Below are 57,671 nucleotides of genomic sequence, written 5' to 3' on the forward strand. Positions count from 1 at the left end.
GTAACTGTTCAGTAGGTCTGCGCATTTACTGCGCTGACCGTACGAAAACATGGGCCAGCAGGCAAAAATCCCATTGCCGTAGGCAATTTTTAATGGATTTTTGCGCGTGACTGTGAAGGTACTGAACAGTTACGATATAGAATTTTTGTGACGGTCCAAATCGATTATGGTTACAGAAATTTTTTAAATATGGTATTAGGAGAGAATTGAATGAAATTACTTTGTATATCCCTTGGCTGCGATAAAAACCTGGTTGATGCAGAGCGTATGCTGGGTTCGCTGAGCCAGGACGGGTACACGTTTACCGATGACGAGCAGGAGGCAGATGTCATTTTGGTCAATACCTGCTGCTTTATCAACGATGCCAAGGAGGAGAGTGTCAACACTATCTTAGAGATGGCAGAGTACAAAAAGAGCGGAACCTGCAAGGCGCTCTTAGTCAGCGGCTGTATGGCACAGCGTTACAAGGAAGAGATCCTGCAGGAGGTGCCGGAGGTGGACGGTATTCTCGGTACGACCAGCTATGATGAGGTCAGCAAGGTGCTGGCGGAGGCGCTGAAGGGCGAGCGGGTATCTGATTTCCACGATTTGTCCGAGCTTCCGGAGACGAAGATGCGGAGCAAACGTCTGGTGACGACCGGCGGACATTATGCTTTTTTAAAGATTTCCGAGGGCTGTAACAAACGGTGTACCTATTGTATTATCCCGTCCCTGCGTGGACCGTACGCAGTGTGCCGATGGAGCAGCTTCTCGCAGAGGCAAAGGAGCTTGCGGATCAGGGTGTGAAGGAACTGATTCTTGTCGCACAGGAGACGACGCTTTACGGCGTGGATTTGTATGGAGAGAAGACCCTGCCGAAACTTTTACATGAACTGGCACAGATCGATGGAATCGAATGGATCCGTATCCAGTACTGTTATCCGGAGGAGATCACCGAGGAGTTGATTCAGGCGATCAAGACGGAGGAAAAAGTCTGTCATTACCTGGATATTCCGATCCAGCACGCGAGCGATGCCGTTCTCAAGCGGATGGGACGCCGCACGAATCAGGCGGAGCTTCGGGAGCGGATCGCGCATCTGCGGGAAGAGATCCCGGATATTGCACTCCGCACGACCTTAATTTCCGGTTTCCCGGGTGAGACACAGGAGGATCATGAGGAACTGATGCGGTTCGTCGATGAGATGGAATTTGACCGCCTGGGCGTGTTTGCATACTCTGCAGAAGAGGACACACCGGCAGCGGATATCCGGATCAGGTACCGCAGGAGGTCAAGGAAGACCGCCGCGACGAGATCATGGAGCTGCAGCAGGAGATTGCCTTTGAGAAAGCCGAGGATATGAAAGACCGTGTGCTTGAGGTTATGATCGAGGGAAAAGTGGCAGACGAGAATGCTTTCGTGGGACGTACCTATAAAGACGCGCCGAACGTAGATGGTTTGATTTTTGTCAATGCGGATGTTCCGCTGATGTCCGGCGATTTCTGCCGTGTCCGCGTAACGGGAGCACTCGAATATGATTTGATAGGAGAGTTGGCTGATGAATTTACCGAATAAGCTTACGACGCTTCGCGTCATCATGATTCCGTTTTTTGTGTTTTTCCTTCTCTGGCAGAATGGTGAAAACCGCACCTTCCGTATGATTGCACTGGCACTGTTTATCATAGCCAGCCTGACCGATCTTCTGGATGGAAAGATTGCCAGAAAGTACAATCTGGTTACGAACTTTGGAAAATTTATGGATCCGCTCGCGGACAAGCTTCTAGTGTGCTCGGCGCTCATCTGCCTGATTGAGCTGAACGCGCTTCCAGCCTGGATGGTTATCATCATCATCAGCCGGGAGTTTATCATCAGCGGATTCCGTCTGATCGCCTCGGACAACGGAGTTGTCATCGCCGCCAGCTATTGGGGCAAATTTAAGACGACGTTTCAGATGGTATCGGTGGTGTTATTGATTCTGGATATTCCGGCGCTTGCGTTTGTCACAACGATCTGTGTCTGGATCGCGTTGCTGCTGACGATTGTGTCACTTGTTGATTATATTTACAAGAATCATAAAATACTGACAGAAGGGAGTATCTGATATGATAGTCGAACTGATCTCGGTAGGAACAGAGCTGCTGCTTGGCAATATCGTCAATACCAATGCGCAGTATTTATCGGAAACGTGTGCAAAGCTGGGGCTTAACGTCTATTACCAGACGACGGTAGGGGACAACCGGGAGCGCATGACAGAAGTCTTCCGGACGGCGCTCTCAAGAGCCGATCTCGTTATCATCGGCGGCGGTCTGGGACCGACGGAGGATGATATCACGAAGGATGTCTGCGCGGAGCTGATGGGAATGCCGTTAGTCGAGGATCCGGAGGTGCGGGCACATCTGGAGGACTGGTACCGGCAGCGCAAGCGCACCGATATTCCGGATAGCAACTGGCGTCAGGCGCTGGTGCCGGAGGGCGCGGTGGTATTTTCCAACACAAACGGTACAGCTCCGGGACTTGCCCTGGAGAAAAACGGTAAGACCGCGATCCTTCTTCCGGGACCGCCGAACGAACTGTATCCGATGGTGGAAGATCAGGTTTGTGCTTATATTCAGAAACGATCTGACTGTGTGATCTATTCCCAGATGCTCAAAATCTGCGGATACGGGGAGAGCAAGGTGGAGGAGATGCTTCTCGACCTCATCGACCAGCAGACGAACCCGACGATTGCGACCTATGCAAAGACGAAAGAAGTACATCTGCGCGTGACCGCGAGAGCCGAGAGCGAAGACGCGGCAAAACAGCTGTTAAAACCGGTTATCAAAGAGATCAAGAAACGGTTCGGTAATGCGGTTTACACGACAGATGAGCATGAGAATCTGGAGGATGTCGTTGTCCGCCTCTTAAAGAAATACGACCTGACTGTGACAACCGCAGAGTCCTGCACAGGCGGTCTGATCGCCGGACGCATCGTCAACGTGCCGGGGGCTTCAGAGGTCTTTAACGAGGGATACGTGACGTATTCCAATAAGGCAAAGAAAAAGATCCTGGGCGTCAGTAAGGCAACCCTGAAAAAATACGGCGCGGTCAGCGAACAGACGGCGCGTGAGATGGCTGCAGGCGGTGTATTTACGACGGATGCGGATGCCTGTATCGCTGTGACCGGCATCGCCGGACCGGACGGCGGAACCGAGGAGAAACCGGTGGGACTCGTCTATATCGCATGTTATATGAAGGATAAAGTCAAAGTAGAGGAATACCATTCCGCGGAAATCGTGAGAAGGTGCGTGAGCAGACGGTGATTCAGGCGCTGGATCTGCTGAGACGGTCGATTATTAAGAATTATAAAAAAGATTGATCATGTAAAGGAGGGAGAGCTGACAGGCGGGGAGAAATAGCCGGAAACGTGCTGTTTTTAGAGCGCCATGGATCAGGCTCTCCTTTTTTAGGAGGCGGGGACGATGATTTGGTATAAATATCTGTATCTGGGAGAAACTGCTAAAAAGCATCGTTTTTCGATTCTACAGAAACTCCGCCTCGGAAAGGTACAGCCGGGCGTTCACGTGATCACGCCTGCCTCAGGCGGACACAACCTGCTTGACATCCTGCCTGCCTATGTGCTCCGGCAGAATTATTACCGGGAGCAGGCGGATCTGCTGATCGTAGGGATCGGCGCGAGCTACCAGGATGCCGTGGAGACGGTGGGGCGGATTGTGGATGAGACGTACCGCGAGACGGGTGGATTTGATGTGAAGACGTATCTGAGAGAGAAGGAAGACAGGCTGAGGAAAAAGAGGTAAGTATTTTGCAGCCTTTGATGAAGTTTTTTTGGACTGAAAATGTTTTTTGACCCCAACATCATAGGATACAGAGCTGATACATGAATTTGTCAATGAAAGAATAAGAAGTGGGAGGGGATGGATTGCTGCATATTTTGTTCATAATCTTGAAAATACTCGGAATCCTGCTTCTTGTCATTCTGGGACTGTTGTTTCTGTGCCTGCTGGCGGTTTTATTTGTCCCGATTCGATACCGGGGGAACGGAAGCTACCACAGTATCAAGGATTTTGGCGTGCATCTGCATATTCATTGGCTGCTTCATGCGGTGTCGCTGCGGATTGCTTATGAAAATGAGCTTCGATATGCGGTTAAGTTGTTTGGATTCCGGATTTTCGGGAGTGAGAGTGAAGAGAAAGATACGGAATCTGGGCGTGTGCGGGAAGGCACGCAGGCAGCGGATTCGGATGAGCTGGAATTTGTAAATGCGCAGGAGAAAACAGAGGATGATGATTTAGACACCGGTGAACTGATTTTGCGGGCGGAAGCAGCATCGGAGAAGACAGACGCCGCGATCGAGAAAGCGGAGGAAACGGCCAGGCTGCTGGAGGAGGCGGTGAAGAGACGGAGTGCGCAGAGGGAGGCGGAAATGTCTCAAGCTGTGAAGAATGCAGATGCATTTCCAGATGTGAAGGAGGCGGGAGTGTCCGAGGCAGAAGGAGAAACGCATCAGGCAAAGAATGAATTAAAATCAAATCCCAGCCAGGAAAAGCGTGAATCGTTCCTTCATAGAATCATTAGCTGGTTCAAACAAAAATGGAGCGCCCTGCGGCAATCCCTCTCAAAGCTGCTTACCCGAATCAACAACCTGGAGCACAAACGCCAATCCGTCCTTGCATTTATAGAAAATGAAGAAAATCAGAAGTCATTTCGCCTGATCAAACGCCAGCTCATGCGAGTTCTGCGGCATATATTTCCCAGAAAGCTGTCCGGGCAGGTTACGTTTGGCGTGGAGGATCCTTATTTGATGGGACAACTTTTGAGTGTGGCAGCTTTTTTGTATCCAGTTTACGGAAAGAAGATTGATTTGACTCCGGTCATGGATGCAAATGCGCTGGACGGGGAGCTTTCGTTCCGGGGCAGAGTCCAGATTGGCGTGCTGGCATTGATGGCGCTTCGGATCTGGATGGATAAGAATGTACGGACACAGGTTTATAAATATAGAAACCGAGGAGGAAGATAATATGGCAGACAATCAGTTTGCATCGACAATCGGTGCATTATTTCAGGGTATGGATGAGTTCGTCACGACGAAGACAGTCGTGGGAGAGCCGGTGACAGTTGGCGATGCGATTATACTTCCACTCGTGGATGTAACCTGCGGCATGGCGGCGGGCGCGTTTGGTCAGTCGGCGAAAGAGAAGAATGCGGGTGGCATGAGCGCCAAGATGACGCCGAGCGCGGTGCTGGTCATTCAGAATGGCATGACGAAGGTGGTCAATATCAAGCATCAGGATGCATTGACCAAGGTTCTCGACATGGCACCGGATCTCGTCAATAAATTTGTCGGCGGAAGCACCGGACCGATCGATGCGGAGACGATGCAGACAGCTGAGAAAATGGCGGGCGAGATGGAAGAGAAGAAATAAAGAAATTAAAATCAAAACGCTTCATAGAATGATCATAGCACACGATCGAATGTCAGATGTCTCTGGCAATGATCGCCTGCTATTTAACTTCTTTTGAAAACAGACATTTCAGAGAGGTATCATTCTATGAAGCGTTTATTTGGTTTAGTTCTTTTTTCAATGGGATTTGGCATGACCCTGGTGCTCATTTTCCCAAAGAATTTTCTATGGGTCAGCATCGCCATTTCTCTGATGATTGTCGGGTACAATATGTTTTGCCGATGAGATTCTATGCTTTTTCAAGCGGCAGAATCACTGTAAAGCAGCTACCCTCGTCCACCTGGCTGGATACCTTGATGGTACCGTGCATCAGGTCGATGATCCGTTTCGTGATGGAAAGTCCCAGCCCGTTGCCCTTTTCATTGGGATCAGAGTTCCTGCTGTAAAATTTTTCAAAGATCCGTTTCATCGTGGCGTCATCCATGCCGACGCCGGTATCGCGGATGGAGACACGCACCTTATCTCCTGTGATAACGAGTTTGGCAGAAAGCATACCGCCAGCCGGGGTGAATTTGATGGCATTTTGCAGGAGATTGATCCAGACCTGCTGCAGCATCTCACAGTTGCCGTAAAATTTGCACGCCGTCAAATCAATGTCGAGATTCAGATGCTTTTTCTCCCAGAGCGGTTCCAGCAGAAGAATCGCCTGCCGGATTTGTTCGTCGAGGCTGAACGTCGTGCGGCCGATCACGATCTCCTGCTTTTCCAGGCGGGAAAGCAGAAGAATGTTGCCGGTCATCGTGGTGAGCTGGCGCGTGCTGTCGATGATGATGCGCGTGTATTCATTCCGGTCCGCCTCTGAGAGAGATGGATCCTGCAGCAATGTCGCATAGCCCTCGATGGCGGCGAGCGGTGTCTTGAACTCATGGGAAACCGTGGTCACGAAATCATTTCGCAGCGATTCGATGCTGTTTAACTCCTGCACCATACGGTTAAAATTGTCGGTTAGTTCACAGATCGCCTGCAAAGACTTCGAATTTGGCACATGAACAGAAAAGTCTCCGTCTGCTACCTGCTTAGCGGCAAGGCTTATGGAACCGATCGGGCAGAGGATTTTCGACCAGAGGAACAGCGACAGCGCGATACTGAATGCAAGGCTGCTCAAAAATGACATCAGACTCGGAAAATTCGGACCGAAAATCCGAAAAACTTCGTGTTTATCTGTTCCGCTTGTGAGCAGCGAGACAAAATATCCGGTCAGCATCGGCATCAACGAGGACACCAGGAAGAAAAAGACCAGGAGGGTCAGCCAGTAGAGTGGAATCTGGAAATATTTGGTAAAGTTCTTGCTGATCATGCTTCTGTTTTCACCGCCTTATAGCCGAGACCCCGCACGGTCATGATGATAAAATCATCGCAGTTTTTAAACCGTTCGCGCAGCCGGTTGACATGCACATCGACCGTCCGTTCGTCGGTTGTCGAGTCAAGCCCCCAGATTTCGTCCATGAGCTGCTGCCTCGTGAAAATCTTATTTGGATAAGAAAGTAATTTATATAGAAGGTAAAATTCTTTCTGCGGCAGAAGTGTCTCCTGCCCGTTGACCGTGACCGTCAGTGCATCGTAGTCGAGAATCGTATTTTGGCAGACAATCCGATGCTCCGTCGCGAGCTTGGCGCGTTTGAGCAGGGCGCCAACCCGCAGAACCATCTCATTGACATCGATTGGCTTCACCATGTAGTCATCCGTGCCTGCCTGAAAGCCGCGCTGCTTGTCTTCGAAGCGCTCTTTGGCGGTGATAATCAGGATCGGCATCGTAAATCCACTCGTCCGCAGGTGATCAATCAGTTCATATCTGTCCATTCCGGACATCATAATATCCGAAATAATGAGATCTACATATTCAGAATCTAAAAGAGATAATGCTTTTTCGCCGCTTTCTGCCGGAAGCGCCAGATAACCATTGTTGGTGAGTACCGTGCAGAACAGGGAACGCAGTTTCGCATCATCTTCTACCACGAGAATGTGAAACATATCCGTAAAACCTCCCTATACTTCAATTAAAAAGATGTAATATCATAAGTACTCATAGTATACCACATAAGTTTAAACTGATTGTGAACGGTGCAACACATTTTTTTCACGGTTCGTTTACATTCAGTTTATATGTAGTTGAAACTCGTTTAAAAATGGGATGTTATACTAGGGACAATTAGGAAAAACCAGAAAGGAATATGCGAAATGAGTAAACAATCTTCTCTGATGGAAGCGGCAAAGCGGAATAAAAAGAAAACAGCCATCATCGCGGTGGTGGTGGTGCTCGTACTTGCGGCGCTTTTTATGCGTTTCAAGGGTGGCAGCAAAGGAGGTTCAGGCGGCGGTCCGGGCGGTCCGGGCGGTATGCAGGACACGCAGATGGACAATGTGGCGACGGTTGCGGCTGAGAATCCAAAGAGCGGAACGATTGAGCGGACAACCAGTACATCCGGTACTGTCGAGGCATCGGACGTTGTCTATGTCTATGCGAAGGCATCCGGCGATGTGACGGGTGTCAACGTCAGCGTCGGTGATATGGTGACAGCGGGTCAGCTTCTCTGTACGATCAATACCGAACAGGTTGAGACGGCGAAAAATGCGATGGACTCCGCCTCTGTTAACCTGACCGAGGCACAGAGCAATTTAAGCCGTATGCAGCTTCTTTATCAGGGAGGAGATATTTCTGATCAGGAATGGGAGCAGTATCAGAACCAGGCGAAGACGGCACAGTTAAATTATGAATCGGACAAAATTAACTACGATCGCAGGTGGAATACAGTTCCGTGACCGCACCGATCTCCGGCAAGATTGAGACGATGGATATTGATGTATATGATCATGTAAACCAGCAGGCGCAGCTCTGCGTTATCTCCGGTGAGGGAGATAAACGGGTATCGTTCTACGTATCCGAGCGTGTTATGAGCAACTTAAACCAGGGCGACGCGATGACGATTGTAAAAGATGGAACGACTTATGATGGTGTGATTACCGATGTCAGCAGCATGGCGGACGAGAGCAACGGTCTGTTTAAGATAAAGGCAGAGCTGCCGGAGGCGAACAGCCTTTCAACGGGAAGTACTGTCAAGGTAACAGTAACTTCTGAGCGTGCAGAGAATGTCATGACCGTGCCGGTAGATGCAATCTACTATGATAACGGCGTTGGAAATGTCTATGTTTACCAGGATGGAACGGTACATAAAGTGGAAGTCGAAGTGGGGCTTTATAATACGGAGCTGGCGGAAATCAAGTCCGGGCTGACGGCAGATGATCTCGTCATCAGTACATGGAGTTCCCAGCTTTATGAGGGTTCAACCGTTAACTTAAAGGGTGAAGAAACAGATGCGGCAGCAGCGGATGAAGCTGGAAACCAGAAAGCCGATGCCCTGGCAGGCTCTGGAAATGGACAGAAAGCGGGCGCTCCGGCAGATGGCGGAAAGGATCAGCCTGCGGGTGATGCAGGCACCCCGAAAGATGCAAAAAATGGACAGAAACAGTAGGACAGGAGGAATGTAAGACATGGGAGTAACGAAATATATCCTGAAACATCCGGTTACTACTGTCATGGCTCTGTTGTGTCTGGTTGTATTCGGTATTTCATCGGTCTTTTCGGCAAAGCTGGAGCAGATGCCGGATATGGAGACGCCAATGCTGATTATCATGGCAAATTATTCAGGCGCAGGACCGGAGGATATCAGCGAGCTGGTAACCGAACCGATCGAGGATGCGATCGGTACGCTGGAAGGTGTGGACACGATTACCTCCGAATCGAGCGATGGACGTTCGATGATCATGCTTCAGTACGATTACGGCACCGATATGGATGAGGCATATGACAACTTAAAGCAGAAACTGGACAATATCCAGCGGGCGCTGCCGGATGATGTGGAACCGAGCGTTATGTCGATGAACTCCAATCAAGGAGACAGCATGATGCTTTCGATTGCACATAAGACGCAGACAAACCTCTACGATTATGTGGATCAGAAGATAGTACCTGAATTAGAGCGAATTTCTTCAATTGCAAACATTGAGACGCGAGGCGGTTCTTCTAAGTACGTCAGCATTGAATTACAGTCTGAAAAAATGGATCAGTACAATCTGACCATGCAGGATGTTGCGAGTGCGATCAGCGATGCGAACGTGGCATCCCCGTCGGGTGAGGCAGATGCCGGAAACCTGGAGCTTTCCGTTACTACCTCCTTAAAAACAGAACAGGTAAATGAGCTGCAGGATATTCCAATCAAGACGCCGGCAGGACAGATTATTTCTCTGTCGGATGTGGCAAATGTGTATGAGGCAACGAAAGACCGGGGCGGCATTTCCCGTTACAACGGTCAGGAGACGCTCTCCATTTCGATTCAGAAGCAGCAGGACAGCACAGATATGGAAGTGTCCTCGGCTGTCAAAGAGAAAGTTGAAGAATTGATGGCAGATGATTCGGATCTGACGATCACGGTTGCAAATGATACATCTGACACGATTCTTGATTCCTTAAAAGACGTAGCAGAGACAATGGTTCTGGCGGTTATCATCTCCATGCTCATCATTTTCCTGTTCTTTGGCGATTATAAGGCGTCCTTGATCGTCGGAAGTTCCATTCCGACTTCGATTTTGATGTCCTTGATTGCGATCACGATGGCAGGATTTTCGTTGAACGTTATCACGATGAGTGCGCTGGTACTCGGCGTCGGCATGATGGTCGATAACTCGATCGTTGTACTGGAGAGCTGTTTCCGTGCAACGGCGGAGCAGGAAGACAAGGGGGCGCTTGGCTATTTTTCGGCAGCGCTTCACGGAACCGGCATTGTCATCAACTCGATCATCGGTTCGACGATCACGACCTGTGTCGTATTCCTGCCGCTGGCATTCTTAAACGGTATGACCGGACAGATGTTCAAACCGCTGGGATTCACGATCGTATTCTGTATGTCGGCGTCCCTGCTTTCTGCGATGACGGTGGTTCCGCTGTGCTATCTGTTCTACAAACCGAGCGAGGCGAAGCGCGCCCTGATGGGACGTCCGATTGAACGTTTACAGAAATGGTACCGCGGCATCATGGACCGTCTGTTAAACCACAAAGCGATGGTTATGGGATTTTCGGTTCTGGTACTTGTACTGACGGTAATTCTGGCGAGCGGAATGCAGACGGAGCTGATGACATCGGATGATACCGGTACGGTCAGTGTCAGCATTGAGACGCGTCCGGGTCTGAAACAGGAAAAGATCGAGGAGGCGCTGGCAGAAGCGGAGGCGATTGTTTCCGCGAGCGACCAGGTTGATTCGTACATGCTGCGTTACAACGGAGACAGCGGTGAGATCAGTGCCTATCTGAAAGATGACCGTACCATGAAAACAGACGATGTAGCCGATCAGTGGCAGAAAGAGATGGATAACATTGCAAACTGTACGATCGACGTATCGGCATCGACTTCCATGAGCTTCATGGGAAGACAGCGCGGCTATGAAGTGATTCTTCACGGCACGCAGTATGATGAATTAAAAGAAGTTAGTGATAAGATTGTCAAGGAAATGACAGCAAGAACGGATGTCATCAACATCCATTCCAGTATTGAGAATAATGCACCGATCATTACCCTGAAGATTGATCCAGTCATGGCAAAGGCGTATGGACTCACGGCTTCCAGTATCGGAACGACGATCAACCAGATGTTGAGTGGTATCGACGCGACGACACTTAAAATTGACGGCGAGGACATTACGGTAACGGTTGAGTATCCGGAGGGCGAGTACGAGACAGTTGATAACATAAAAGATATTATTTTGACGGGAACAAACGGACAGAAGGTGGCACTGACCGATGTGGCAAATGTCGTATTTGAGGATAGCCCGGCTTCGATTTCCAGAACCGACGGTGCATATGAGATCACAATCTCTGCCGATTACACCGGTGATAATGTACAGCAGCAAATCAATAGTGAGGTAATTACTCCGAACTTAAGCGGCACAATCAGCATTGGGCAGAACAGCCGTGACCGTATGATGAAGAGTGAGTTCAGCTCCCTGTACCGCGCGATTGCGATTGCAGTCTTCCTGGTATTCGTTGTCATGGCGGCACAGTTTGAGTCTGTGAAGTTTTCCATCATGGTTATGACGACCATCCCGTTCAGTTTGGTTGGTTCCTTCGGATTACTGAAGCTGACCGGCGTCAGCATCAGTATGACGTCCCTGCTTGGCTTCCTGATTCTGGTCGGAACTGTTGTAAATAACGGTATTCTCTACGTGGATACGGTCAACCAGTATCGCTCCACGATGGATCTGCGGACAGCGCTCATCGAGGCAGGTGCGACCCGTATCCGACCGATTCTGATGACAAGTATGACAACCATCCTCGCGATGATCCCGATGGCACTGGCAATCGGAAGCAGCGGTTCCACGACACAGGGTCTGGCGATCGTAGATATCGGCGGCCTGACCGCAGGTGTGATTGTCGCGCTCTTCATGGTTCCAGTATATTACGCACTGCTGAGCCGGAAACCGAAGGAAGAGATACCGGATGTGGATTAGATATAGGTTAATTGAAAAAATATTGTAGGAAATAAAATATTTGCTGCGGAAATTAAAATCAGATAGATCGGAATGGAGTGACATACATGAATCAAAATAGAAGATTCTGCCTGACCCGTCGGATTGCCTCTGGCGTGGCAGCCTGCTCACTGGGAGTATTCCTGGCGACAGGTGCGCCGGTCCAGGTATTGGCAGCCAGCCCGCAATTTGCATATTCCACAGAAAAATGGGCTTCGCTGCAGGATGATAAGCTCGAATTTGACGAGATTGCTGATCGGATCCATGAGTACAACAGCACAGTGGAGAAGAACCGGATCGAGTACAAGGATTATCAGGGCAAAGACAGCAATGAGATCGCGCAGGAATATTATGACGCGGCAGATGAGATCGAGAGCAGTATCGAGTACCCGGATTCAGATGATGCGAATTATGGTTCCGCACTGGCAGCAGCACAGAGAAGCGAGACTTCCGCGACCCAGATGCGCGAGCAGGGCGATAATAACGTCGATGATGCGAATGTTAAGGCGTGGGGGTATACGCAGACCGAGAAATCGTTGGTACAGCAGGCGCAGAACCTGATGATCCAGTACTGGAATGCCCAGGAAAACTTAAAGAGTGTGCAGAACCAGGTGTCCAAGGCAGAAAAAGACTATGAGACGGCAAACTTAAAGCTTTTATCCGGAAGCGCGACCCAGACGGATGTGCTGGATGCCAAGGAGACTCTTTTAAAGGCGCAGGCGTCCATCACGACGGCGGAGAGCAATATTGCATCGACGAAGGAATCCCTGTGCCAGATGCTTGGATGGAAATATGGCGCATCAGTAGAAATCGGTGCATTACCGGACCCGCAGGAACAGATGAGTGCATCGGTCAACCTCGAAGAGGACATTGCGAAAGCACAGGAAAATAATTATCAGTTAAAGATTCTGGCACGTCAGGTCAACAATGCGATGACAAGCACCCTTAAAGAGCAGTACCAGACAACTCTGACCAGCGGAAAGGAGGCAGTCAAGTCGAATGTCCAGTCGGCTTATCAGAATCTGAAGCTTTCTGAGGCACAGTATGAACAGGCAAAACGCAGCCTTGAATTAGAAGAAAAGACGAAACAGACCAACGACCGCAAGCTGGCAGCCGGACTTATCAGCCAGAACGCATACCAGAGCGCAACCTATTCCTATGAATCGGCATCCGTGGCAAAAGAGACGGCAGCGATGTCGCTTCTCCAGGCGCAGCTCGCCTACCAGTGGGCGGTGGGCGGTCTGGCGTCCACGCAGTAGAAAGGGGTGGGCGGATGATGCGAAATCTGAAAGGAAAATGGATGAACGCGGAAGCTGGGACAGAGCAAAAGATGCGCAAGGGGCAAGAAAGAGACCGAAGCGGTGCAAGTGCTTTGGATGTGCATCTGGACGGTTATAATGTGAAACGAATCGGAAAAAGCAGATTGACTCGTTCGATCGGAATTGCCCTGGCGGCTTGTATTCTTGTATCGAGCCCGGCGCAGGCGGCGAAAACGCCTTTGATTTCCGGCACTGAAAGTGATTCAGACAGCGAGGCAGATGGTCCGGCGCTGGAAGATGGCACCATAACCGAAAACAGCGCAGACAACACGATCGCCAGCCAGTCCGGCTCCTATACGGAGGAACAGCTCGCGGATTCTGTGATAGAGTACGGGGAACTGGAGGCGCTGGTGCGGCGCGGCAATGGAACGGCTGTCAGCGCCGATTACAGTTATCAGGACAGCCTTGCCGTCTACCAGGAAGCCTACGATGCGATGATTTCCGGTGCCCGGGATATGAACTATAAAGCAGATGAGCTCGAAGATGCGGGCGGAGATGAGGCACTGATCGGCACCTATGAGCGAAATGCACAAACGCTGTCGATGGCAGCGAAGCAGTATAAAAAGTCCCTCACTTCCTTAAATTCGGCGTCAAGCCGTGCGTCCAGAAACCGGACGGTCTGGCAGGTCGTAAAGACCGCACAGATCCAGTGGGGCACCTGCCGGCAGCTTCAGGACGAGGTGGAGGCGGCTGCCAAGACGGCAGAGAACTATCAGGCGCAGGTGGATCGCAAAGAGCGGGAACTGGCAGCGGGGCTTTGCACGGAGACGGATCTGCTGCAGGCTCAGAAAAACCTGCTAAGCGCCCAGACAGCATTACAATCTACGACCGATCAGGCAAATAAGGCGCTGCGCCAGCTTGCTATTTTACTTGGAAAGAGCGGAACTTCTATTACGCTGGGGGAAATTCCAGCCGTATCGGCAACGGAACTGGCTTCTATGAATCTGGATGCGGACCGCGCGGCAGCTGTCGTTGCAAGTTCCAGTGTCAAATCAGCCAGACGATCCTCCGCAACCGGAGATGCGGCGCGCAAGCTGCGCCACCAGCAGATCGAGGAAGCCGAGAGCGCCGCAAGCGCCTCAGCGGATGAGCAGTACGCTGAGATAGCGGCATTAAGCCTAGAACGTGACGCGGCGCAGGCAGCCTACCAGTCTGCCGAAAAAACATACGGCGCCACCCAGATTAAGTATCAGTCCGGTGCGATTAATAAAGCAACGTATTTACAGGGTGAGGCGTCTTATCTGCAGAAAAAAGCAGAACTAGAGACTGCCGAGATTTCCCTGCGGACGGCGTATGATGCGTATGAGTGGATGTTGAAAGGGGTTGCGTGAGGATTAAGTGATTGCGTTTCCTAAGATTGTATGTTTTGTATGGATATGTGAAATGGAATTTTATAAGATGGGTTTGAAAAAGGATGTGCCAAGGCACATTCTTTTTCATGCTTTCGGTGTGAGAACAAATTTGTATTTGCGTATTGTTCCGGTCAATGGTACAATCATAGGCGGAATTTTGAACCGGTAAACGATAGACTGAAAGGGTACGCCCGTTCACGGACCCATGGAAAAGGTCGGAAACGAAAACGGGAGGAACATATAGATGCAGCAGGAGAATATGAAGACATTGGAATCTCTGGAAGATTTTCGGCATTTTTCGGAAAAAGAGCTGGAAATACGGTTTGACCAGCTTAAGAAACAGATTGTACCAGCGGACAAGACAATCCGGGAGCAGGCAGAAAAGCATTGGGGGCATGTGGCAAAACCGCTTGGCAGTCTGGGAGTCCTGGAGGAAGATATTGTGCGGGCGGCGGCAGCGCAGGGGGAGGAAGTGCCAGACTTCTCCAGGCGTGCGCTTTTAATTTTTTGCGCAGATAATGGGGTAGTCAAAGAAGGAGTATCACAGACCGGGCAGGAGGTTACGGCGGCAGTTGTTTCGAATATGACACGCGGGAGGAGCTGTTCCTGCCTGATGGCAGAAAAGGCAGAGGCAGATGTGTTTCCGATCGATATGGGAATTGCCTGTGAGGTAGAACATCGGGGAGAACTTTATCCCCTAACGGAACGGAAAATCCGCCGTGGAACTTCCAATTTTACAAAAGCAGCAGCGATGACGCGCCAGGAGGTGTTGACAGCCATTTTGACGGGAATTGATGCGGTGCGTGTGCTGAAGGAGCAGGGGTACCGCTTGTCTGCAGTGGGTGAAATGGGGATCGGCAATACGACGACCAGCAGTGCGGTCGCATCGGTTCTGCTGCAAAAGGATCCAGAACTTGTCACTGGAGCTGGGGCGGGTTTAGATTCGGCTGGATGAAACGGAAAACGGAGGCAATCCGGCGTGGAATCGGACTGCATCACCCGGATCCCATGGATGGCATGGAGGTATTGCAAAAGGTAGGCGGATTCGATCTGGCGGCGATGGCAGGTGCTTTTTTGGGCGGTGCCATCTATCATGTTCCGGTTGTGATTGACGGGGTTATCGCGGCAGCTGCGGCGGCAGCTGCTGGAAGAATTGCACCGGCAGCGACGGACTATATGCTGGCAGCCCATGTATCGGCGGAACCGGCGTCTATCTGGCTGCTTGATTTGATAGGAGTAACTCCGGCTATCCAGGCGGGACTTCGACTCGGAGAAGGTACAGGGGCGCTGGCGCTGTTTCCACTGCTGGATATGGCGCTGTCCATTTACCGGGATATGGATACGTTTGCGGAGATGGAAATAGAGGAATATAAGCCGCTGGTGTGATGAGATATACGGATTAAAACATTTTTTGCGTATGTTTTTAAAGCATGGAAACTGCTGCAATTCAGTGAAAAAGAGGATAAATGAACGATGTTATATATAGTTACAGGCGGCAGTGGCAGCGGCAAGTCCGAATATGCCGAACAGACTGCCGTGCAGTGCCGGAACAGGAACGGTGGGACACTCTGGTATCTGGCGACGATGCGGATTTGGGATGATGAAGGCAGAAAACGGGTGGAGCGCCATCGGCGGATGCGCGCGGCAAAAGGGTTTGAGACGATTGAGCGGTATACGGGGTTAGAAACATTAGAATTAGAGGAGAGATTCGAAGAGTCCAATTCGGCTGGTTTGGACGCTGAACAGGAAAACGATAGTTTGAAGCGCTGGGAGTCCTGCCGAGTGGCACAAAAACCAGTGCTTCTCCTTGAATGTATGTCCAACCTTGTCCTCAATGAATTTTATGCTCAGGAAAATGGTGCGCAAGAGCGGATTCTGCAAGGAATAAAACGCTTGCAAAACCAGTGCCATGACCTTATCATTGTAACGAATGAGATCTTTTCGGACGGTGTGACGTATGATCTGGAATCGGAGCGGTACATAGAGCTTCTGGGACGGATCAACCGGGAACTGGGACAGATGGCGGATTCGGTGACGGAAGTGGTGTATGGAATTCCGATTGCGGTGTCAACACCTGTTTTTGCAGCCGATGAAAGGACAAAAGATGTAGGGTAGTCAGTGAGTGGAACAGAGCGGAATGCCTGCTAAAGTTATAGTTGCCAGAATAGAGTCAGGGGGATCGAAGATTGAATCTGATAGGAAGTTTTGTCATTGCATTTTCTATGTATTCACGCATTCCGATGCCGCGCATGGACTGGACGGAAGAGCGGATGCGCTATGCGCTTTGTTTTTTTCCGCTGATCGGGGCGGTGATCGGGGCGGTAGAGATAGCCACGTTTGCGCTCTGTGAAATTTTGGGTGCTGGAGTTCTGTTCCGGACCTGCCTGTTGACGGCGGTTCCACTATTGATTACTGGTGGAATCCATATGGACGGGTATCTCGATGTGACGGATGCGCGCCATTCCTACGGCGAGCGGGAAAAAAAGCTGGCGATTTTAAAAGATCCCCATACGGGGGCGTTTGCGATCATCGGTCTGGGGCTGTACCTGCTTCTCTATGCGGGGGCAGTTTCTGAGCTTGTGGGAGCAGATGTGTGGCTGCTGCCGGGGGCGCTTATGCTGGAACGCGCCTGCAGCGGCTATTCGGTGGTGGCATTTCCAAAGGCGAAAAAGGACGGGCTTGCCGCTGAATTTTCCAGAAGTGCCGAGACAAAGGTTGTTCGCGTGAGTATGGCAGTTTTAGCAGTGTTGGCGATCAGCTGGATGATTTACTGGGGACATCTGCGCGGCGCTCTGGCAGCGTTGACGGCTCTTGCAACCTTTGTTTGCTATTATCGTTTTTCCATGCGGGAATTTGGCGGCATCAACGGCGATCTGGCAGGGCATTTTCTGCAGAGCTGCGAGCGGAATGTGCTGCTGGTGCTGGCGGCGATGCGGCTGGCAGGTACGTGCCTGCGATTTTTGAATTTTTAAGCGAGGAAAAGCAGAATGATTTTTATAATTGGCGGCAGGGAACAAGGAAAGACAGCGTATGCGATGAAATTGTGGGAAAAACGTACTTTGGAACGGAGGAAAACAAAAGACTTATCCACCGTTCTGAATCGATCGAAAAATCCAGAAGCGTGTAGAGTTACGGCACGCATCGCGGACGGGAGATTAGAAACGGACGAACAGACGATCATGCAGGCGGATCTGATCACGCATTTTGAACTGTTTGTGAGGCGTGAGATGGAAGCCGGGCGCGATCCATACGTGTTTGCAGAACGCCTGATGCAGGAAAATCCGGATGCATTCGTGACGGCGGATGAAATCGGCTGCGGCATTGTGCCGATGGAAGCATTTGAGCGCGATTATCGGGAGACAGACGGGCGCATTTGCCAGCGGATCGCCGCATATTCGGAGGAAGTGCACCGGGTTATCTGCGGTCTGGGAATGCGGATCAAATAAAAGAATAGTTGGGAGTAGACAAAATGACAGCAATCAGTAAAGTATTGACAGGAATGATAGAAGGCAGAATGGTCGGATATCACTTAGCTGCGATTCTGGCAGGTTATCTTCTGGATCTGTGCCTGGGTGATCCGCATTCGATGCCACATCCAGTCCGGGCGATCGGAAATCTGATTGTGTGGCTGGAAAAATATTTGCGTCCAGCTGGAAAAAAGCATGCAACGGAACGGGGGGAACGCCGCGCGGGCGTTCTTTTTGTGTGTCTGGTGCTGCTTGTGACAGGCAGTGTGGCAGGCGCAATCCTCTGGATTTCCCGTCTGGGCGGCATCTGGATTCAGACAGTAGTCGAGGCGGTCATGACTTACTATCTGCTGGCGGCGCGCTCCCTGCGGGATGAGAGCATGGCGGTCTGCCGGAAGCTGGAGGCGGGAGAGATCGAGGGAGCCCGCTATGCAGTGTCGATGATTGTCGGGCGCGATACGAAACCTCTTTCAGAGGCGGGGATCGCACGGGCGGCAGTTGAGACGGTAGCGGAAAATGCATCGGATGGAGTGATTGCGCCTTTGTTTTATCTGGCGATCGGAGGTCCGTTTCTTGGCTGGCTGTACAAGGCAGTCAACACGATGGATTCGATGGTCGGATATAAAAATGACAGGTATCTGCATTTTGGACGCGCGGCAGCAAAACTGGACGATCTGGTAAACCTGATTCCGTCGCGTCTGGCAGCGCTTTTATTGATAGTATCTGCATACCTTTTACGATATGACGGAAAGAATGCTTACCGTATCTGGCGGCGTGATCGCCGGAACCACAAAAGCCCCAATTCCGCGCAGACCGAGTCGGCATGCGCCGGCGCGCTGAGCTTGCGACTGGCGGGCGATGCCTGGTATTTCGGCAAGTTAGTTCCGAAGCCATATATCGGTGATGAGATACACCCGATTGAACCGCAGGACATCCGCCGTGTCAACCGCCTGATGTATGGAGCGGCGGGAATCATGGGACTTCTGGCACTGGTGATGCGGGCCGTGATTTTGTTTTGATAAGGGAATTTTAACAAAGAAGAATATAAAAAAAGCAAAAAATCCAAATAATGAAGCAATCAAACAGATAAAAATATCAAAAACAGAACGAACGAAGGAAAGAGTAACCAGATAAAGAATACACAAAAAAGAGGGAACAACAGGGAGGAAGCATCTATGCCATACACGCACGGCGGCGATATTTACGGTGATGCAGCCGTAGAGTTAGATTTTTCAGTCAATACAAATCGTCTTGGAATGCCGCAGGCGGTCCGTGATGCTGTGATGGCATCGGCGGCTGCTTGGGAACAATATCCGGATGCTTTATGCCGGAAGCTGCGGCGTGCAGCGGCTGCTTTTTATGAGGCAGACGGCACGCCGATTCCGGAGGACTGGCTCGTGTTTGGAAACGGTGCTTCGGATATTTTATATGCAGTTGTCTCAGCGATTCGGCCCAAACAGGCGATTTTGCTGGCACCGGGATTTTCGGAGTATGAGCAGGCGCTTCGGATGTGCGGCTGCGAGATCCGGTGGCTTCATTTAAAGGAAGAAAATGGATTTTCCCTGGAGAGTACGAGGGAAGAATTGTATGCCATGCTTTGCGATGGCTCCGGGGATGCATCGAAGATAGATTCGGTCCCAACTTTATCCTCTAAACATGAAAACGTCTGGGAAAAAATATTGATTCTCGGAAATCCCAATAACCCGACAGGGCGCGCTATTTCAGCCACCGAGCTGGAAAGGTTGGCACAGGTCTGCCGGGAAACACATACCTGGCTTATGCTGGACGAGTGTTTTCAGTGGTTTTTGGATACACGGAGAGAATGTTCGTTTGTTGGAAATTTGTTAAATGGTGTTGGAGATCACGTTATTCTCTTAAATGCCTTGACCAAAATCTGCTCAATGGCAGGCCTTCGCCTGGGCTATGGCATCATCCCCAATGCCGGACTCCGGGAACGCCTCGAGAAGTTCCGCCAGCCGTGGAGTGTCTCGGCTCCGGCGCAGGCGGGCGGGGTGGCGGCATTTGCGGTACTGGCGGATCATTCAGAAGGAAATCTGCTGGAATGGACGGTTAAATCTTTGCAGACGGAACGTCCGCGGCTGGCGGAAAAACTGGAAGAACTGGGATTTATCGTTTATCCGTCCCAGACAAATTATCTGTTGTTCCGTTCGCCGGATGAGGATTCGCGCGATTACAAACAGGGATGTTTAGAGCATGGCATTTTGATTCGCGCCTGTGAGAATTTTGAAGGGCTGAACCGTCATTATTACCGGGTGGCGGTGCGGAACCGGGGAGAAAATGAAAGGTTGATAAATATTTTGAAAGAGGTACAATCTGAAGAAAAACACAATGTGAATTTGTAATATAAAACGAACCCGTAACTGTTCAGTAGGTCTGCGCATTTACTGCGCTGACCGTACGAAAACATGGGCCAGCAGGCAAAAATCCCATTGCCGTAGGCAATTTTTAATGGATTTTTGCGCGTGACTGTGAAGGTACTGAACAGTTACACGAACCCATAAAATAGCCTCTGTCATTTGAAAGGACAAATGGCAGAAAAATAGTTTCGGTTAAGCACAAAATAGCTTCGAATTAAATAGCTTTGAGCAACCATTATTTGGTAAGACACTCAAAAATAAGGAGGATTTCACCGTGGCAAAAGCAATCATGATACAGGGAACGATGTCCAATGCGGGAAAAAGCCTGCTGGCGGCGGGACTCTGCCGGATTTTCAAGCAGGACGGCTACCGCGTGGCGCCGTTTAAATCGCAGAATATGGCGCTGAACTCCTATATTACCAGCGAGGGATTGGAAATGGGACGCGCACAGGTAGTGCAGGCGCAGGCGGCGGGCTGTGAGCCATCGGTGGACATGAATCCGATTCTCTTAAAGCCATCCAGCGATGTCGGTTCTCAGGTGATCGTGCGCGGTGTTCCGATCGGCACAATGCCCGCGAAGGAATATTTCAAGTATAAAAAGCAGCTAATCCCGGAAATCAAGAAAGCGTTTCAGCACTTGTCCGAACAGTACGATATCATCGTGATCGAGGGCGCCGGCAGCCCGGCGGAAATCAACTTAAAATCGGATGATATCGTGAACATGGGAATGGCGCGCATGGCGGGTGCGCCGGTGCTGCTTGCCGGGGACATCGACCGGGGCGGCGTGTTTGCACAGCTCTATGGAACGGTAGCGCTTCTGGAACCGGATGAACAGGCGATGGTAAAGGGGCTTATCATCAACAAATTCCGCGGCGATAAGACGATCCTGGATCCAGGTGTTGAGATGATCGAGAAATTATGCAAGATTCCGGTGGTCGGCGTCGTTCCGTACATGGACGTGGATATCGAGGACGAGGATAGCTTAAGCAGCCGCCTTTCATCCACAGGGCGGAATAATACCCTTAAACAGGAAAACGAGTCATCTGAAAAACATGTAGAGGCATGGATCGACATTGCAGCCATCCGCTTTCCGCGTTTATCCAATTTCACTGATCTGAACGTCTTTGACCCGATCCCCGGCGTTTCGGTGCGTTATGTGAGCCGCCTGTCTGAGCTGGGACGACCGGATCTGATTGTTCTTCCGGGAACGAAGAATACGATCGAGGATCTGCTCTGGATGCGGCAGAATGGTCTGGAAGCGGCAGTTTTAAAGAAAGCAGCCGGAGGAACGCCGATCTGGGGCATCTGCGGCGGCTATCAGATGATGGGACAGACGCTGTCAGATCAGGAAGGAACCGAGGCGGGTGTGCCTGGGCGTACGATCTCCGGTATGGGACTTCTGCCGTTACAGACACAGTTTCAGGAAGAAAAGACCAGGACACAGGTCAAGGGATGTTTCGGGACGGTCAGCGGTATCTTTTCCGGGCTTTCGGGGATGGAGGCGGAAGGATATGAAATACATATGGGAGAGACATCATCGGTCGGCGGTGATATTGTTAAGAACGTGATCAAGGAGCAGGAAAAAGCCGTAAATCATAGTTTATTGAAACTCAGGGAAGAACAGGCGGGAAACCACACTGAAAAACAGGATGGCTGCTGCCGGGACAACCTCTACGGCACTTACGTCCACGGCATTTTTGACAAGGCAGAGGTGGCGGAGACGATTGTCTGTGCGCTGATGAAAGAAAAAGGAATGGAGCCGGAAGTCGGCGGATTATCGTTTGATTATGAGAAATACCGGGAAGAGCAGTACAACCGGCTGGCAGACACGATGCGGAAGTACTTGGATATGGAAGCAATTTACCGGATTCTGGAAGAGGGAGTGTAAATAGATGGATGAAAAAATGAAAGAACTCAGTCAGGTATTGCCGTCGGAGATCGAGGCGAGAAGTTTTGAGATTATCACCGAGGAGCTGGGGGAACGGACATTTCCGGAGAAAGAAGCACCAATTGTGAAACGCGTGATTCACACGACAGCCGACTTTGAGTACGCAGATTCGCTTGTATTTTCACCGGGCGCAGTCGATAAGGCGTTGGAAGCCCTGAAAAATGGGGCGTGCATCGTGACTGATACGAATATGGGAAAATCCGGCATCAACAAGCGCGCGCTTGCGTCGCTGGGCGGTGAGGTCTACTGTTTTATGGCGGACGAGGATGTCGCGAAGAAAGCGGCAGCGTCCGGGACCACCCGTGCGGTTGCCAGCATGGACAAGGCGGCAGAAATGGGAAAAGACTGTATTTTTGCAGTTGGGAATGCACCGACCGCGCTGGTGCGTCTGTACGAGTTGATTCAGGAGGGAAAAATCCATCCGAAGCTTATCATCGGCGTGCCGGTCGGCTTTGTCAATGTCGTGCCGTCCAAGGAATTGATTATATCCTTGCCGGACACTCCTTATATTGTGGCAAGAGGCAGAAAGGGCGGCAGCAATGTAGCCGCCGCGATCTGCAATGCATTGATTTATCAGTTGACGCGCAAATAAGATGTGATGGTGTTAAATCTGCGGTATTAAAATGTACATGGATGCATTCTCAAAAGATATGCTGGATATGGGCGGATGTTTATCAGCAGCCAAAGCCACCGCCGCCACAGCAGCAGCACAGGAGCAGGATCCAGATCAGGCAGTCGCAGTTGTTGCCGCCGCATCCGTGATCAAAGCATCCGCCGCCACATCCGCCGCAGCACAGCAGAATCAGAATCAGGAAGAGACAGTTGTTGTTGCCGAAACCGCCGCATCCACAGCCACAATTACAGCCGCAGCTTCCTCCGTTGTTATCACATCCGCAACCGCAGTTGGTAGCCGCTAAATCACTCATGGTTATGTCCTCCGAGATTTTCTATACACTTCATCATATGAGGGGCAGCTTGCCACAGTTTCCATAAATCAGGAAAATTAGGACGGAAATATTTTACTATAAATTTTTTGTTGAAATAATCGAGATAACCGGGCGGATCGACATGGATGTTTATCCATAACGATTTGTCACAGAACATTGTACAACGAAATGAAAAGAGGAATGAAAATGGAACCGTTATATTATCAGACACCGTATGTAAAAGAATTTGATGCCATCGTCACCGCCTGCCGTCCGGCAAAGCACGGATTTGAGGTGGAACTTTCCCAGACCGGATTTTACCCGGAGGGCGGCGGACAGCCGTCGGACACCGGACGGATCGGGGAAGTGCACGTGACACATGTGGAGGAGAAACATGGCGTGGTTGTTCATGAGACGGACGCTCCGCTGGAGGTGGGAAGCACCGTTCACGCGGCCATCGACTGGGAACAGCGTTTTTCCAACATGCAGCAACATACGGGAGAACATATCATATCGGGGCTGATTCATGCCGCATACGGATATGATAATGTCGGATTTCATATGGGACACGATGAAGTGACGGTCGATCTGAATGGTCCGCTTAACTGGGAACAGTTAAAGGAAATCGAGAAGAAGGCAAATGCGGTTGTCTGGGCGAATCTTCCGGTACAGGTGACATATCCGGGTGAGGAGGAATTGAAAACCATCGATTACCGTAGCAAGAAAGAGCTGACCGGTCAGGTCCGCATCGTAGAGATTCCGGGGGCGGATATCTGTGCCTGCTGCGGCACACACGTGGATTACACGGGAGAGATCGGCGTGATCAAGGTGCTTTCCCTGATGAATTACAAGGGCGGCGTGCGTTTCTCCATGCTCTGTGGTGACCGTGCGCTGGAGAATTTTGAGGCGAAGACGGAGCAGATGCAGACGATCTCTAACCTGCTTTCTGCAAAACCGGAGAAGGCGGCGGAGGCGGTCAGCCATCTGAAAGAGGAGAGCGGGCGCAAGGACGGTGAGATCAACCACCTCTGGCAGCGCATTCTCACCATGCAGGCAGACGTCTATCCGCAGGGTCAGAAAGCGCTGGCTGTATTTGAGCAGGGCATGACGCCAGTTCTGGTGCGTCAGTTTGCAAATCTGCTATTGGAACAGGAAAAAGGAGAGACCGTGCTGGTGTGCTCTGGCGATGACGCGTCAGGTTATAACTACACAGCCGGAAGCCTCGGCCGTGATATGCGTGCATTCGGAAAAGAATTAAACGCTCGTCTGCAGGGACGCGGCGGTGGGAGCACCCAGATGGTGCAGGGAACATTCCGGGCGTCGCGGGAAGAAATTGAAAAAGTCTTTCAAGAGCTGGCGCGGATAGAAGCGTAGCTGTTTAGAAGGTTTGCGTGTTTACTGCGTGAAGTATGAGAAACGGTTTGACTTAGATTCATAAAACGGAAAAAAGCTTCCTGTGCAGCAGAGCCAATCTGCCATGCAGCCAGGAAGCTTTTTTATACAGTTTCTATCGTATCATTCAAACATTTTTTTATACAACGGCAAGATACATACCGTGTACACCTTAGAAGAGAGCTTACTCCCCCTGATACATAAATTTAATCAGTCGGTCTAAGTCCTCTTTCTCATAAGCAACCAGTTCCAGCTCTTTGATATAGCCATTGGAAAAAATATTTGCCATCGACAGATACTGGGACAGCTTGGATTTCAGGTTGATGCGGTCGCCCTCCGGGGAAACCAGCTCGACGGTTCCTTTGCAGGAATCAATTACTTTAAAAAATGTGTTTACATCGGAAATATTCTGGATTTTCATATTTAGCCCTCCTTCATGGATTGGCACACAACCCTGTGTGCAGTTTATAATTTCGTCAATCTTTTAACAATGATAATTATAACAGACCTCTATAAAGGGCGCAATGCTCACATTTTCCAAAAAAATCCTTAAAAAAATATCCCTGTATGTCAAAAATACAGGGATGTCCAAGAAAAGATTGTCTATTAATTGTCAAAATCAATATGAAACGTGTCGTTATTTGCGGTAATATGAACATAGGAGAGATTGAAAGACTCATCCAGAATGTCTACCTTGTATTCAAATACGACGCCATTGTCTTTTTTGGAGAGAAACAGATAGGTTCCATTTTCTTTTTCCTCCATCTGATCGCAGATGTCGTTGTAGATATTCTCGCCGTTTACCTCGCCCGGATAGCCGGAAGCTTTGATCTTGTCTTCGATTGCTTTGTAAAATTCTTCCATCGTTGTAACTCCTTTATTGGTATTAGTCAATCTTTTTATACTCATTGTATTGAATTTAAATGTGTTATAAGTATACAAAATCTGCACTGTTCTGGCAAGACAAAACAAGGATTACTTTTTACGTATACGGGTATTAATAAAAGAGGGTTACTGTACACGCATACGTAAAAAGTAACGGAATTTGCCGTGGCTTCGCATTTCAATAGGGCAAATTCCTGCTGCCACCACGTTTTCTTACGGCACTTTCGGTTCCAAAAGTGCCTACCCGTGAACAGAAACAAAAGAGGTTCTAAAATGAAAAATAGATCTGCCTCATGCTTGATTTATAAAACGTGAAACCTTATAATAATACGGAAATACGATTTTGAAGAGATGAACTCAATTCCGGTGGCATAGAAACAAACGAAGTAACTGTTCAGTAGGTCTGCGGATTTATTGCGCGTGACTGTGAAGGCACTGAACAGTTACCAAACGAAAATAGTGGGAGAAGAGAAATGTCCTATTTTCCGATTTTTATAGATATGACAGATCGGCAGGTACTGGTTGTGGGAGCTGGAAGTGTGGCATCGAGGCGGGTCGGCGTGCTGGAAAAATTTGGCGCAGCGATCACGGTGATTGCACCGAACACTTCGGAAGAGATACGGAAGCTGGCGGATTCACGGAAAATCCGTCTGATTGAACAAACCTATGAGGAAGTTCGAGATACGATCTGGCAGGAAAAAAACTTTTTTATGGCGCTGGCAGCGACCGGGCAGACGGGGACGGACGCAGGGATCAAGGAGGATGCGTCGAGCCATTCCGTCTGGTTTAATATGGCTTCCGATAAAAGTCAGTCAGAGTTTTATTTCCCGGCGATCGCCCAGGGCAGAGAACTGACAGCCGGATTGATTTCTGGCGGAGCGGATCCGGGATTGACGCATCGTGTGGCAAAAGAAGTACGCCGCGTACTGGCGGAGGCAGAGGTAGAAGATACTTAATATATTTTATAGAGGAGATTAAAAATTGACAGATAAAAATAGGATCCGCGTAGGCAGCCGCGACAGTGCGCTGGCAGTTGTTCAGTCAAAGATGGCGATCGCAGCGATGCAGAATGTCTGTCCGGAGACAGGATTTGAATTGATCACGATGAAAACGACGGGAGACAAGGTGCTTGACCGTCCACTCGATGCGGTTGGCGGCAGGGGATTGTTTGTAAAAGAGCTGGATCAGGCGCTTTATGAAGGGCGGTGCGAGCTGACAGTTCATTCCTTAAAAGATATGCCGCTCTGTCCGCCGGAGGAGCTGCCGGTGCTGGCGCTTTTAGAGCGCGAAGATTGCCGCGATGTGCTGGTTCTGCGTGAAGGCTTATCCGAGCTTCCGGCACACCCGGTAATTGGAACTTCCAGCCGCCGCCGCGTCCTACAGGGGCAGAGATTATTCCCGGATGCAGAATTTAAGGGGATCCGAGGCAACCTGAACACGCGTTTGCGAAAGCTCGATTCTGGCGAATATGATGCGCTGATTCTGGCAGCGGCGGGGCTGATTCGTCTGGGATTTGCAGATCGCATCAGCCGTTATTTTTCTGTGGAGGAAATGATCCCGTCAGCAGGACAGGGCATTCTGGCAATCCAGGGACGGCGTGACCGGGAGATCCCTTTTGTGAAAATGGTTCACTCTGAGGAGTCTGCGGTTTTAACCAGGGCAGAACAGGGCTTTGTCGCCACGCTTGGAGGCGGATGTTCGTCGCCGACAGCAGCTTCGGCGGTGCTTGAAAATGGAAAAATCAAGCTGCGAGGTCTTTATTATAAGGAAGAAACGGGAGAAGTCCGTATTGGTTCCATTGAGGGGGAGGCAGAGAAAGCAGCGGAGCTTGGAAGAAAATTGGCGGAACAGTTATCGGGAAAGCCTGCACTGTCTCCGCTGGGGAAAGTCTACCTTATCGGCTCGGGCCCTGGCGATGCAGGGCTTTTTACCCTGCGCGGCAGAGAACTTCTGGAGCAGGCGGATGCCGTCGTCTACGACGCTTTGGCAGGCGACGCGGTACTGGGCTGGATTCCGGAGCACACGCGGAAAATTGACGTTGGTAAACGGAGTGGACGCCATTCGAAGAAGCAGGAAGAAATCTTAGAAATTTTATTAGAGGAAGCGAAAAAGGGCGGAACGATCGTGCGCCTCAAGGGCGGGGATCCGTTCGTCTTTGGACGCGGCGGCGAAGAAGCCGAATTTTTAAAGAAACATCAGATCCCGTTTGAGGTGGTTCCGGGTATCAGCTCCAGCCTGGCAGTTCCGGCATATTTTGGCATCCCGGTGACGCACCGAGGATTGGCGGGATCGTTTCATGTGATTACCGGACATCGTATGGAGGGCATGCCGGCTCTGGATTTTGAGGCACTTGCTCGGGTCGGCGGCACCTTAATTTTTTTGATGAGTGTTGCGAATGCGCCGAGGATCTGTGAAGGGCTTCTGAGTGCGGGAATGAAACCGGAGACGCCGGCGGCATTTCTGATGAACGGAACCCTTGCGTCCCAGAGAATGATCCGCGCAACCCTGCAGACACTTCCGGAAGAGGGTGTGCGTCAGGGCGTCAAGGCGCCTGCCATCCTTGTGATCGGGGAGGTCTGTGCGCTTGCTGATACGTGTGCATGGAGAGAAGAAAAGCCGTTGGCAGGAAAACGGATCGTGATTACCCGCCCGAAGGAGCGCAGCCAGAAGCTGGCGGAACATCTGCGCGATGCCGGAGCGGAGGTGCTGGAATTTCCGACGATTGAGTTAAAACCGGTCTGGAAAAAATCAGAAAAAGCGGATGCTGGCACAGCGGATAAAGAAAAACTGTATGAACTGGTTCGGAATCTGGAATCGTATCACTGGCTGGTGCTCACGAGTCCGGCAGGGGCACAATATTTCTTTGAGCTTTTGAACCGGATGCAGAAAGATTTCAGGAGCCTCTCCCATCTGCGTTTTGCTGTGATCGGCGAGGGAACCGCGTCCGTCTGCCGGGAACACGGCATTTACCCAGATTATATTCCGGAGCGCTTTTATGCGGCAGATCTCGGAAAAGGGCTGGCAAAACGGGTGAAGCAGAACGAACGCGTATGCATCCTGCGCGCCAGACATGGTTCGCCGGAACTGACGCAGGCATTTGAAGCTGCCGGAATATCCTATATGGATGTGACACTTTACGATACGATCACGCCGGAGGAATCGCCGCTTGCAGCGCGCATCCGTGAACTCCTAAAAGAGGGCGCGATCGATGCGGCCACGTTTACGAGCGGATCGACGGTACAGGGATTCCTGGATATTTTACAGCCGGATAAGGAGACATTGAACGGATTTACAGCCGTCTGTATCGGAGAAAAGACAGAAAAAACCGCCAGCGCGGCGGGAATGAAAGCCGTACTGGCGGAGTCCGTCTCGGAAGAAGGGATTGAGCAGGCGCTCTATCATATGTAAACATATAAACAGACGTCTGTTCAGCAGGTTCATGAAGAAGTTTTCATATAGATTGTAAATGCCTGAACATACGGAACCGATAGAAGCGTGAGCGGGTAAATCAGCATTTTAGCTGTTTTTCTGCTGTAACCGGGCTTTTATGTTGTCCAGCAGCAGTGCAGAAACCCGCAGACCGCCGTAGCCGCTTCCAAGATGGATATCTGGTTTGTTGGCACCGTGAAAATCGGAACCGCCGGTGGAGACCAGACCGAGACGCGAAGCTATTTCACGTAAATGAAGACTGTCGGATTGAGAGTGTGAGGAATAATAAATCTCGATGCCCATCATTCCGGCTTCTTTTAAATAGGAGAGAAGCTGCTCGGTCTTTTTCCAGCCAAGTTTATACTGGAGAGGATGTGCGAGCGCTGGTAAACCGCCAGCTACACGGATCAGGCGGATCGCTTCCTCCGGCTCAATCATCTGCTTCGGGCGGTAATATTTTTTGCCGTCCCCGAGGTATTTATCAAATGCCTGGCTGACCGAAGTGACACAGCCTTTTTCAAGCAGTGCGCGTGCAAAATGGGCACGGGTGATGACAGTGTGTTCATTTCCGTGAATTAAATCTTCATATTTAATGGGAAATCCATCTGCCTGAAATAAAGCGAGAAGCTCTTCATTGCGCCGGTTGCGGATCTCGCGGACCTGCCGCAGTGCAGATAAAAGTTCCGGGCAGTGCGGGTTCAGGTAGAGCCCCAGAATATGGATTTCTTTTCCTTTATAAGGACTGGAAAATTCGGCACCGGGAATGACAGTCAGGGAGGAGTTCTCGGCTGCCTGCATGGCTTCCGCAACGCCGTCAACTGTATCATGATCCGTCAGCGCATAGGCGGTCAGACCGCATTGGAGCGCCAGCTTTGTCACTTCGGTGGGCGTGAGTGTTCCGTCCGAAGCAGTAGAATGAACGTGTAAATCAATTAACTGCATAGATGCAGACCTCCTTCTGCTGTAAGACTACCCGCATTAGATGGAAAAGTCAAGTATGCGGCAGATACCCGCTGCAGTTTGCCAGTGTGTAAACAGGAACAAAAATGATTGTTTACATCAGATATATTTGAAAGAAGAAGCGTTATACAAAAAACAGAGCGGCTGTGGAAATTTGTACCAGGAAAAGGTTGTGGGGATCAAAAAAATTTATAAGTTAATTTAAGAATTATGTTATTTTCTTTTCCTAGAATTGTGCTATACTGTAGCAGGGATATTTTCAAATAAACACATATAATAAAATTTCATGGAAAAGACGGACAGGTGATGGAAAATGAGTGAGTACAACAGAAATTCTTCAGGAGGAAGGAATTTTGAACATAGAGGATTGGAGGGCGGAACGCTGAGTTCGTACAGCCGTGCCGGACATAGCAGTACCGGGCATCGTTCGTCGTCCGGAACATCCAGCCATACAAAAAGTACAGATGCGCACACAAGCACGGGACGCCGGGATACTGCGATGAACCGGGCGGCAGCCGGTCGGAGTGGGCATACTTCCGGGCGTTATAAAAAGAAGAGAAGAAACCGTCTGGATATTACACAGATCCTTTTGATCGTGATCGGTGTCCTGGCGGTTATCCTGATAGCGGCGATTGCCTCCCGCGGGTGCGGTGGGGGCAGCGCGGCAGGCGGGGCGACCGAATCGGATGCCGTACAGGAGAGTACCGTGGCAGATGGAGCGGTGACCGTCAACGGCGTCAATATTTACGGAATGACGCAGGAGGAGGCGCGCAAGGCGATCCTTGATTCATTTGACTGGAAGATGAAGGTCAAATACGAGGACAAAGAGGCCGACGTCACCAATCTGATGGCGGATAAAGTTGATCAGCTTCTCGAGGAGATCTATGCAAGTGATCTGAAACCGGGTGAGACATATGAAATCAACACAGAAAATATGATCGAGGATGCCAAGGCAGAGGCAGCACTGATTGCCGGAAACTGGAACATGGCAGCCAAGAGCGGCGGTATCTCCGGTTACAATAAGGAAACGGGCAAGTTTGAGTTCAGCGAGGGCACCAAGGGACTTGTCATCGATCAGGACAAGCTGGCACAGGCGATGGTCGATGCGATTGACAAGAAAGAGTTTGATGCCGTTCTGACCGCAGAGACGAAGGAAGTCGCAGCGGATTCGTCGGTACAGGATAAGTACAAGACAATGTCCACCTACACAACCACGACGACCTCCAACAGCAACCGAAACGAGAATATCCGTCTGGCGGTCGCAGCGTTAAACGGAACGATTGTCAAACCAGGACAGGAATTTTCCTTTAACAATACGACCGGTGCGAGAACCGAAGAAAAAGGCTACAAGCCGGCAACCGCATACTTAAATGGCGAGGTTGTCCAGGAGCCAGGCGGCGGCGTCTGCCAGGTATCTTCGACCTTATATAACGCGGTTGTATTTGCGGGGCTTAAAAGTACGGAGCGCCACGCACACAGCTACGAGCCGTCCTACGTTACACCGGGCGAGGATGCGGCAGTCAGCTACGGCGGACCGGACTTCAAGTTCGTCAACAACTCGGAATATCCGCTGGCTATCAAGGCAAGCTTCAGCGCATCTGATCGAAAACTGACGATCGCACTGTATGGAGTTCCGATTCTGAAAGAGGGTGTCAAGATTCGTATGTCTTCTGAGAAGACAGGCGAGATTGATCCGCCGTCTGCGGTTTATACCGAGGATGGTTCCCTGCAGCCGGGTCAGGAAGTGCAGACAAAGGCAGCGACTCCGGGCAGCCGCTGGTCCACGGATCTGGTTACCTATGAGAATGATAAAGAAGTGAGTCGTGAATTTTTTCACAATAGCAGCTATCGTGGAAAGGCAGCGCAAATCAAACGTAACAGTTCCGCTACTGTAGCGACCAACGCAACGGAGACAACGGCGGCAGCAGAGAGCACCGCAGCTGAGACAAATGCAGCTAATGAGAGCACAGCGGCACATGAGACAACCACAGCGGCACCGTCCAGCCCTGACGGCGAGACAAAAGCTCCGACCACGACAGCGGCGGCATCCAACGAAGGACCACAGGAGACAACTCCAGAGCCAGAGGAAACGAACCCGGTTGTGGAAGCAAATGGACCTGGAAGCAATTAAAATCAAGGCAAAACTAAGGTGAAATATAGAAAGTGCTGTAAGATAGATTGCAAAAATGAATGATAAAAGGGCATTCAAGCGGCATTTGAATGAAAAGCACCGCTGGATGGAGAGTCTTTCTTCATCTGGCGGCGCTTTTTTTCATATTTTATGGTTTTATCGACTATCTGAAAAAACAGTAGACAGCTTTTTTGTAATTGTTCGAAAAATAATACCGGATATAAATCAAATTTATTTGCATTTTGACGAGAATTTGTTATAATATTATCAGGTAAATTTCCAGGACAATCTATTTGGGGAGATTTATTACTGAATACATTCACTATCAATAGGAGGAATATTCATTATGGCAAGAAAGATGAAAACCATGGATGGAAACCACGCAGCAGCGCATGCTTCTTACGCATACACCGACGTGGCAGCTATCTATCCGATTACCCCTTCTTCTCCGATGGCTGAGGCTACCGATGAATGGGCAACAGACGGAAGAACCAATATTTTCGGCCACACAGTTCAGATTACAGAGATGCAGTCTGAGGCAGGTGCAGCAGGTGCAGTACACGGATCTCTGGCAGCAGGTGCGCTGACAACCACGTACACCGCTTCCCAGGGTCTGCTTCTGATGATCCCGAACTTATACAAAATTGCAGGTGAGCAGCTCCCGGGCGTATTTAATGTTTCTGCTCGTGCACTGGCCAGCCATGCGTTATCCATCTTTGGTGACCATTCTGATATTTATGCGTGCCGTCAGACAGGCTGCGCGATGCTGTGTGAATCCAGCGTACAGGAAGTTATGGATTTAACCCCGGTTGCACATCTGGCATCCATCAAGGGCAAGATTCCATTCATTAACTTCTTTGATGGTTTCCGTACATCCCATGAGATTCAGAAGATCGAGACCTGGGATTATGAAGATCTGAAAGATATGGCAGATATGGATGCAATCGATGCATTCCGTAAGAATGCACTGAACCCGAACCACCCGTGTCAGCGCGGTTCTGCTCAGAACCCGGATATCTTCTTCCAGGTAAGAGAGGCTTGCAACCCGTACTACGATGCACTTCCGGCGATTGTTCAGGAATACATGGACAAGGTCAATGAGAAGATTGGCACAGACTACAAGCTGTTCAACTACTATGGCGCTCCGGATGCAGAGCACGTTATCATCGCAATGGGTTCTGTCAACGATACCATCGAGGAGACGATCGATTACCTCGTAGCAGCTGGAAAGAAAGTCGGCGTTGTAAAGGTTCGCCTGTACCGTCCGTTCGTAGCCAGCGCACTGGTAGACGCTATTCCGGATACAGTTAAGCAGATTTCCGTATTAGACCGCACCAAAGAGCCAGGTTCCCTTGGCGAGCCGCTTTACCTTGATGTAGTAGCAGCATTAAAGGGTACAAAATTCGATCAGACTCCGATCTTCACAGGTCGTTACGGACTTGGTTCCAAGGATACCACACCGGCTCAGATCGTAGCTGTATATGAGAACACAACCAAGAAACAGTTCACCATCGGTATCGTAGATGATGTTACCAACCTTTCCCTGGAGCTTGGCGCACCGCTTGTTACCACTCCGGAAGGAACTGTAAACTGTAAGTTCTGGGGTCTTGGTGCCGACGGTACTGTAGGTGCAAACAAGAACTCTATCAAGATCATCGGCGATAATACCGATATGTACGCACAGGCTTACTTCGATTATGACTCCAAGAAATCTGGTGGTGTTACAATGTCCCACCTTCGTTTCGGTCATAAACCGATCAAATCCACCTACCTGATCCACAAGGCAAACTTTGTTGCCTGTCACAACCCGGCTTACATCCGTAAGTACAACATGGTTCAGGAACTGGTTGACGGCGGTACATTCCTGTTAAACTGCCCGTGGAACATGGAAGAGCTGGAGCAGCACTTACCGGGACAGGTTAAGAAGTTCATCGCTGACCACAAGATTAAATTCTACACCATCGACGGTGTTAAACTGGGTATCGAGACCGGTATGGGTCCGACCCGTATCAATACCATCCTTCAGTCCGCATTCTTCAAGCTGGCAAATATTATTCCGGAGGAGAGAGCGATCGAACTGATGAAGGCTGCTGCAAAGGCAACCTACGGTCGTAAGGGCGAAGATGTTGTTAAGAAAAACTGGGCTGCTATCGATGCAGGCGCTCAGAACGTTGTAGAGATTCAGGTTCCGGAAAGCTGGAAGAACGGCGAGGACGAGGGACTTGAGATGACTCACGCAACCGAGGGAAGAGCAGACGTTGTTAAGTTTGTCAATACCGTTCAGGCTGCTGTCAATGCTCAGGAGGGTAACAACCTGCCGGTATCTGCATTTACCGATTATGTAGATGGTACAACTCCGTCTGGTTCCGCTGCATACGAGAAACGTGGTATCGCAGTCAATGTACCGGTTTGGAATCCGGACAACTGTATCCAGTGTAACTTCTGTTCTTATGTGTGCCCGCACGCAGTTATCCGCCCGATCGCGATGACCGAGGAAGAGGCTGCTGCCGCTCCGGAAGGAACAAAGACACTGCCGCTTACAGGTATGCCGCAGTACAAGTTCGTGATGACTATTTCTTCTCTGGATTGTACCGGATGTGGTTCCTGTGCAAATGTCTGCCCGGGCAAGAAGGGTGAGAAAGCACTTACGATGGTAAGTCTTGACAAGAATCTGGAGGCTCAGAAGGGTTATGACTACGGTCAGACACTTCCGATCAAACAGGATGTCATTGATAAATATAAAGAGACAACCGTTAAGGGAAGCCAGTTCAAACAGCCGTTACTTGAGTTCTCCGGCGCTTGTGCAGGATGCGGCGAGACTCCGTACGCAAAACTGATTACTCAGCTGTTCGGCGATCGTATGTACATTGCCAACGCAACCGGATGCTCCTCTATCTGGGGCAACTCTTCACCGTCCACACCTTACACCATGAACAAGGCTGGCAAGGGCCCGGCTTGGGACAACTCCCTGTTCGAGGACAACGCAGAGTTCGGTTATGGTATGCTTCTGGCTCAGAACGCAATCCGTGACGGCTTAAAGGGTAAGGTTGAGGCTGTGATGGCGGCAGAACAGGCGACCGATGAAGTGAAAGCAGCTTGCAAAGAGTGGCTGGATACTTACGGAATCGGTGCATTGAACGGCGCAGCTACCGACAAGCTGGTAGAGGCTCTGGACGGCATCGACTGCCCGAACTGCAAGGATATTGTGAAGAACAAAGACTTCCTCGCTAAGAAATCCCAGTGGGTATTCGGTGGCGACGGTTGGGCTTACGATATCGGTTTCGGCGGTGTTGACCACGTACTTGCTTCCGGCAAGGATATCAACATCATGGTATATGATACCGAGGTTTACTCCAACACAGGCGGACAGTCCTCTAAGGCAACTCCGACCGGTGCAGTTGCACAGTTCGCAGCAGGTGGTAAAGATGTGAAGAAGAAAGATCTTGCTTCCATCGCTATGAGCTATGGCTATGTATACGTTGCCCAGATCTCCATGGGTGCTGATTATGCTCAGACTGTTAAGGCAATCGCTGAGGCAGAGGCATATCCGGGTCCGTCCTTAGTTATTGCATATGCTCCGTGTATCAACCACGGTATCAAGAAAGGTATGGACAAGGCTCAGACCGAGGAGAAACTGGCGGTAGAGTGCGGTTACTGGCACAACTTCCGTTACAATCCGGCTGCAGAGGACAAGAAGTTCACTCTGGACAGCAAGGCACCGACAGGTGACTACCAGGCATTCTTAAAGGGTGAGGTTCGTTACGCATCTCTGGCTCTGAAGAATCCGGATAGAGCCGGCGCGCTGGATGCAAAGAACGAGGAAGAGGCAAAGGCTAGATACCAGTACCTGAACAAGCTCGTTACTCTGTATTCAAACAATTAATGAATCACTGATTCATGAATATATGACATACGATATATAAAACGTATGACTGCAGAAGCTCCGTCGAAAGATGGAGCTTTTGTTGTGTAATAGAAAATTCCTTGGAATTCCCTATTACACAACAAGGCACATTCTTTTTTTAAGGGGGAAAATCGTATAATAGAGTGTTTTTGTGGTATCCTGTATATGAAAAGGATCTGAAAATTATATGCTTCAATAAAACAGGAAAATAAAAAATATTTCAGGCAATGTTGAGAGAGCTAATTCGGTATAGCATTTAGAAAGCGGGGAAATCAGGATGGCACAGGGCAAAGATTTTTATATTCCATTTCAGAATGGGAGCGGCAGAATCCATGGCATCTGCTGGGAGCCGGAGGAAACACCGTGGGCGGTCATTCAGGTGGCGCACGGTATGATCGAGCACATTGGCAGATACGAAGAATTTGCACAGGCGATGAACCGGGCGGGGATTGCGGTCATCGGGCACGATCATCCGGGACATGGACGGACAGCAAAACCAGGGGAATTAGGCGAGTTCGCGGAGAAAAATGGTGTCCGCCGCGTGAACGGTGCGATGGCGCAGGTGGCACGTTTTGCGAAACACAAGTTTCAGGGCATTCCGCATATTCTTCTGGGGCACAGCATGGGTTCGTTTTTTGGACGCCGTTTTATCACGCATTATGGAGAATGGCTGGACGGCGCAATTTTCATGGGAACCGGAAGCCAGCCGGAACCACTTTTGTGGCTGGGCGGAACCGTCGTGGCAGCGGCAGCGTGGCTGGAAGGAAGAAATGGACGAAATGAGCGGCTGCACCAGCTGGTTCTTGGAAGCTATAACCGCTATTTTGAAAAAGGAAAAACGGAACATCAATGGCTGTCGCGCGTGACGGAGGAGGATGAAAAATACGAGGCGGATCCATACTGCCAGTTTTTATTTACCGATGGGGCATTCGTCGATTTTTTCCAGGTCATGCTGGATTTGAAGCGGAAGAGAGGCTTTGATGGAATTCCGAAAAATCTGCCGATTCTGCTGATATCGGGAGAGGAGGACCCGGTCGGAGAAGGCGGACGCGGTGTGCGGCGCGCGATGGAAGATCTGCAAGAAACCGGATGTACCAATGTGGCGATGCAACTTTATCCGGGGGCAAGGCATGAACTGTTTCATGAGACCAACCGGGAAGAGGTATTTGGTGATATTGTGGACTGGGTAAGTAAATTATAAGTAATACTTATAACTTACTTAATGAAAAATAATATACAAATGAAAAAACAATCTTTACAGTTCATATGCTTTTTTTTATAATTGAGAATGTTTTGGAAACTGAGTAAAAAGGTAGTTTTAAATTGGGTACAGGGAGAGAAAATCTATGGAAAATGAAAAGAAATTTACGGGACCTGCCTATGAGTTTGAGGCGAAGATGCCGTTAAAACAGGCGATTCCGCTGGGACTGCAGCACGTGCTTGCGATGTTTGTCGGTAACCTGACACCACTTCTGATCATCACAGGCGCCTGTGGTATCACGGGCGGAAACGATCTGGCACAGCTGCAGATCGAGCTTCTGCAGAATGCGATGTTGGTGGCGGGACTGATCACGCTGCTGCAGTTATTTTCGGTTGGTCCGGTCGGCGGCAAGGTTCCGATTATCATGGGAACCAGCTCTGGTTTCATCGGTGTATTCAACAGCGTGGCGGCTACGATGGGCGGCGGTATTTTAGCGTACGGCGCCATTATGGGTGCTTCGATCATCGGCGGTCTGTTCGAGAGTGTGCTTGGATGCTTCTTAAAGCCGCTTCGCCGATTTTTCCCGTCGGTCGTAACAGGTACGGTCGTTCTTTCGATTGGTCTGTCATTGATCGGGGTCGGCGTCAATTCCTTCGGCGGCGGCAGCTCGGCGCAGGACTTTGGTTCCATGGAAAATATGCTGCTTGCTATTTTTGTCCTGATTGTGATTCTGGCAGTGAAGCACGGAACGAAGGGATATTTAAGTTCTTCCTCGATTCTGGTCGGAATTATTGCCGGTTATGCTGTAGCATTCATCATGGGTCTGGTGCTTCCGCACACGGGCATTGCAGCGGACGGAACCGAATATACCAAAGCATGGGTATTAAACTGGGATAAGGTAGCACAGGCGAGCTGGATCAGCATTCCGCCGATCGTCCCGGTTAAAATTGTCTTTGATATGCGCGCAATTTTGCCGGTTCTTATCATGTTTATTGTAACCGCTGTTGAGACGGTCGGAGATATTTCCGGTGTCGTTGAGGGCGGTATGGACCGTGAGGCGACCGATAAAGAGCTTTCCGGCGGCGTTATCTGCGATGGACTTGGTTCCAGTATTGCGGCGCTGTTCGGTGTTCTTCCGAACACTTCGTTCAGCCAGAACGTAGGTCTGGTTACAATGACAAAGGTAGTCAACCGCATGGCACTTGCAACCGGTGCGGTGTTCCTGATTCTGTGCGGTCTGATTCCGAAGCTGGGTGCGATCGTTTCGATCATGCCGCAGTCGGTACTGGGAGGCGCAGCGGTTATGATGTTCTCTTCGATCGTAGTTAGCGGTATTCAGCTTATCACGAAAGAGAAGATGACTTCACGCAACCTGACCATCGTCTCTGTTGCACTGGGTGTTGGTTACGGCATGGGTGCACATGCAACCATCCTTTCCAAGATGCCGGAAGCAATTCAGCTTGTATTCGGCGGATCTGGTATCGTTCCGGCAGCTTTCATGGCGATTATCCTGAATGTGCTGCTGCCGAAGGATGAGGCGTAAGAAATAGGAAGATTAGAAAAAGGTCATAGGTACATAAAAATATAAGATCCATCTATAAAATATGGAATGTATGGCTGAAAGTGATACGTAGATTGATAAAAAGGGACTGGCATCATGCTGCATGTGTGATGTCAGTCCTTATAGTTTTATTCGATTGTTACCAGATTCTCCAGGCGTTTGAGCTCCTCCGGCGTGTCTACATCCATCAATTCCTCCGGCACTTCGGCAGTCACATACTGGACAACGTCCGGATGCTGGCGGAGAACATGGCTTCCGCCAGCTTTTTCCGGTAGATGGAGCAGTTCGTCAAAATATGCCCGGTCGAAGAGAATCGGGCTTCCGACGGTGGTTGAGACGGAAGGTTCGGGAGAAGCCGTCATTTGGATGCTGCAGAGCTGTACGATCGGTGATTTTTCTGCAATTCCTGAATTTTGAGGCAATTTTGATTCCAAAATGGTAAAATCAGAATCTGGGAAAACAGATTCAGAGTGACCTGGTGATATTTTGCATTCGAGATAGCGCCGGCATATCCGTTCCAGTGTCCGTGGACGCAGAAGCGGCTGATCGCCGAGTGCAAAGAGACAGCCTGATAAATCCGGGTGCCTTTTTAACATGTGTGTAAGTCCCAGGCAGAGCGCCTCGTTCCGATTGGGAAGTGTATGAATCAGCACCGGAATTCCCAGGGACTGACAGTAATCGTGAACCTCCCGGGAGCGCGTCACAACGAGACGATCGGCAAAGAGCGGAACAGAACCGGTCACATCCAGTACCGAGTGGATGAGCGGAGCACCGTGGAACGAAGCCATGAGCTTGTTCGAGCCGAAACGTTTTCCAAGACCGGAGGCCATAATGATGCAGGCGATCCGGACCTCGTTTGAATTTTGCAAACAAGTGAAAGAGGACGTTTGTGTTCCAGAAGAGAAAAAAACAGATTTCCGCCTGCAAAAAAAATCTTCATATAACTGTTGTCCACTCTCCGTACACGCATCCCGATATGCCTCATACTTAGCCAGAAACTCCCTCGCCTCCGCCGTTATCTGGCTGCCACCGCCGCCTTTTCCGCCGGTGGTGCGGACGGTCAGCGGAAATCCAAGTGTGGTTTCGGCATCGCGGATAATCCGAAGTGCCTTTGTATACGCCATATTCATGGACAGAGCGGCGGAGCGGAGCGAGCCGGTTTCATCGATGGCATGAAGAAGCTGACGAGGACCTTCGCCAAAGAAACGATGGTTTTCGTCATTGCAGAGGTAGGTACGGATGGATGGTTTCATAGTTTTTATCAAATCCTCCTAATCTTTTCTGGAAAAAGGGGTCTCGTTGTATTTTAAAAATAACAGCGGAATTATACCATGTTTTATGCTATAATAAAAGATGGATAATTTTGTTATTTAAGAAATAGATGAAAAAGAGGAAAAACCTATGATGACGATTCGAGAATATAAACGGGTAGAAAGCCTGGAGGAAGCCTGGGAGCTGAATCAGAAAAAAGCGAACCGGGTGATAGGCGGTATGATCTGGCTGAAGATGAGCCGGGGCAATGTAGGAACCGCGATTGATATTTCAGGGCTGGGGCTGGATCAGATAGAGGAGACAGAGGATGCGTTTGAGATTGGCGCGATGGTTACCCTGCGCCAGCTGGAAGAACATCCGGGATTGGCGGCATACACAGATGGTGCCATGCGCGAGTCGGTGCGCCATATCGTCGGCGTGCAGCTTCGGAACCTGGCGACAGTCGGAGGCAGTATCTATGGCAGATTTGGATTTTCAGATGTCCTGACGATGTTCCTGGCGATGGACACCGAAGTGGAACTTTACAAAGCTGGACGGATGCCGTTGGTGGAATTTGCAAAACAGATCGGCGGTCGGGACATTTTAGTCAAATTAATTGTCCATAAAGACAAAGCCGTATATCACTACCAGTCTGTGCGGAATACGCAGACTGATTTTCCAGTGCTGACCTGTGCGGCGGCGAAACGGGCGGATGGAGCATATCGTTTTAGCATCGGTGCACGTCCGGGGCGTGCTGTGTTGTTCGAGGCATCAGCGGAGACAATACAGGCGCTTATAGAGGAAAAGCAAAAGGCTGAAACAAAAGCAGATGCGGATGCCGATACCAGAGAAAAGCAGGACAAGACGCAGACCGGGAAGAAAGCAGCCTGTCTTGCAAAGTGGATCCGTGATCAGGTTCAGACGTCTTCAAATATGCGCGGCAGCGCTGAATACCGGAAACATTTAACCGGTGTTCTGATAAAGCGGGCGGTGCGTGTGCTGGAAGAGTGCTAAACGAAATAGGACAATAAAATGATCGTATAACAGTATGAATATTAGGAGATTCACATATGATGCAGATAACGATTACTCTAAATGGAACGAAGATTTCCCCGGAGATTGAACCGGATACGCTTCTGATTGATCTGGTACGCAGTCAGGGCTGTTACAGTGTCAAGCGCGGCTGCGAGACGGCAAACTGCGGACTCTGTACCGTATTTCTGGATGAAAAACCAGTGCTTTCCTGTTCCGTGCTGGCGGCGCGGGCGGACGGTCACAGCGTGACGACGCTGGAAGGACTCCAGGAGGAGGCAAAAGAATTTGGCGCATTCATTGCCGATCAGGGAGCCGAACAGTGCGGCTTCTGTAATCCGGGCTTTATCATGAATGCGCTGGCGCTGTTCCGGGAAAAAGAGTTCCCGGAGGAGGATGAAATCCGCGAATATCTGGCAGGAAACCTGTGCCGCTGTTCCGGTTATGAAGGACAGCTTCGCGGCATTCTGGCATTTTTAGACTGGAAGAGAGAAAAACAGAAGGAGGCGGCAGAATGAGAGTAGTCAATACTTCTGTACGAAAAAAAGATGCGATGCAGCTGGTAACCGGACAGCCGGTTTACGTGGATGATCTGGCGCCGCAGGACTGCCTGATCGTCAAACTTCTGCGTTCCCCGTATGCGAATGCGATGGTAAAAACGATCAACACCGCGATCGCAATGAAAGTTCCGGGCATCGAGGCAATTTATACCTGGGAGGATGTGCCGCAGGATGCAAAGCGCTACACACAGGCGGGGCAGACATACCCGGAGGCGAGCCCGTATGACCGTCTCCTGATCGACCGCCATGTCCGTTTTCAGGGCGATATCGTGGCGATTGTAGCAGGAAAAGATGAAAAATGTGTCGATAAAGCACTCCGCCTGATCAAGGTACAGTATGAAGTCTTAGAGCCGGTTCTGGATTTCCATACGTCAAAGGACAACCCGATCCTGGTTCACCCAGAGGACAACTGGGAGAGTCTTGCTCCGGTCGGCGCAGACAACAAGCGCAACCTCTGCGCGCACGATGAGTGCGGCAACGGGGATGTCGAGGCGGTTTTAAAGGACTGCGACATCGTGATTGATCATGTATACCACACAAAGCCGTGCCAGCAGACGATGATGGAGACATTCCGTACCTATTGTTCGATCGATACCTACGGAAGATTAAATATTTTAAGTTCCACGCAGATCGTGTTCCACTGCCGCAGAATCGTGGCAAATGCGCTTCATATCCCGAAGTCGATGGTGCGCGTGAGCAAGCCGAGAATCGGCGGGGGTTTTGGTGCGAAGCAGACGGCGGTCTGTGAAGTCTATCCGGCATTCGTTACCTGGATGACGAAAAAACCGTCGAAGCTGATTTATAGCCGGATGGAGGCACAGACGGCGTCTTCGCCGCGCCATGAGATGGAGATGCATGTGCGTCTGGGCGCGATGAAGGACGGCACGATCCGCGGCATCGATCTTTACACATTGTCCAATACCGGTGCTTACGGCGAGCATGGACCGACAACCGTTGGGCTGTCAGGACACAAATCGATCCCGTTGTATGGAAGTGTCGAAGCATTCCGCTTTATCAGCGATGTTGTCTATACGAATATCATGTCGGCAGGCGCGTACCGTGGCTATGGTGCGACACAGGGACTTTTCGCGATCGAGTCGGCGGTCAATGAGCTGGCAGACCAGATTCAGATGGATCGCTTTGAGATCCGCCTGAAAAACATGGTTAAAGAGGGCGATCTGATGCCAGCATATTATAATCAGGTTAATACAAGCTGCGCACTCGACCGTTGTGTAAAAAAAGTGCGTGAGATGATCGGCTGGGAAGACAAATATCCGGTGCGTGACATGGGCAATGGCAAGGTCCGCAGCGTCGGCATGGGTATGGCGATGCAGGGATCGGCAATCACGGCGATGGATGTCGGAAGTGCCCGTCTCAAAGTCAACGACGAAGGGTTCTATACATTGTCGCTCGGAGCGGCAGATATGGGAACCGGCTGTGACACGATTCTGGCGCAGATTGCGGCGGAAGTGCTGGAATGTCCAATCGACGCGATCACGGTGCTGGGCGCGGACACGGATTCATCCCCGTATGACTCAGGTTCTTATGCATCGAGTACGACCTATCTGACCGGAAAAGCGACCGAACGGTGTGCGCTGCGCCTGCGTGAGCAGATCTGTAAACTGGGTGCAGAGCTTCTGGGCGTCCCGGCGGATGCAGTGGAATTTGACGGAAAAGAGGTATTCACAACCGAAAAAGCCGGGGATGAGACGAAGAAGATCGCTCTGGCTGATATCGCAACGGCATCCATGTACGGGCATGAAATTCCGCTGGAGGTAACCGAGTCGAGAACCGCCCACATTTCCCCGCCTCCGTTTATGGCAGGTGCGGTTGAGCTTGAGATTGATATGGAGACAGGCGAAACCAGCGTTATTAATTATGCGGCAGCGGTAGACTGCGGTACACCGATCAATCCGAATCTGTCCCGCCTGCAGGTTGAGGGCGGTCTGATGCAGGGAATCGGCATGGCGCTGACGGAAAATATTACCCGCAATGCACAGGGTGGTGTGCGTGAAAATTCCCTGATGCAGTATAAGATTCCGACCCGGATTGACTATGGACATTTAAACGTTGAATTTGAGAGCAGTTATGAGCCATCTGGTCCGTTCGGAGCAAAGTCGATCGGCGAGATTGTTATCAACACGCCGCTTCCGGCGATTGCTGATGCGGTGTACAATGCAGTCGGAAAACGATTCTATGAGCTTCCGATCACGCCGGAGCAGATTGCACGCGCGGCGGCAGAGAAGCTGGGAGAAGATTTTATTTAAAGAGATAGATTAAAAACAAAAAGCTGCAGCAGAATGTTATATGTTAGCATTTTGCGGCAGCGTTTTGTTTTTTTTGTGCGCACAATGTCAATTAATTAGTGTCATAGTTCTAAGCTGTTTTGGCTTGCATTCTGCCGCAGGTCTATATATAATGAAAGAGTGAATATCTATTTTAGGTCTGGTAAATCTGATTTCATGATTCAAATCTATTTATTTTAATTTCAAATCAAATTCAAGTAGAATCTCTTTTATCTCAGGATATCATTAAAAGTATCCAAATTTTAAGCCTGTATGATATGAAAAATACAAGGCAAGGTAAAAAATCAATAATAGGGGGAAATATATGTTCAGTAAAATAAACAGTTTCAGCACCCGCGGCATCGATGGCTACCGGATCACGGTGGAGGTTGATGTGAGCAACGGATTGCCGAGTTTTGTCATGGTGGGCTACCTGGCGGAGGAGGTGCGGGAGGCGCAGGAGCGCGTTCGGACCGCACTTCGGAATGCGGGGTTTTGCCTGCCGCCGAAGCGGATCACGGTCAATTTATCGCCAGCCGGGGTGCGGAAAGAGGGAACGGGGTGTGATCTGGCGATCGCGGCAGGAATTTTGAGGTGCTTGTGGGAACAGGGTGAAAAGGCAAAAATAAGAAAGACGGATGAACCTGCCCGGAAATGGATGGGGTGGAAGATGAGGAGAACAATTCTGCACCGAATTGGGACCAATGGGCGTTTATCGGTGAACTGGGTTTGGACGGCAGCATCAAGCCGTTGACCGGTGTTCTCTCGATGGTCTATGAGGCGCGCCGCTGCGGAATGAAACGGGTTTTTCTATCCGAAGAGAATGTACAGGAGGGACGGGCTGTGGATGGGATCGAGATCGTCGGAGTCCGGGATGTGAAAGCGCTGACGGCTTGCCTGCAGCATCCGGAACAGATTCACGGACAATGGTTCACACCAGATCTGTTTCAGGCGGGACAGGAAGAATTTGACGTCGATTTTGATGAGATCGTCGGACTTCCGCTGGTGCGGCAGGCAACCGAGGCGGCAGCAGCGGGGCGTCACAACATTCTCTATATCGGACCGGCTGGAACGGGAAAAACGATGGCAGCTCGGCGTATTCCGACAATTTTGCCGCCGCTTACGCTGGAGGAAAGCATTGAAGTTTCGAAGATATACAGTATCTGCGGTTTCCTGAAGCCAGACACACCGCTGATTTTGCAGCGTCCGTTCCGCAGCCCGCATCACAGCACGACCGCCCAGGCGATGGCAGGCGGAGGACGAAATCCGAAGCCGGGGAGATCTCACTCGCCAGTTATGGAATCCTCTTTTTAGATGAGTTAACGGAGTTTCAGCCGAAAATTTTGGATCTGCTGCGTCAGCCGATGGAGGAAGGAAGCATCACGGTTTCCCGTCTCAACCAGACGGTTGTATTTCCGGCAAAAACGATGATTGCGGCGGCGATGAATCCCTGCAAATGCGGTTTTTTCCCAGATTTGGGAAAATGCCGTTGTACTCCAACCCAGATCCGCCGGTATCTGAACCGCGTTTCGGGACCATTTTTAGATCGGATCGATATTGGGGTGGAAGTACCGCGGCAGGATTTGGGTATGATGGCTTCAGAGAAGAGTATAGATGAGGGGAGTTTTCCACAGACGGAGCAGAGGAATTCCTCCGCTGTCATGCGTGCCCGCGTCATGGAGGCGCGCGCTCGACAGGAAAAGAGGTTTGCAGACGAATCTATCTCCTACAACAGCCAGATGACACGCCGCCAGATCGAAAAGTATTGCCGTCTATCCGGGGAAGATGTGGTATTTCTGGAAAAGGTCGAACGGCAGCAGGGAATCAGTGCCAGGGGACACGGAAAGATTTTAAAAGTAGCGCGCACACTTGCCGATCTGGATGGACAGGCGGAGATCGGGCGGACGCAGTTAGCGGAGGCGATAGGATTCCGGAGTTTTGAAAAAAAATATTGGGGGAGTCTCTGAAAAGAAGCATGTCTAAAAGATTGAAAGAATAAAAAGTTTAACAAGGGTTGTAATTGTTATATCAGATGTGAGATGACTCCCACCTCTTCAGGTGGCGAGAAGCAAATTAGTATCAGTGGTGGGAGCCAATCCCCCATCTGATATAGCCTCCGGCAGGATTGCTTAAGATGCGCAAAAGAAGTATGTCATGCTTTGCATGACGCGCATCTCGCAGCAAGAATGCGAGGCATTCTTGAAGGTAAAAGGCAGTCGATCTGACATATATAGGGGGAAAGATATGGAAATAGGAAAAGAAGATAGCAATGTACAGAATGCTCAGCTTTCTATGCAGGAACTATATGGAAAAATACAGGAACAGCCGCATAAAAAAGTGCTTCTGACAGAAAATATGCAGTATTCCGACCGTGAGCGCATCCATGCCTACTGGTTATCGAGAGTGGATGGAATCGGCGCGGTGACGGCGGCTAAATTATATGAATCGTGCGGCAGTTTTGAGGGAATCTATGAGCGGGTTTTATATAATAGGAAGAAACTGGATCCGTTTATATGTTCCTTTCTCGGAAAGGCTATGAAAAAGGGGCTGGAGGAAGCGGTTTTGCTCTTCAAACAGCGCGTGGAAGAATACGATAGGCTGGAGGAACAGGGGGTACGTTTCATTCTGTGCGGTGAGGCGGCATATCCGAAGCGCCTGATGCATATCTATGATAAACCGATGTGGCTGTTTGTGCGTGGAATGCTTCCAGAAGATGCGAAACCATCCGCGGCAGTCATCGGGGCGCGCAGCTGTACGCCGTATGGACGACAGGAGGCAGAGTATTTCGGCCGGATTCTGGCAGAAAACGGCGTGCAGGTAGTGAGCGGCATGGCGCTGGGGATCGATCAGGCGGGGCATAAGGGCGCGATGGATGGCGGCGGACTGACGTATGCCGTGATGGGCTGTGGGATTGACACCTGTTATCCGCCATCCGGCATCCGACTGCATGCGCGCATCCGTGAACAAGGCGGCATATTGTCAGAATATGGACCGGGTGTACCGCCGACGGCATCCCATTTTCCAATCCGGAACCGGATCATCAGCGGACTTTCCGATCTGGTGCTGGTCGTGGAAGCACGAAAAAGAAGCGGCTCCCTGATTACGGCGGATCTGGCGCTGGAGCAGGGAAAAGAGGTATTTGCGCTGCCGGGACGGCGCATCGATCCGCTCAGTGAGGGCTGCAACCGGCTGATTGCACAGGGAGCGGGGATCGTGACGAAACCGGAGGATGTGTTGGATTTCTTCCATATAAAATGTAAAAATTCTTGTAAAAAAACAATAAAATCAGTAAATGCACTTGCCAAGTCGGAAAAAATGGTGTATAGTTGCCTAGATTCACAACCGAAACATCTGGAAGCGGTCATGAAAAGCTGTGGGGTGACAGCAGGGGAATGCATGACTGCGCTTTTAAATCTGGAAATGCAGGGATTGATCCTGCAGCCAATGAATCAATATTACGTTAGGAAGATTGTATAGAGGTCTGTTATGGCAAAAAATCTGGTTATTGTAGAGTCTCCGGCGAAAGTCAAGACAATTAAAAAATTTTTGGGTTCCAACTATGAGGTGGACGCCTCCGGCGGTCATGTGCGCGACCTCCCTAAGAGCACGCTGGGAGTGGACGTAGAGCATGGATATGAGCCGAAGTATATCACCATCCGGGGAAAGGGCGATGTGTTGGCGCGTCTTCGTAAAGAGGTTAAAAAAGCGGATAAGATTTATCTCGCAACTGACCCGGACCGCGAGGGAGAGGCGATCTCCTGGCACCTGATGAAAGCATTAAAGCTGGATGAACAGAAAGATAAAAAGGTTTACCGTATCAGTTTCAATGAGATTACAAAAAACGCCGTCAAGGCATCTTTAAAAGAGCCGCGTGCCATCGATGAAAATCTGGTGGATGCACAGCAGGCAAGACGTATGCTTGACCGTATGGTGGGTTACCTCATCAGCCCGCTTCTCTGGGCGAAGGTCAAGAGAGGACTCAGCGCCGGTCGTGTGCAGTCGGTCGCGCTGCGTATGATCTGCGACCGTGAGGAAGAGATCAATGCGTTTATACCGGAAGAATACTGGACGCTGGATGCACAGCTCCACGTACATGGCTCCAGAAAGAAGCTGACCGCCCATTATTACGGCGATAAGGACGGCAGGAAGGCAATTCACAGCAAAGAGGAAGTGGAGGCGCTTATGAAGCGTCTGGAGGGCTGTGAGTACGAAGTGCGCGATGTGAAGCTGGGCGAACGCGTGAAGAAGGCGCCGATCCCGTTTACGACCAGTACGCTGCAGCAGGAGGCATCCAAGACGCTGAATTTCTCAACGCAGAAGACGATGCGCCTTGCCCAGCAGCTCTATGAGGGCGTGGATATCAAGGGACGCGGCACAATCGGTCTGATCACCTACCTGCGTACCGATTCCACCCGCATCGCGGCAGAGGCAGATGCGGCGGCGAGAAGCTATATCGGCGACCAGTTTGGGGCAAGTTACGTGTCCGAGGCGCCGGCGGCGGCAAAATCAGACGCCAAGATCCAGGACGCACACGAGGCGATCCGTCCGACCGACATTACACTGACGCCGGTACAGGTAAAAGAACAGCTTTCCAGAGACCAGTTCCGTCTGTACCAGCTTATCTGGAAGCGCTTCACGGCGAGCCGGATGCGCCCGGCGGTTTACGAGACAACCTCCGTCAAGGTAGCAGCCGGAGAGGAGCTTTTCACCCTGTCGGCGTCCAAAATCAAATTTGACGGCTTCATGTCCGTCTATTCACAGGACGAGGATAAGGAGACCGACGGCGTTCTGAACGAGTCGCTGGAAGCAGGCATGAAGCTGGATTTAAACCAGTTAGAACCGGCACAGCATTTTACACAACCACCGGCACATTATACAGAGGCGTCGCTCGTCAAGGCGCTGGAAGAGCAGGGCATCGGACGGCCAAGTACCTATGCACCGACCATCACGACAATCATCGCGCGCCGCTATGTAGCGAAGGAAAATAAGAACCTCTATGTGACGGAGCTTGGCGAGGTAGTCAACCGGATGATGAAGAAGGCGTTCCCATCCATCGTCGATTTGCAGTTTACGGCAAATATGGAGTACCTGCTCGACAGCATCGGGGACGGCACGATCGGCTGGAAGACCGTTATCGAAAACTTTTATCCGGATCTTGACAAGGCGGTTAAAGAAGCGGAGAAGACGCTTGAGAGCGTCAAGATTGCTGACGAGGTGACGGATGTGATCTGTGACCAGTGCGGGCGCAACATGGTAATTAAGTATGGTCCGCACGGCAAATTCCTTGCCTGCCCGGGATTCCCAGACTGTAAAAACACGAAGCCGTACCTGGAAAAGATCGGCGTGAAGTGCCCGAAATGCAGTGGTGAGATTGTCATCCGTAAATCGAAAAAGGGCAGAAGATATTACGGCTGCGAAAATAACCCGGACTGCGATTTTATGACCTGGCAGAAACCGTCAAAAGAAATGTGTCCGAAATGTGGACATATTATGCTCGAAAAGGGAAATAAGCTTCTTTGTTCTAACGAAGCCTGCGGTTTTGTAAAAAACTCATAAAAACTCTTGAAATAGATATTAATTATTAAAAAAAATGAAAAATACAGAAAAACTCTTGCTATTATACGAAAATCGTGTTACAATTCTTACAGGTTAGGATCGAATTCTAATTTACGATAAAGGCAAAGGAGGTAACTGGTAAAATGAGCGTTCAATTACTGGACAAAACTAGAAAAATTAATAAGTTATTGCACAACAACCATTCTCATAAGGTTGTGTTCAATGACATTTGTGAAGTCCTCAGTGACATACTGGAATCCAATATTCTCGTAATCAGCAAGAAAGGTAAAGTACTCGGAGTTGCGATTCATGAGGGTGTGGATGAGATCGAAGAGTTGATCAAGGATCAGGTCGGCGGTTTTGTTGACCGTATGTTGAATGAACGCCTTTTAAGCGTTTTGTCAACGAAGGAAAATGTCAACCTTGCCACATTGGGATTCGCCGAGGAGAACGTGAAGAAGTATCAGGCGATCATCACGCCTATTGATATATCCGGTGAGAGACTGGGTACTCTGTTCATCTACAAATCAGATGCACAGTACGACATCGACGATATCATCCTGAGTGAGTACGGAACCACTGTTGTCGGACTTGAGATGATGCGTTCTGTCAACGAGGAGAATGCAGAGGAGACAAGAAAGATCCAGATCGTTAAATCAGCGATCAGCACCTTGTCCTTCTCCGAACTGGAAGCAATTACCCACATCTTCGATGAGCTGGAAGGCAACGAGGGCATTCTGGTAGCCAGCAAGATTGCAGACAGAGTCGGCATTACCCGTTCCGTTATCGTCAATGCACTCCGCAAGTTTGAGAGTGCAGGCGTTATTGAGTCCCGTTCGTCCGGTATGAAGGGAACCTACATTAAGGTTCTGAACGATGTTGTATTTGACGAGTTGAAAGCGTTAAAAGCGCAGAACAACCGTCCGTCATCCAATGTATAAAAACATATAAGACATTTTAAACAAAAACAAAAGTTTTGACAAAACGTGAAAAAGTGTGAGGGATAAAAAAGGACTCGGTGAGAGCCCTTTTTATGTAATAGGAAATTCCTTGGAATTCCCTATTACATAAAAAGGCACTAACGTGCCAATGATGCGCACTCGCGCGAAGCAGAAACATGTCGCAAGCGACCGCGCTCGGCGCGAGAATGTGCCAAGGCACATTCTTTTTCATTTGCGCAATATTTATTCTAATGCATCCTTAATCTCCCCATCCGGCACATCCATCGGATAGTTTCCGGTGAAACATGCCGTACAGAGCGGCAGTCCGCCTGCCATCTCCTCAAGATCTTCAATCGGCATATATCCAAGCGAATCCGCACCGATCTCCCGGCAGATTTCTTCGACGGAATGGCTGCTGGCGATGAGCTGTTTATTGGAGGGGACATCGGTGCCGAAATAGCAGGGGAAGAGGAATGGCGGGGAGCTGACGCGCACATGAACCTCCTTCGCCCCGGCTTTTTTGAGCATGCGGATCAGGTTTTTCATCGTCGTACCGCGCACGATGGAGTCATCGACGAGGACAATGCGTTTTCCCCTGACAGCCGGTTCCAGAATATTAAGCTTGATACGGACGCTATTTTCGCGTTCTTCCTGGGTCGGTTTGATGAATGTTCTGCCGACATAGCTATTTTTATGGAAAATAATCTCATATGGAATGCCGGATGCCTTCGCATATCCCATCGCGGCGGTCAGGCCGGAATCCGGTACACCGGCGACGAGGTCGGCATCGGCAGGGAAGGAATGTGCGAGAGCCGCGCCGCCGCGCAGCCTTGCCTCATAGACGCTCACATCATCGATGTGGCTGTCGAGGCGGGCAAAATAGATGTATTCGAAAACGCAGTGCGCCCGTTTTTCCTGCTGCAGGCTTTTATCAGAAAAAACGCCGTCGCGGGTGATGGTCACGATCTCACCCGGTTCGATATCACGGATAAATTCGCCGCCGACCGAGGTGATGGCACAGCTTTCCGATGCCATGATCCAGACATTTCCCTTTTTGCCGAGGCAGAGAGGACGCAGACCAAATGGGTCACGAACACCGATCAGCTTGCGCGGGCTGGAGATAATCAGGCATAAGCGCCACGTGTTTTTGCCGCGGTCCGTTTGATTGCCTCTTCAGCGGTCGGGGCAGCCAGACGTTCTCTGGCGATGTGGAACGCGATTACCTCTGAATCCATCGTCGTCTGGAAGATTGCGCCGGTTTCTTCAAGCTGGCGGCGCATCTCAAACGCATTTACCAGGTTTCCGTTGTGCGCCAGACAGAGTGTTCCCTTAAAATACTTAAGTACCAGTGGCTGTGTGTTTTCGATGGTAGAAGAACCAGTTGTGGAGTAGCGGACATGACCAACTCCCAGATTGCCGCCGAGGCGTTTTAACGTCTCCTCATGAAATACCTCATTGACAAGTCCCAGCCCTTTGTAGCAGTTGACAACGCCCTTTGGACCGTTCGTGTCACAGACTGCGATGCCGCATGACTCCTGACCGCGGTGCTGGAGTGCGCTGAGTCCGTAGTACATATCTCTGGCAACATCGCCGCCCTCCAGGTCAAACATTCCAAATACGCCGCATTCCTCACGAAGCCCGGTTTCGTATGTGAGTGACTCCCTCATGATATAAACCTCCTTTGTATTCAAGATACCTGAATGATAAGAAAATAACAGGGATAAGAACCCAAAATTGACTGCAAAATATCAGTATAAAAGACAATATACCAATATTTTGCAGCCAAATCATAACACATTTTTCTCGATTTTTCAATCAAGTCATAATATTGACATGTCAGATTATACGGAGAACAGCAGTTCATCGTAAGTCGGATACGGCAGGAAGGAATCCGGAATCAGGGCTTCTGCGGTATCAACGCTGCTTCTCAAGTCATCCATCTTGGCAAGAATCGTATAGTGGAAATATGTAACCTTCTCGATATTATCTTCCATGGATTCTGCCGCTTTTTCAGCCTCTGCCAGTGCTTCGGTTTTCTCGGAAATCTCGGTGTAGAGACCGGACAGCTTCTCAAGCAGTTTGCTCTCGGCGCTGATCGGTGCGTCCGGCAGGATTGCCTTTGTCTTTGCGGCGGTTTCAGCCAGCTCCTTGCAGTAGGAGAGGACGGACGGCAGGAAGGTCTTCTTCATCATCGAAAGCATCGTCTTTGCCTCGATGTTGATGGTCTTGATGTAGTTCTCTTCCTTGATTTCGTAGCGGGAGAAGAGTTCCTCCTTGGTGTAGATGCCGTGTTTCAGGAACAGTTCTACGTTTTTCTCAGCAATCAGGCGCGGAAATGCCTCTGCGCAGCTCGGTAGGTCGAAGAGTCCGCGTTTGTGAGCTTCCTCTACCCATTCGCTGGTGTAACCGTTGCCGTTGAATACGATGTGGCGGTGATCACGCAGCACTTCCTTTAAGAGCAGATGGATTTCTGCCTCCAGAGCCTTGCCTGAAAGACCTTCCAGACGGTCTGCAAATTCGCCTAAAACTTCAGCTACGGCTGTATTGATGACAATGTTCGGTTCCGATACAGAGAGAGCGGAACCTGGCATACGGAACTCGAATTTATTGCCGGTAAAGGCAAACGGAGAAGTACGGTTGCGATCGGTTGTATCTTTGATAAAGTGCGGCAGAACCTTTGCGCCCGGCTTCATGGTCTGGACTTCTTTTGCCTCAGACTCGAGATCTTTTTCCACAATATCGAGAACTGCTTCCAGATCATCTCCGATAAACATAGACACGATAGCTGGCGGTGCCTCGTTGCCGCCCAGACGGTGGTCATTTCCAGCAGTTGCAACTGATACGCGGAGCAGATCGCCGTAGACATCGACTGCCTTGATCGTTGCGAACAGGAAGAGAAGGAACTGTAAGTTCTTTGCCGGATCGCGATCTGGATCAAGAAGGTTTTCGCCGGTGTTGGTCGATAAAGACCAGTTGTTGTGTTTACCGCTTCCGTTGATGCCCTCAAATGGTTTCTCATGGAGCAGGCACACAAGGCCATGTTTCTCTGCCACACGTTTCATGATTTCCATAGTGAGCTGGTTGTTGTCAACTGCCACATTGGTAGTCGTGTAGATGGTGGCAAGTTCATGCTGCGCTGGAGCTACCTCGTTGTGTTTGGTTTTTGCCGGAATACCGAGCTTCCAGAGCTCTTCATCCAGTTCTTTCATGAAAGCGGAAACTCTCGGACGGAGAGCGCCGAAATAGTGGTCATCCATTTCCTGACCTTTCGGAGCTGGTGCGCCAAACAGAGTTCTTCCGCAGAACTTCAAATCGCTTCTCTTATTAAACAGTTCTTTATCAACCAGGAAATACTCCTGTTCCGGACCAACGGTGGAGACAACGCGGGTCACATCTTCATTTCCGAAGAGTTTCAGGACACGCAGCGCCTCGCGGTTGATGGTTTCCATCGAACGCAGAAGAGGGGTTTTGGTATCAAGTGCCTCGCCGCTGTAGGAACAGAATGCGGTCGGGATGCAGAGTGTATCGTCTTTAATAAATGCCGGGGAGGTTGGATCCCAGGCTGTATAACCTCTTGCCTCAAAGGTGGCACGAAGTCCGCCGGATGGGAAACTGGATGCATCCGGTTCGCCCTTTACCAGCTCTTTGCCGGAGAAATCCATGATAACTTCGCCATTGCCAACCGGGTTGATGAAACTGTCGTGCTTCTCAGCAGTGATGCCGGTCATCGGCTGGAACCAGTGTGTGAAGTGAGTTGCACCATTTTCAACGGCCCATTCCTTCATTGCAACTGCGACTGCATTTGCAATGTCGAGATCCAGATGGCTGCCATTTTCAATCGTTTTGCGGAGTGCCTTATAAACATCTCGCGGCAATTTGCTTTTCATGACTTTGTCGTTGAATACAAGACTTCCATACAGTTCAGGGATGTTTTTTTTCATAACTCATGTCTCCTTTCAGGTTTTATGTCTGCGATTTTGTGATGATTAAATCTACGTAAGATGAATGTGCTCTGACACATTTTACATAAAGAAAAGGGCACCTCGATCATCTCGAAGCGCCCTTGCTTTTATGTGTAGTAGTATACACGAAAAATTCTGAATGTCAATACAATTTGCACACGAATTTTGAAAAAATGTTTCAAGGGAGAATATTGTACAAGATTTCTTCTATTCAAGTCGAACATCCGTGAGACTTGGCGCGTGATACTGGTCAGCGAAGCTGACATATTCCATACAGAATTACTGCGTGAAAAAAAATTAAAAAACCTCTTTACAAACTCAGAAAAATAGTTTATAGTTTGAACATAAAAAATTGAATCCAACGGGGTGGGCAAGGATGCCATGATAATCATGGTATTCGTGCCCACTTTTTTAAAAGGCAAAGATGGAGACTCTGTTTCGAAGAATCCGACAGAAAGACGCGGCCACCGGCTGAGAGCCGTGTCAGGAGGGAGCGGGACAATAGGGAACACTCCGGAGCCGGATGACTGAGAGCGACACTGGACACCCCGCCAGCCGCCGCAGGTAGGTCATCACGTGACTGCGCGTTAAGCAGCGAAAGAGTAAAAAGAAAAACAATCGTTTCTTTTTAAATGCGGGTGGTACCGCGGGAATATCCCGTCCCGGAATGATGTGAGTGAACGTCATTCCGGGACTTTTTTTGTAATAGGAAATTCCTTGGAATCCCTTATTACACAAAAAGGCACTAACGTGCCAATGATGCGCACTCGCGCGAAGATGTAGTTTGTCGCAAGCGACCGCGCTCGGCGCGAGAATGTGCCAAGGCACATTCTTTTTCATTATTCCCGTCCCGGACATATCAAAAAGCAGAGAAAGAGAGGAAACAGCGATGGAATTTATGACAGGTAAAAAGGAAAAAGAAGTGCTGGATCTGGCAGCCGTGTTTGCAGACGGTATGGAAGGACGGGAAGTAAAGGTAAACGGCGCGATCATGAGTGTCCGCAACATGGGAGATATCGCATTTGTGATTCTCCGGAAACGTGACGGCGTGCTGCAGACTGTCTATGAAAAAGGTGTGACCGACGCGGATTTTGCTGAATTAAGAGAAGAAACATTCGTAGAAGTTTCCGGTGTCCTCCGAAAAGAAGAGCGGGCGCCGAGAGGCATGGAACTTCGTTTAAAGAGTGTTCGGATCCTCTCGAAACCGGAAGAACCGATGCCGATTGCCGTATCAAAATGGAAAATGAGCGCATCCCTGGAAGCCAAACTGGATATGCGTTCTCTGACACTCCGCAACCTGCGGGAGCGCGCACGTTTCAGAATTCAGGAAGGAATCGCACGGGCATTCCGGGAGTACCTGCATGGAGAAGGATTTACGGAAATTCATTCCCCGAAGATCGGAGCAAAAGGAGCCGAGGGCGGAGCAAACGTCTTTAAACTCGATTATTTTCACCGCCCGGCGGTGTTAGCGCAGAGTCCGCAGTTTTACAAACAGATGATGGTCGGCGTGTTTGACCGTGTGATGGAGGTTGGTCCGGTGTTCCGTGCGGAGAAGCATAACACGAAACGTCATTTAAACGAATATACCGGACTGGATTTTGAGATGGGATATATCGATGATTTTACCGATATCATGGCGATGGAAACCGGATTTCTTCAGCATATGGTGGAAATTTTAAAGAAGGAATATTCCACGGAGCTGGAAATCCTTAAAGTCAAACTTCCGGAAGTAGAGAAGATTCCGGCAGTGACCTTTACCGAGGCGAAACGCCTTGCCTCCGAAAAATATGGAACCCAGATCAAAAACCCATACGATCTGGAGCCGGAGGAAGAACACCTGATTGGACGCTACTTTAAAGAAGAGTACGGTGCCGATTTCGTGTTTGTCACCCATTATCCATCCAAGAAGCGTCCATTCTACGCGATGGATGACCCGACAGACCCGAAAGTAACACTCAGCTTTGACCTTTTATTCCGTGGACTGGAAGTCACAACCGGCGGACAGCGTATCCACAGCTACACCGAGTTGATGGAGAAGATTGAAAAACGCGGTATGGATACCGAGGGAATGGAACAGTATTTAAGCACCTTCAAACACGGTATGCCGCCTCACGGCGGACTCGGTATCGGTCTGGAACGTATGACGATGCAGCTGCTTGAAGAGGAGAATGTCCGTGAGGTTTCGCTCTTCCCGAGAGATATGAGCCGTCTGGTACCGTAACGTGACAGGACGCAATTTCCTATGAAACAAAGAGCTTGTCCATAACACATATTATAATAGGAAGGAACAGAACTTATGGCAGTGAAAATAGACGATGAAATGATTGATTATGTTGGTATTTTAGCAAAGCTTTCCCTTTCCCCGGAGGAAAAAGAGGCAGCGAAAAGCGACATGAGCCGGATGCTTGAGTATATCGATATGCTGAATCAGCTTGATACTTCGGAGGTAGAACCGATGTCGCATGTATTTGACATTCACAATGTGTTCCGCGAAGATGTCGTGGAAAATGGAGATGAATCAGATGCGATGCTTTCGAATGCACCGGAGCAGAAAGAAAAACAGTACAAGGTGCCTAGGACAGTGGAGTAAAAAGAATTAGAGATACAGGCAGCAATATGGAGGAAATCAGGATGGGAATTTCAGAATTAACAGCGCTGGAGCTGGGAAAAGAAATTAAAGAAAAACGAATCTCCGTCCGGGAGGCGGTACAGGCATCTCTGGAACGGATTCATAAATATGAAGATACAGTTCATGCTTATGTAACGCTGACCGAGGAGGCAGCACTGGCACAGGCGGATGAGATCCAGAAACAGATTGACGATGGCATCCTGACCGGACCGCTGGCGGGCGTTCCGATGGCGATCAAGGATAATATTTGTACAGAGGGAATTGAGACAACGTGCAGTTCCAAAATTTTAAGGGGATTTGTACCTCCGTACTCAGCGGAGGCAGCGCTGAACCTCAAAAAAGCCGGTGCGATCCTGCTTGGCAAGACAAATATGGATGAATTTGCGATGGGAAGTACGACCGAGACATCCTGGTTTGGACCGACGAAAAACCCGTGGAATACAGAGCATGTACCGGGCGGATCTTCCGGTGGCTCGTGTGCGGCTGTCGCAGCGGGAGAGACCTTTTTTGCTCTTGGTTCAGATACGGGCGGTTCCATCCGCCAGCCAAGTTCCTTCTGCGGCGTGACCGGCATCAAACCGACCTATGGAACGGTTTCAAGGTATGGTCTGATCGCCTATGGTTCCTCGCTGGATCAGATTGGACCG

General features: G+C 50.1%; 41 protein-coding genes and 5 pseudogenes (1 of these 46 running past the window's edge). 37 read left to right on the forward strand and 9 right to left on the reverse strand.

The features are described from left to right. Nucleotides 1-210 precede the first annotated feature (210 nt). From rimO to DWX91_RS01460, 6 genes and pseudogenes are all read left to right on the forward strand, one after another. Nucleotides 211-1,552, forward strand: a pseudogene (gene rimO / locus DWX91_RS01435) (30S ribosomal protein S12 methylthiotransferase RimO). Beyond that, nucleotides 1,536-2,078: a CDP-diacylglycerol--glycerol-3-phosphate 3-phosphatidyltransferase gene (gene pgsA / locus DWX91_RS01440; protein ID WP_118472670.1), complete on the forward strand. Its 543-nt coding sequence runs from the start codon at nucleotides 1,536-1,538 to the stop codon at nucleotides 2,076-2,078. The pseudogene rimO and the gene pgsA overlap by 17 nt, the downstream one beginning before the upstream one ends. Nucleotide 2,079: 1 nt before the next feature. Next, a pseudogene (locus tag DWX91_RS01445) lies at nucleotides 2,080-3,332 on the forward strand (competence/damage-inducible protein A). A 103-nt stretch (nucleotides 3,333-3,435) separates the two neighbouring features. Next, nucleotides 3,436-3,774 (forward strand): hypothetical protein, encoded by a 339-nt coding sequence (locus tag DWX91_RS01450; RefSeq protein ID WP_118472669.1) that lies wholly within the window; start codon nucleotides 3,436-3,438, stop codon nucleotides 3,772-3,774. 122 nt (nucleotides 3,775-3,896) lie between these two features. Next, a complete protein-coding gene (locus DWX91_RS01455) occupies nucleotides 3,897-4,994 on the forward strand; it encodes a hypothetical protein (protein WP_118472668.1) in 1,098 nt (365 codons plus the stop codon). Nucleotide 4,995: 1 nt separating this feature from the next. Beyond that, nucleotides 4,996-5,400: a GerW family sporulation protein gene (locus DWX91_RS01460; RefSeq protein WP_022360264.1), complete on the forward strand. Its 405-nt coding sequence runs from the start codon at nucleotides 4,996-4,998 to the stop codon at nucleotides 5,398-5,400. Nucleotides 5,401-5,668: 268 nt separating this feature from the next. Here the strand turns inward: DWX91_RS01460 and DWX91_RS01465 are convergent, their stop codons facing one another. Continuing rightward, the gene (locus DWX91_RS01465; RefSeq protein ID WP_118538207.1) at nucleotides 5,669-6,736 is read right to left on the reverse strand and encodes a sensor histidine kinase; all 1,068 of its coding nucleotides are present in this window, start codon (nucleotides 6,734-6,736) and stop codon (nucleotides 5,669-5,671) included. Further along, nucleotides 6,733-7,410 carry a response regulator transcription factor gene (locus tag DWX91_RS01470; protein WP_118538209.1) on the reverse strand — a complete coding sequence of 226 codons (678 nt, stop codon included), beginning with the start codon at nucleotides 7,408-7,410 and terminating at the stop codon, nucleotides 6,733-6,735. Before DWX91_RS01470 ends, DWX91_RS01465 begins: the two co-directional genes overlap by 4 nt. Nucleotides 7,411-7,617: 207 nt before the next feature. Here DWX91_RS01470 and DWX91_RS17765 point away from each other — a divergent pair, with 207 nt between their 5' ends. The 13 genes and pseudogenes from DWX91_RS17765 (at nucleotide 7,618) to DWX91_RS01530 (ending at nucleotide 23,011) form a co-directional block, all read left to right on the forward strand. Beyond that, nucleotides 7,618-8,199, forward strand: a complete 582-nt coding sequence (locus DWX91_RS17765; RefSeq protein WP_412693803.1) for a biotin/lipoyl-binding protein — start codon at nucleotides 7,618-7,620, stop codon at nucleotides 8,197-8,199. Continuing rightward, nucleotides 8,196-8,909, forward strand: a complete 714-nt coding sequence (locus tag DWX91_RS17770; protein ID WP_412693804.1) for an efflux RND transporter periplasmic adaptor subunit — start codon at nucleotides 8,196-8,198, stop codon at nucleotides 8,907-8,909. The genes DWX91_RS17765 and DWX91_RS17770 overlap by 4 nt, the downstream gene beginning before the upstream one ends. Before the next feature lie 19 nt (nucleotides 8,910-8,928). After that, nucleotides 8,929-11,937, forward strand: a complete 3,009-nt coding sequence (locus DWX91_RS01480) for an efflux RND transporter permease subunit (RefSeq protein WP_118472665.1) — start codon at nucleotides 8,929-8,931, stop codon at nucleotides 11,935-11,937. An 86-nt stretch (nucleotides 11,938-12,023) separates the two neighbouring features. Further along, nucleotides 12,024-13,214 (forward strand): TolC family protein, encoded by a 1,191-nt coding sequence (locus DWX91_RS01485; RefSeq protein WP_118472664.1) that lies wholly within the window; start codon nucleotides 12,024-12,026, stop codon nucleotides 13,212-13,214. A 14-nt stretch (nucleotides 13,215-13,228) separates the two neighbouring features. Next, nucleotides 13,229-14,605, forward strand: a complete 1,377-nt coding sequence (locus DWX91_RS01490) for a TolC family protein (RefSeq protein ID WP_118472663.1) — start codon at nucleotides 13,229-13,231, stop codon at nucleotides 14,603-14,605. Between the two features lie 280 nt (nucleotides 14,606-14,885). Further along, nucleotides 14,886-16,012 (forward strand): annotated as a pseudogene (gene cobT / locus DWX91_RS01495) (nicotinate-nucleotide--dimethylbenzimidazole phosphoribosyltransferase). A gap of 87 nt (nucleotides 16,013-16,099) precedes the next feature. Continuing rightward, nucleotides 16,100-16,741, forward strand: a complete 642-nt coding sequence (locus DWX91_RS01500) for a bifunctional adenosylcobinamide kinase/adenosylcobinamide-phosphate guanylyltransferase (RefSeq protein WP_118472661.1) — start codon at nucleotides 16,100-16,102, stop codon at nucleotides 16,739-16,741. A 71-nt stretch (nucleotides 16,742-16,812) separates the two neighbouring features. Beyond that, nucleotides 16,813-17,598, forward strand: coding sequence for an adenosylcobinamide-GDP ribazoletransferase (locus DWX91_RS01505; RefSeq protein WP_118472660.1), 786 nt, complete (start codon nucleotides 16,813-16,815; stop codon nucleotides 17,596-17,598). Nucleotides 17,599-17,613: 15 nt separating this feature from the next. Further along, the gene (locus DWX91_RS01510) at nucleotides 17,614-18,072 is read left to right on the forward strand and encodes a bifunctional adenosylcobinamide kinase/adenosylcobinamide-phosphate guanylyltransferase (RefSeq protein WP_118472659.1); all 459 of its coding nucleotides are present in this window, start codon (nucleotides 17,614-17,616) and stop codon (nucleotides 18,070-18,072) included. A 23-nt stretch (nucleotides 18,073-18,095) separates the two neighbouring features. Next, nucleotides 18,096-19,112, forward strand: coding sequence for an adenosylcobinamide-phosphate synthase CbiB (gene cbiB / locus DWX91_RS01515; RefSeq protein ID WP_243017818.1), 1,017 nt, complete (start codon nucleotides 18,096-18,098; stop codon nucleotides 19,110-19,112). A gap of 156 nt (nucleotides 19,113-19,268) precedes the next feature. Next, complete coding sequence (locus DWX91_RS01520; protein WP_118472658.1) at nucleotides 19,269-20,456, forward strand: pyridoxal phosphate-dependent aminotransferase; 1,188 nt, start codon at nucleotides 19,269-19,271, stop codon at nucleotides 20,454-20,456. Nucleotides 20,457-20,745: 289 nt separating this feature from the next. After that, nucleotides 20,746-22,359 carry a cobyric acid synthase gene (locus DWX91_RS01525; RefSeq protein WP_106999939.1) on the forward strand — a complete coding sequence of 538 codons (1,614 nt, stop codon included), beginning with the start codon at nucleotides 20,746-20,748 and terminating at the stop codon, nucleotides 22,357-22,359. Between the two features lie 16 nt (nucleotides 22,360-22,375). After that, nucleotides 22,376-23,011, forward strand: a complete 636-nt coding sequence (locus tag DWX91_RS01530) for a precorrin-8X methylmutase (protein WP_107000405.1) — start codon at nucleotides 22,376-22,378, stop codon at nucleotides 23,009-23,011. An 82-nt stretch (nucleotides 23,012-23,093) separates the two neighbouring features. Here the strand turns inward: DWX91_RS01530 and DWX91_RS01535 are convergent, their stop codons facing one another. After that, entirely contained in the window at nucleotides 23,094-23,345 is a 252-nt protein-coding gene (locus DWX91_RS01535) for a hypothetical protein (protein WP_022359551.1), read from the reverse strand. Nucleotides 23,346-23,552: 207 nt separating this feature from the next. Between DWX91_RS01535 and DWX91_RS01540 the strand changes: the two genes are divergently transcribed. Beyond that, nucleotides 23,553-24,719, forward strand: coding sequence for an alanyl-tRNA editing protein (locus DWX91_RS01540; RefSeq protein ID WP_106999938.1), 1,167 nt, complete (start codon nucleotides 23,553-23,555; stop codon nucleotides 24,717-24,719). Nucleotides 24,720-24,921: 202 nt separating this feature from the next. Here DWX91_RS01540 and DWX91_RS01545 read toward each other — a convergent pair whose 3' ends face one another. Further along, nucleotides 24,922-25,158, reverse strand: a complete 237-nt coding sequence (locus tag DWX91_RS01545) for a hypothetical protein (RefSeq protein ID WP_022359553.1) — start codon at nucleotides 25,156-25,158, stop codon at nucleotides 24,922-24,924. Between the two features lie 185 nt (nucleotides 25,159-25,343). After that, nucleotides 25,344-25,601: a hypothetical protein gene (locus DWX91_RS01550; protein ID WP_118472657.1), complete on the reverse strand. Its 258-nt coding sequence runs from the start codon at nucleotides 25,599-25,601 to the stop codon at nucleotides 25,344-25,346. A gap of 494 nt (nucleotides 25,602-26,095) precedes the next feature. Between DWX91_RS01550 and DWX91_RS01555 the strand changes: the two genes are divergently transcribed. Beyond that, a complete protein-coding gene (locus DWX91_RS01555; protein WP_106999937.1) occupies nucleotides 26,096-26,578 on the forward strand; it encodes a bifunctional precorrin-2 dehydrogenase/sirohydrochlorin ferrochelatase in 483 nt (160 codons plus the stop codon). A gap of 25 nt (nucleotides 26,579-26,603) precedes the next feature. After that, nucleotides 26,604-29,030, forward strand: coding sequence for a hydroxymethylbilane synthase (hemC, locus tag DWX91_RS01560; RefSeq protein ID WP_243017817.1), 2,427 nt, complete (start codon nucleotides 26,604-26,606; stop codon nucleotides 29,028-29,030). A gap of 108 nt (nucleotides 29,031-29,138) precedes the next feature. On the opposite strand, the gene DWX91_RS01565 is transcribed toward hemC, so the two are convergent. After that, entirely contained in the window at nucleotides 29,139-29,993 is an 855-nt protein-coding gene (locus tag DWX91_RS01565; RefSeq protein WP_118472656.1) for a PHP domain-containing protein, read from the reverse strand. Nucleotides 29,994-30,324: 331 nt separating this feature from the next. Here DWX91_RS01565 and DWX91_RS01570 point away from each other — a divergent pair, with 331 nt between their 5' ends. The 4 genes from DWX91_RS01570 to DWX91_RS01585 all read left to right on the forward strand — a co-directional run bounded on the left by DWX91_RS01570 (nucleotide 30,325) and on the right by DWX91_RS01585 (nucleotide 38,790). Beyond that, entirely contained in the window at nucleotides 30,325-32,142 is a 1,818-nt protein-coding gene (locus tag DWX91_RS01570; RefSeq protein WP_243017816.1) for a VanW family protein, read from the forward strand. Nucleotides 32,143-32,488: 346 nt separating this feature from the next. After that, nucleotides 32,489-36,025 (forward strand): pyruvate:ferredoxin (flavodoxin) oxidoreductase, encoded by a 3,537-nt coding sequence (gene nifJ, locus DWX91_RS01575; protein WP_118472655.1) that lies wholly within the window; start codon nucleotides 32,489-32,491, stop codon nucleotides 36,023-36,025. 298 nt (nucleotides 36,026-36,323) lie between these two features. Next, complete coding sequence (locus DWX91_RS01580; RefSeq protein ID WP_118538211.1) at nucleotides 36,324-37,247, forward strand: alpha/beta hydrolase; 924 nt, start codon at nucleotides 36,324-36,326, stop codon at nucleotides 37,245-37,247. 145 nt (nucleotides 37,248-37,392) lie between these two features. Next, nucleotides 37,393-38,790 carry a uracil-xanthine permease family protein gene (locus tag DWX91_RS01585; RefSeq protein ID WP_106999933.1) on the forward strand — a complete coding sequence of 466 codons (1,398 nt, stop codon included), beginning with the start codon at nucleotides 37,393-37,395 and terminating at the stop codon, nucleotides 38,788-38,790. Between the two features lie 146 nt (nucleotides 38,791-38,936). On the opposite strand, the gene DWX91_RS01590 is transcribed toward DWX91_RS01585, so the two are convergent. Then, entirely contained in the window at nucleotides 38,937-40,061 is a 1,125-nt protein-coding gene (locus DWX91_RS01590; protein WP_118472653.1) for an NTP transferase domain-containing protein, read from the reverse strand. A gap of 148 nt (nucleotides 40,062-40,209) precedes the next feature. Between DWX91_RS01590 and DWX91_RS01595 the strand changes: the two genes are divergently transcribed. From DWX91_RS01595 to codY, 8 genes and pseudogenes are all read left to right on the forward strand, one after another. Further along, complete coding sequence (locus tag DWX91_RS01595; RefSeq protein ID WP_118472652.1) at nucleotides 40,210-41,073, forward strand: FAD binding domain-containing protein; 864 nt, start codon at nucleotides 40,210-40,212, stop codon at nucleotides 41,071-41,073. Between the two features lie 59 nt (nucleotides 41,074-41,132). Further along, nucleotides 41,133-41,609, forward strand: coding sequence for a (2Fe-2S)-binding protein (locus DWX91_RS01600; RefSeq protein WP_107000403.1), 477 nt, complete (start codon nucleotides 41,133-41,135; stop codon nucleotides 41,607-41,609). Continuing rightward, nucleotides 41,606-43,918 carry a xanthine dehydrogenase family protein molybdopterin-binding subunit gene (locus DWX91_RS01605; protein WP_118468604.1) on the forward strand — a complete coding sequence of 771 codons (2,313 nt, stop codon included), beginning with the start codon at nucleotides 41,606-41,608 and terminating at the stop codon, nucleotides 43,916-43,918. Before DWX91_RS01600 ends, DWX91_RS01605 begins: the two co-directional genes overlap by 4 nt. A gap of 343 nt (nucleotides 43,919-44,261) precedes the next feature. Further along, nucleotides 44,262-44,690, forward strand: a complete 429-nt coding sequence (locus tag DWX91_RS17775; protein WP_182435045.1) for a magnesium chelatase domain-containing protein — start codon at nucleotides 44,262-44,264, stop codon at nucleotides 44,688-44,690. Then, nucleotides 44,687-45,900 (forward strand): annotated as a pseudogene (locus tag DWX91_RS17780) (ATP-binding protein); the annotation flags it as partial. The gene DWX91_RS17775 and the pseudogene DWX91_RS17780, both read left to right, overlap by 4 nt. 280 nt (nucleotides 45,901-46,180) lie before the next feature. Then, nucleotides 46,181-47,413 (forward strand): DNA-processing protein DprA, encoded by a 1,233-nt coding sequence (gene dprA / locus DWX91_RS01615; protein ID WP_243017794.1) that lies wholly within the window; start codon nucleotides 46,181-46,183, stop codon nucleotides 47,411-47,413. A 9-nt stretch (nucleotides 47,414-47,422) separates the two neighbouring features. Continuing rightward, on the forward strand, nucleotides 47,423-49,492 hold the full coding sequence (topA, locus tag DWX91_RS01620; protein WP_118472375.1) for a type I DNA topoisomerase: 2,070 nt from the start codon (nucleotides 47,423-47,425) through the stop codon (nucleotides 49,490-49,492). Nucleotides 49,493-49,635: 143 nt separating this feature from the next. Continuing rightward, on the forward strand, nucleotides 49,636-50,433 hold the full coding sequence (gene codY, locus DWX91_RS01625) for a GTP-sensing pleiotropic transcriptional regulator CodY (RefSeq protein ID WP_022360247.1): 798 nt from the start codon (nucleotides 49,636-49,638) through the stop codon (nucleotides 50,431-50,433). A gap of 243 nt (nucleotides 50,434-50,676) precedes the next feature. On the opposite strand, the pseudogene purF reads toward codY, so the two are convergent. Together purF and DWX91_RS01635 are read right to left on the reverse strand one after the other, a co-directional pair. Next, nucleotides 50,677-52,100, reverse strand: a pseudogene (gene purF, locus DWX91_RS01630) (amidophosphoribosyltransferase). A gap of 174 nt (nucleotides 52,101-52,274) precedes the next feature. After that, on the reverse strand, nucleotides 52,275-54,374 hold the full coding sequence (locus DWX91_RS01635; protein WP_118472374.1) for a glutamine synthetase III: 2,100 nt from the start codon (nucleotides 54,372-54,374) through the stop codon (nucleotides 52,275-52,277). 910 nt (nucleotides 54,375-55,284) lie between these two features. On the opposite strand from DWX91_RS01635, the gene aspS reads away from it, so the two are divergent. The 3 genes from aspS to gatA form a co-directional block, all read left to right on the forward strand. After that, entirely contained in the window at nucleotides 55,285-56,616 is a 1,332-nt protein-coding gene (gene aspS, locus DWX91_RS01640) for an aspartate--tRNA(Asn) ligase (protein WP_022360244.1), read from the forward strand. A 75-nt stretch (nucleotides 56,617-56,691) separates the two neighbouring features. After that, nucleotides 56,692-56,985, forward strand: a complete 294-nt coding sequence (gene gatC, locus DWX91_RS01645; protein ID WP_106999925.1) for an Asp-tRNA(Asn)/Glu-tRNA(Gln) amidotransferase subunit GatC — start codon at nucleotides 56,692-56,694, stop codon at nucleotides 56,983-56,985. 41 nt (nucleotides 56,986-57,026) lie between these two features. Continuing rightward, nucleotides 57,027-57,671: the 5' end (the start) of an Asp-tRNA(Asn)/Glu-tRNA(Gln) amidotransferase subunit GatA gene (gatA, locus tag DWX91_RS01650; protein ID WP_118293516.1), read on the forward strand. Its footprint extends 831 nt past the window's final position; the window shows 645 of its 1,476 coding nt (coding positions 1-645); the start codon lies at nucleotides 57,027-57,029; its stop codon lies off the right edge, out of view.

The sequence above is a fragment of the Clostridium sp. AF22-10 genome, from assembly GCF_003478725.1.
GTDB classification, from domain to species: Bacteria; Bacillota; Clostridia; order Lachnospirales; family Lachnospiraceae; genus Otoolea; species Otoolea fessa.

Excerpts from the sequence above, each read along its gene's own strand:
- DWX91_RS01460 (WP_022360264.1), top strand. The coding sequence starts at position 4,996 with ATGGCAGACAATCAGTTTGCATCGACAATCGGTGCATTATTTCAGGGT.
- DWX91_RS01595 (WP_118472652.1), top strand. The coding sequence starts at position 40,210 with ATGATGACGATTCGAGAATATAAACGGGTAGAAAGCCTGGAGGAAGCC.
- DWX91_RS01470 (WP_118538209.1), bottom strand. The coding sequence starts at position 7,410 with ATGTTTCACATTCTCGTGGTAGAAGATGATGCGAAACTGCGTTCCCTG.
- DWX91_RS01545 (WP_022359553.1), bottom strand. The coding sequence starts at position 25,158 with ATGAAAATCCAGAATATTTCCGATGTAAACACATTTTTTAAAGTAATT.
- DWX91_RS01500 (WP_118472661.1), top strand. The coding sequence starts at position 16,100 with ATGTTATATATAGTTACAGGCGGCAGTGGCAGCGGCAAGTCCGAATAT.
- DWX91_RS01535 (WP_022359551.1), bottom strand. The coding sequence starts at position 23,345 with ATGAGTGATTTAGCGGCTACCAACTGCGGTTGCGGATGTGATAACAAC.
- DWX91_RS01565 (WP_118472656.1), bottom strand. The coding sequence starts at position 29,993 with ATGCAGTTAATTGATTTACACGTTCATTCTACTGCTTCGGACGGAACA.
- DWX91_RS01600 (WP_107000403.1), top strand. The coding sequence starts at position 41,133 with ATGCAGATAACGATTACTCTAAATGGAACGAAGATTTCCCCGGAGATT.
- DWX91_RS01635 (WP_118472374.1), bottom strand. The coding sequence starts at position 54,374 with ATGAAAAAAAACATCCCTGAACTGTATGGAAGTCTTGTATTCAACGAC.
- DWX91_RS01605 (WP_118468604.1), top strand. The coding sequence starts at position 41,606 with ATGAGAGTAGTCAATACTTCTGTACGAAAAAAAGATGCGATGCAGCTG.
- cbiB (WP_243017818.1), top strand. The coding sequence starts at position 18,096 with ATGACAGCAATCAGTAAAGTATTGACAGGAATGATAGAAGGCAGAATG.
- DWX91_RS01490 (WP_118472663.1), top strand. The coding sequence starts at position 13,229 with ATGATGCGAAATCTGAAAGGAAAATGGATGAACGCGGAAGCTGGGACA.
- DWX91_RS01570 (WP_243017816.1), top strand. The coding sequence starts at position 30,325 with ATGAGTGAGTACAACAGAAATTCTTCAGGAGGAAGGAATTTTGAACAT.
- DWX91_RS01540 (WP_106999938.1), top strand. The coding sequence starts at position 23,553 with ATGGAACCGTTATATTATCAGACACCGTATGTAAAAGAATTTGATGCC.
- DWX91_RS01580 (WP_118538211.1), top strand. The coding sequence starts at position 36,324 with ATGGCACAGGGCAAAGATTTTTATATTCCATTTCAGAATGGGAGCGGC.
- DWX91_RS01585 (WP_106999933.1), top strand. The coding sequence starts at position 37,393 with ATGGAAAATGAAAAGAAATTTACGGGACCTGCCTATGAGTTTGAGGCG.
- DWX91_RS01590 (WP_118472653.1), bottom strand. The coding sequence starts at position 40,061 with ATGAAACCATCCATCCGTACCTACCTCTGCAATGACGAAAACCATCGT.
- nifJ (WP_118472655.1), top strand. The coding sequence starts at position 32,489 with ATGGCAAGAAAGATGAAAACCATGGATGGAAACCACGCAGCAGCGCAT.
- DWX91_RS01520 (WP_118472658.1), top strand. The coding sequence starts at position 19,269 with ATGCCATACACGCACGGCGGCGATATTTACGGTGATGCAGCCGTAGAG.
- DWX91_RS01450 (WP_118472669.1), top strand. The coding sequence starts at position 3,436 with ATGATTTGGTATAAATATCTGTATCTGGGAGAAACTGCTAAAAAGCAT.
- DWX91_RS01530 (WP_107000405.1), top strand. The coding sequence starts at position 22,376 with ATGAAAGAACTCAGTCAGGTATTGCCGTCGGAGATCGAGGCGAGAAGT.
- DWX91_RS01480 (WP_118472665.1), top strand. The coding sequence starts at position 8,929 with ATGGGAGTAACGAAATATATCCTGAAACATCCGGTTACTACTGTCATG.
- dprA (WP_243017794.1), top strand. The coding sequence starts at position 46,181 with ATGGAAATAGGAAAAGAAGATAGCAATGTACAGAATGCTCAGCTTTCT.
- codY (WP_022360247.1), top strand. The coding sequence starts at position 49,636 with ATGAGCGTTCAATTACTGGACAAAACTAGAAAAATTAATAAGTTATTG.
- DWX91_RS17775 (WP_182435045.1), top strand. The coding sequence starts at position 44,262 with ATGTTCAGTAAAATAAACAGTTTCAGCACCCGCGGCATCGATGGCTAC.
- DWX91_RS17765 (WP_412693803.1), top strand. The coding sequence starts at position 7,618 with ATGAGTAAACAATCTTCTCTGATGGAAGCGGCAAAGCGGAATAAAAAG.
- gatC (WP_106999925.1), top strand. The coding sequence starts at position 56,692 with ATGGCAGTGAAAATAGACGATGAAATGATTGATTATGTTGGTATTTTA.
- DWX91_RS01550 (WP_118472657.1), bottom strand. The coding sequence starts at position 25,601 with ATGGAAGAATTTTACAAAGCAATCGAAGACAAGATCAAAGCTTCCGGC.
- DWX91_RS01555 (WP_106999937.1), top strand. The coding sequence starts at position 26,096 with ATGTCCTATTTTCCGATTTTTATAGATATGACAGATCGGCAGGTACTG.
- aspS (WP_022360244.1), top strand. The coding sequence starts at position 55,285 with ATGGAATTTATGACAGGTAAAAAGGAAAAAGAAGTGCTGGATCTGGCA.
- DWX91_RS01485 (WP_118472664.1), top strand. The coding sequence starts at position 12,024 with ATGAATCAAAATAGAAGATTCTGCCTGACCCGTCGGATTGCCTCTGGC.
- topA (WP_118472375.1), top strand. The coding sequence starts at position 47,423 with ATGGCAAAAAATCTGGTTATTGTAGAGTCTCCGGCGAAAGTCAAGACA.
- pgsA (WP_118472670.1), top strand. The coding sequence starts at position 1,536 with ATGAATTTACCGAATAAGCTTACGACGCTTCGCGTCATCATGATTCCG.
- DWX91_RS01510 (WP_118472659.1), top strand. The coding sequence starts at position 17,614 with ATGATTTTTATAATTGGCGGCAGGGAACAAGGAAAGACAGCGTATGCG.
- DWX91_RS01465 (WP_118538207.1), bottom strand. The coding sequence starts at position 6,736 with ATGATCAGCAAGAACTTTACCAAATATTTCCAGATTCCACTCTACTGG.